Source organism: Sphingomonas kyungheensis, assembly GCF_037120395.1.
In the GTDB taxonomy this organism is placed as follows: Bacteria; Pseudomonadota; Alphaproteobacteria; order Sphingomonadales; family Sphingomonadaceae; genus Sphingomonas; species Sphingomonas kyungheensis.
The window spans coordinates 57672-114957 of the sequence record NZ_JBBBDM010000009.1; the positions used below are offsets into that span (position 1 = coordinate 57672).

General features: G+C 69.6%; 50 protein-coding genes and 1 riboswitch (2 of these 51 only partly in view). Of the genes, 26 read left to right on the forward strand and 24 right to left on the reverse strand.

What is annotated here, in order from left to right:
* The 3 genes from V8201_RS15065 to V8201_RS15075 form a co-directional block, all read right to left on the reverse strand.
* A protein-coding gene (locus V8201_RS15065) for a transporter (protein WP_271300075.1) crosses the window boundary here: on the reverse strand, positions 1-738 show its 5' portion. The gene continues 174 nt to the left of window position 1, outside the view; 738 of the gene's 912 nt are visible here — the first part of the coding sequence; the start codon lies at positions 736-738; its stop codon lies off the left edge, out of view.
* Between the two features lie 96 nt (positions 739-834).
* Positions 835-1440, reverse strand: a complete 606-nt coding sequence (locus V8201_RS15070; RefSeq protein WP_336545793.1) for a biliverdin-producing heme oxygenase — start codon at positions 1438-1440, stop codon at positions 835-837.
* A gap of 11 nt (positions 1441-1451) precedes the next feature.
* On the reverse strand, positions 1452-3242 hold the full coding sequence (locus V8201_RS15075) for a PAS domain-containing sensor histidine kinase (protein WP_336545840.1): 1791 nt from the start codon (positions 3240-3242) through the stop codon (positions 1452-1454).
* Between the two features lie 129 nt (positions 3243-3371).
* On the opposite strand from V8201_RS15075, the gene V8201_RS15080 reads away from it, so the two are divergent.
* Together V8201_RS15080 and V8201_RS15085 are read left to right on the forward strand one after the other, a co-directional pair.
* Positions 3372-4052: a response regulator transcription factor gene (locus V8201_RS15080; RefSeq protein WP_037532582.1), complete on the forward strand. Its 681-nt coding sequence runs from the start codon at positions 3372-3374 to the stop codon at positions 4050-4052.
* Positions 4049-5416: a sensor histidine kinase gene (locus V8201_RS15085; RefSeq protein WP_336545794.1), complete on the forward strand. Its 1368-nt coding sequence runs from the start codon at positions 4049-4051 to the stop codon at positions 5414-5416. Before V8201_RS15080 ends, V8201_RS15085 begins: the two co-directional genes overlap by 4 nt.
* Here the strand turns inward: V8201_RS15085 and V8201_RS15090 are convergent.
* Together V8201_RS15090 and cobU are read right to left on the reverse strand one after the other, a co-directional pair.
* Entirely contained in the window at positions 5386-7986 is a 2601-nt protein-coding gene (locus tag V8201_RS15090) for a TonB-dependent receptor (RefSeq protein ID WP_336545795.1), read from the reverse strand. The genes V8201_RS15085 and V8201_RS15090 overlap by 31 nt on opposite strands.
* 110 nt (positions 7987-8096) lie before the next feature.
* Positions 8097-8642, reverse strand: a complete 546-nt coding sequence (gene cobU, locus V8201_RS15095; protein WP_336545841.1) for a bifunctional adenosylcobinamide kinase/adenosylcobinamide-phosphate guanylyltransferase — start codon at positions 8640-8642, stop codon at positions 8097-8099.
* Positions 8643-8670: 28 nt separating this feature from the next.
* Positions 8671-8873: riboswitch (cobalamin riboswitch) on the forward strand.
* Between the two features lie 127 nt (positions 8874-9000).
* Between cobU and V8201_RS15100 the strand changes: the two genes are divergently transcribed.
* Genes V8201_RS15100 through V8201_RS15155 form a run of 12 tightly spaced genes read left to right on the forward strand, consistent with a single transcriptional unit; the run spans position 9001 to position 21685 of the window.
* Positions 9001-10935, forward strand: a complete 1935-nt coding sequence (locus V8201_RS15100; protein WP_336545796.1) for a TonB-dependent receptor plug domain-containing protein — start codon at positions 9001-9003, stop codon at positions 10933-10935.
* A 4-nt stretch (positions 10936-10939) separates the two neighbouring features.
* Positions 10940-11902 carry an aminotransferase class I/II-fold pyridoxal phosphate-dependent enzyme gene (locus V8201_RS15105; RefSeq protein WP_336545797.1) on the forward strand — a complete coding sequence of 321 codons (963 nt, stop codon included), beginning with the start codon at positions 10940-10942 and terminating at the stop codon, positions 11900-11902.
* Positions 11899-12513, forward strand: a complete 615-nt coding sequence (gene cobO, locus V8201_RS15110) for a cob(I)yrinic acid a,c-diamide adenosyltransferase (RefSeq protein ID WP_336545798.1) — start codon at positions 11899-11901, stop codon at positions 12511-12513. The genes V8201_RS15105 and cobO overlap by 4 nt, the downstream gene beginning before the upstream one ends.
* Positions 12510-13319: an ABC transporter substrate-binding protein gene (locus V8201_RS15115; protein ID WP_336545799.1), complete on the forward strand. Its 810-nt coding sequence runs from the start codon at positions 12510-12512 to the stop codon at positions 13317-13319. The genes cobO and V8201_RS15115 overlap by 4 nt, the downstream gene beginning before the upstream one ends.
* Positions 13316-14278 carry a FecCD family ABC transporter permease gene (locus V8201_RS15120; protein WP_336545800.1) on the forward strand — a complete coding sequence of 321 codons (963 nt, stop codon included), beginning with the start codon at positions 13316-13318 and terminating at the stop codon, positions 14276-14278. Before V8201_RS15115 ends, V8201_RS15120 begins: the two co-directional genes overlap by 4 nt.
* Positions 14275-15045, forward strand: a complete 771-nt coding sequence (locus tag V8201_RS15125; RefSeq protein ID WP_037532565.1) for an ABC transporter ATP-binding protein — start codon at positions 14275-14277, stop codon at positions 15043-15045. Before V8201_RS15120 ends, V8201_RS15125 begins: the two co-directional genes overlap by 4 nt.
* A complete protein-coding gene (cbiB, locus tag V8201_RS15130; protein ID WP_336545801.1) occupies positions 15042-15959 on the forward strand; it encodes an adenosylcobinamide-phosphate synthase CbiB in 918 nt (305 codons plus the stop codon). The genes V8201_RS15125 and cbiB overlap by 4 nt, the downstream gene beginning before the upstream one ends.
* The gene (locus V8201_RS15135) at positions 15947-17404 is read left to right on the forward strand and encodes a cobyric acid synthase (RefSeq protein WP_037532562.1); all 1458 of its coding nucleotides are present in this window, start codon (positions 15947-15949) and stop codon (positions 17402-17404) included. The genes cbiB and V8201_RS15135 overlap by 13 nt, the downstream gene beginning before the upstream one ends.
* Positions 17401-18417 carry a nicotinate-nucleotide--dimethylbenzimidazole phosphoribosyltransferase gene (gene cobT, locus V8201_RS15140; RefSeq protein ID WP_271300087.1) on the forward strand — a complete coding sequence of 339 codons (1017 nt, stop codon included), beginning with the start codon at positions 17401-17403 and terminating at the stop codon, positions 18415-18417. Before V8201_RS15135 ends, cobT begins: the two co-directional genes overlap by 4 nt.
* Positions 18414-19178: an adenosylcobinamide-GDP ribazoletransferase gene (locus tag V8201_RS15145; protein WP_336545802.1), complete on the forward strand. Its 765-nt coding sequence runs from the start codon at positions 18414-18416 to the stop codon at positions 19176-19178. The genes cobT and V8201_RS15145 overlap by 4 nt, the downstream gene beginning before the upstream one ends.
* Complete coding sequence (locus tag V8201_RS15150; RefSeq protein ID WP_271300089.1) at positions 19175-19750, forward strand: histidine phosphatase family protein; 576 nt, start codon at positions 19175-19177, stop codon at positions 19748-19750. The genes V8201_RS15145 and V8201_RS15150 overlap by 4 nt, the downstream gene beginning before the upstream one ends.
* A gap of 30 nt (positions 19751-19780) precedes the next feature.
* Complete coding sequence (locus tag V8201_RS15155) at positions 19781-21685, forward strand: CocE/NonD family hydrolase (protein WP_336545803.1); 1905 nt, start codon at positions 19781-19783, stop codon at positions 21683-21685.
* A gap of 364 nt (positions 21686-22049) precedes the next feature.
* Here the strand turns inward: V8201_RS15155 and V8201_RS15160 are convergent, their stop codons facing one another.
* The 4 genes from V8201_RS15160 to V8201_RS15175 all read right to left on the reverse strand — a co-directional run bounded on the left by V8201_RS15160 (position 22050) and on the right by V8201_RS15175 (position 26772).
* Complete coding sequence (locus V8201_RS15160; protein WP_336545804.1) at positions 22050-23603, reverse strand: sensor histidine kinase; 1554 nt, start codon at positions 23601-23603, stop codon at positions 22050-22052.
* Positions 23600-24298: a response regulator transcription factor gene (locus V8201_RS15165; RefSeq protein ID WP_037532544.1), complete on the reverse strand. Its 699-nt coding sequence runs from the start codon at positions 24296-24298 to the stop codon at positions 23600-23602. Before V8201_RS15165 ends, V8201_RS15160 begins: the two co-directional genes overlap by 4 nt.
* Positions 24299-24309: 11 nt before the next feature.
* Positions 24310-25800 carry a DUF4153 domain-containing protein gene (locus tag V8201_RS15170; RefSeq protein WP_336545805.1) on the reverse strand — a complete coding sequence of 497 codons (1491 nt, stop codon included), beginning with the start codon at positions 25798-25800 and terminating at the stop codon, positions 24310-24312.
* A 111-nt stretch (positions 25801-25911) separates the two neighbouring features.
* Positions 25912-26772 (reverse strand): oxygenase MpaB family protein, encoded by an 861-nt coding sequence (locus V8201_RS15175; protein WP_336545806.1) that lies wholly within the window; start codon positions 26770-26772, stop codon positions 25912-25914.
* Between the two features lie 47 nt (positions 26773-26819).
* On the opposite strand from V8201_RS15175, the gene V8201_RS15180 reads away from it, so the two are divergent.
* Together V8201_RS15180 and V8201_RS15185 are read left to right on the forward strand one after the other, a co-directional pair.
* Positions 26820-27563, forward strand: coding sequence for a class I SAM-dependent methyltransferase (locus V8201_RS15180; RefSeq protein ID WP_037532540.1), 744 nt, complete (start codon positions 26820-26822; stop codon positions 27561-27563).
* 63 nt (positions 27564-27626) lie between these two features.
* Entirely contained in the window at positions 27627-28103 is a 477-nt protein-coding gene (locus V8201_RS15185) for a DUF1440 domain-containing protein (RefSeq protein ID WP_336545807.1), read from the forward strand.
* Here the strand turns inward: V8201_RS15185 and V8201_RS15190 are convergent.
* From V8201_RS15190 to V8201_RS15225, 8 genes are all read right to left on the reverse strand, one after another.
* Positions 28100-29110, reverse strand: coding sequence for a sensor histidine kinase (locus tag V8201_RS15190; protein WP_271300096.1), 1011 nt, complete (start codon positions 29108-29110; stop codon positions 28100-28102). The two genes, V8201_RS15185 and V8201_RS15190, sit on opposite strands and share 4 nt — an antisense overlap.
* A 28-nt stretch (positions 29111-29138) precedes the next feature.
* Complete coding sequence (locus tag V8201_RS15195) at positions 29139-29585, reverse strand: response regulator (RefSeq protein ID WP_037532533.1); 447 nt, start codon at positions 29583-29585, stop codon at positions 29139-29141.
* Positions 29582-31024, reverse strand: a complete 1443-nt coding sequence (locus tag V8201_RS15200) for a sensor histidine kinase (protein ID WP_373276490.1) — start codon at positions 31022-31024, stop codon at positions 29582-29584. Before V8201_RS15200 ends, V8201_RS15195 begins: the two co-directional genes overlap by 4 nt.
* A gap of 135 nt (positions 31025-31159) precedes the next feature.
* On the reverse strand, positions 31160-31918 hold the full coding sequence (locus V8201_RS15205; RefSeq protein WP_336545809.1) for an exonuclease domain-containing protein: 759 nt from the start codon (positions 31916-31918) through the stop codon (positions 31160-31162).
* A gap of 628 nt (positions 31919-32546) precedes the next feature.
* A complete protein-coding gene (locus tag V8201_RS15210) occupies positions 32547-33053 on the reverse strand; it encodes a PH domain-containing protein (protein WP_336545810.1) in 507 nt (168 codons plus the stop codon).
* Positions 33046-34413, reverse strand: a complete 1368-nt coding sequence (gene pgmG / locus V8201_RS15215; RefSeq protein WP_336545811.1) for a phosphoglucomutase/phosphomannomutase PgmG — start codon at positions 34411-34413, stop codon at positions 33046-33048. Before pgmG ends, V8201_RS15210 begins: the two co-directional genes overlap by 8 nt.
* Complete coding sequence (locus tag V8201_RS15220; protein WP_037532523.1) at positions 34413-34673, reverse strand: J domain-containing protein; 261 nt, start codon at positions 34671-34673, stop codon at positions 34413-34415. Before V8201_RS15220 ends, pgmG begins: the two co-directional genes overlap by 1 nt.
* Entirely contained in the window at positions 34670-35458 is a 789-nt protein-coding gene (locus V8201_RS15225; RefSeq protein WP_037532615.1) for a division plane positioning ATPase MipZ, read from the reverse strand. Before V8201_RS15225 ends, V8201_RS15220 begins: the two co-directional genes overlap by 4 nt.
* 86 nt (positions 35459-35544) lie before the next feature.
* Between V8201_RS15225 and panC the strand changes: the two genes are divergently transcribed.
* Together panC and V8201_RS15235 are read left to right on the forward strand one after the other, a co-directional pair.
* Positions 35545-36390 carry a pantoate--beta-alanine ligase gene (gene panC / locus V8201_RS15230; protein ID WP_336545812.1) on the forward strand — a complete coding sequence of 282 codons (846 nt, stop codon included), beginning with the start codon at positions 35545-35547 and terminating at the stop codon, positions 36388-36390.
* Positions 36391-36468: 78 nt separating this feature from the next.
* The gene (locus tag V8201_RS15235; protein ID WP_271300099.1) at positions 36469-36762 is read left to right on the forward strand and encodes an SEL1-like repeat protein; all 294 of its coding nucleotides are present in this window, start codon (positions 36469-36471) and stop codon (positions 36760-36762) included.
* 268 nt (positions 36763-37030) lie between these two features.
* On the opposite strand, the gene gyrB is transcribed toward V8201_RS15235, so the two are convergent.
* A complete protein-coding gene (gene gyrB / locus V8201_RS15240; RefSeq protein ID WP_336545813.1) occupies positions 37031-39553 on the reverse strand; it encodes a DNA topoisomerase (ATP-hydrolyzing) subunit B in 2523 nt (840 codons plus the stop codon).
* 240 nt (positions 39554-39793) lie between these two features.
* Positions 39794-40849 (reverse strand): DNA replication/repair protein RecF, encoded by a 1056-nt coding sequence (gene recF, locus V8201_RS15245; protein ID WP_336545814.1) that lies wholly within the window; start codon positions 40847-40849, stop codon positions 39794-39796.
* A 131-nt stretch (positions 40850-40980) separates the two neighbouring features.
* Here recF and V8201_RS15250 point away from each other — a divergent pair, with 131 nt between their 5' ends.
* Positions 40981-41445, forward strand: a complete 465-nt coding sequence (locus V8201_RS15250; protein WP_336545815.1) for a hypothetical protein — start codon at positions 40981-40983, stop codon at positions 41443-41445.
* A gap of 27 nt (positions 41446-41472) precedes the next feature.
* Here the strand turns inward: V8201_RS15250 and V8201_RS15255 are convergent, their stop codons facing one another.
* The gene (locus V8201_RS15255; RefSeq protein ID WP_200870360.1) at positions 41473-41634 is read right to left on the reverse strand and encodes a hypothetical protein; all 162 of its coding nucleotides are present in this window, start codon (positions 41632-41634) and stop codon (positions 41473-41475) included.
* A gap of 114 nt (positions 41635-41748) precedes the next feature.
* Between V8201_RS15255 and V8201_RS15260 the strand changes: the two genes are divergently transcribed.
* The 3 genes from V8201_RS15260 (at position 41749) to V8201_RS15270 (ending at position 44881) form a co-directional block, all read left to right on the forward strand.
* Positions 41749-42150: a glycine zipper 2TM domain-containing protein gene (locus V8201_RS15260; protein WP_037532509.1), complete on the forward strand. Its 402-nt coding sequence runs from the start codon at positions 41749-41751 to the stop codon at positions 42148-42150.
* 66 nt (positions 42151-42216) lie between these two features.
* Positions 42217-44127, forward strand: a complete 1911-nt coding sequence (locus V8201_RS15265; RefSeq protein ID WP_336545816.1) for a prolyl oligopeptidase family serine peptidase — start codon at positions 42217-42219, stop codon at positions 44125-44127.
* A gap of 289 nt (positions 44128-44416) precedes the next feature.
* Positions 44417-44881: a DUF4879 domain-containing protein gene (locus tag V8201_RS15270; protein ID WP_336545817.1), complete on the forward strand. Its 465-nt coding sequence runs from the start codon at positions 44417-44419 to the stop codon at positions 44879-44881.
* A 14-nt stretch (positions 44882-44895) separates the two neighbouring features.
* Here the strand turns inward: V8201_RS15270 and V8201_RS15275 are convergent, their stop codons facing one another.
* The 3 genes from V8201_RS15275 to V8201_RS15285 all read right to left on the reverse strand — a co-directional run bounded on the left by V8201_RS15275 (position 44896) and on the right by V8201_RS15285 (position 49503).
* A complete protein-coding gene (locus V8201_RS15275; RefSeq protein ID WP_336545818.1) occupies positions 44896-45420 on the reverse strand; it encodes a hypothetical protein in 525 nt (174 codons plus the stop codon).
* Between the two features lie 176 nt (positions 45421-45596).
* Complete coding sequence (locus V8201_RS15280; protein ID WP_336545819.1) at positions 45597-46613, reverse strand: cell wall hydrolase; 1017 nt, start codon at positions 46611-46613, stop codon at positions 45597-45599.
* Between the two features lie 55 nt (positions 46614-46668).
* Positions 46669-49503, reverse strand: coding sequence for a M16 family metallopeptidase (locus V8201_RS15285; protein WP_336545820.1), 2835 nt, complete (start codon positions 49501-49503; stop codon positions 46669-46671).
* 224 nt (positions 49504-49727) lie between these two features.
* Here V8201_RS15285 and V8201_RS15290 point away from each other — a divergent pair, with 224 nt between their 5' ends.
* The 3 genes from V8201_RS15290 to V8201_RS15300 all read left to right on the forward strand — a co-directional run bounded on the left by V8201_RS15290 (position 49728) and on the right by V8201_RS15300 (position 53916).
* Positions 49728-51008 (forward strand): MFS transporter, encoded by a 1281-nt coding sequence (locus V8201_RS15290; protein ID WP_336545821.1) that lies wholly within the window; start codon positions 49728-49730, stop codon positions 51006-51008.
* Positions 51005-52135 carry a metallophosphoesterase family protein gene (locus V8201_RS15295; RefSeq protein ID WP_336545822.1) on the forward strand — a complete coding sequence of 377 codons (1131 nt, stop codon included), beginning with the start codon at positions 51005-51007 and terminating at the stop codon, positions 52133-52135. The genes V8201_RS15290 and V8201_RS15295 overlap by 4 nt, the downstream gene beginning before the upstream one ends.
* A 290-nt stretch (positions 52136-52425) precedes the next feature.
* Positions 52426-53916: a PAS domain S-box protein gene (locus V8201_RS15300; protein ID WP_336545823.1), complete on the forward strand. Its 1491-nt coding sequence runs from the start codon at positions 52426-52428 to the stop codon at positions 53914-53916.
* Here V8201_RS15300 and V8201_RS15305 read toward each other — a convergent pair.
* Positions 53871-56102: a hybrid sensor histidine kinase/response regulator gene (locus tag V8201_RS15305; RefSeq protein ID WP_336545824.1), complete on the reverse strand. Its 2232-nt coding sequence runs from the start codon at positions 56100-56102 to the stop codon at positions 53871-53873. The two genes, V8201_RS15300 and V8201_RS15305, sit on opposite strands and share 46 nt — an antisense overlap.
* Before the next feature lie 118 nt (positions 56103-56220).
* Between V8201_RS15305 and V8201_RS15310 the strand changes: the two genes are divergently transcribed.
* Positions 56221-57286, forward strand: partial view of an MFS transporter gene (locus V8201_RS15310; protein WP_336545825.1) — the 5' portion only. The gene runs 113 nt beyond the window's last position; only the first 1066 of its 1179 coding nucleotides appear in the window; the start codon lies at positions 56221-56223; its stop codon lies off the right edge, out of view.

Genomic DNA, 57286 nt, shown 5'->3' on the forward strand with positions numbered 1-57286 from the left:
GGCGCGCGAATAATGATAGGAGGCGAGCAGGAAGCTGTTGCTGTCGAGCGCATAGGAGGCGCCCGCCGAGGCCGCCGGTCCGTCGCGCAGCCGGTAGAGCGCGGTATCGCCGAGGAAGCGATAGCTGAACGCCGCAAACGGCGTCACCTTGCCGATCGGATAGGAGACGTCGACGCCGGCGGCATAATCATTCTCGCCGCTCGACAGGCGGCTGCTCGCGGTCGCGGTGTTGATCTTGGCGCGGCCGGAGAGCTGCACCTCGAGCGGGGTCGAATCGGAGACGATCGTATAGCTCGCGCCGAGCGTCAGATCGCCGAAGCCCTGGTTGGTGCGGCGGACCGGCGCGGTATCGGGGGCGACGAGGATCGGTGTCGAATCGATCCCGGTGAAGATCGTCGAGCGGCTGCGGATGCGCATCCACGGCAGCGAGGCGGACAGCGTCCAGTCGCCGACCCGCAGCCGCGCGCCGAGCGCCGAACTCCAGATCGAGGTGGTCGAGCCGGTGCCGAACTTGCCCTGCGCGTAGATCGTGCCGAGCGAGAGGTCGGCGGTGGTGTCGTCGGCGCGCATCCGCTCCATCGCCTGCGGCACGCTGCTCGGCGACACGGTCGAGGTGCCGCTCGACGGGGACAGAGGCGCGGCGACGTCGAAGCGGATCGGCTGCGCCGTGACGCCCGCCTGTCCGTCCTGCGCCGCTGCCGCCTGGCTCGCCGCGAGCGCGGCGATGGCGGAGCCCAAGCGTATCGCCCGCTGCCTCATATCGATCTCCCTGTCCGGGAGACGTATCATGAATCGGTTATGGTTAATCGATAATTTGCGTGGTTCCGGAGGATATTAGCCGATCTGCGTCTCCGCTCGGCGCAGCATCGCGTCGGCGAGCGCCTGGACCCGCGCGAAGGCCGCCTCCGCCCCGGCGACGACGCGCGCCTCGCCCGCCGCGTCGAGCGGCACCGCGTCGAGCGCGGCGGTGAAGGCGCGCCAATAGGCGGCGGGCCCCGCCGCCGCCGGGGCGAGATGGCGCGCGCCGAACGTATCGGACAGGCCGAGCCGCGCCGCCGCCTTGCGCAGCAGCGCCGCCCCCATCCGCGATCCTTCCGCGACATAGAGCCAGCCGAGCGCGGTGGCGGGATCGACGGTCCCTGCCGCGGGGAAGAGCGGCGCCGCGCCGTCGGGCAGCGCGCTGTCGAGGTCGGCGAGGTCCTGACGCAGCGCAGGCAGGTGGCGTCGCTCGGCGAGAACGGGCAGCCAGGCCTGTACCGCCGGATCGGTATAGAGCGCGTCGATGTCGCGATGGAACAGCCACTGCATCGTGGCGAAGCGCGTGTAGGCCGCGCGCGTCGCGAAGCTGCCGACCCCCGATACGGTGGTATCGAGCCGCTGGTGCGTCGCCTCGGTCAGCGCCTTGAGCCGCCTGGCGCGGCCGGGGGCGGGTTCGGTCATCATCGTCTCCGTCAGGAAGAGGGGGGCGTCGTCGAGACGGGCAGCTCGATCGTGCACAACAGTCCGTCCGTCTCAAGCACGAAGCGGGTCTCGGCGTCGAGCTGATAGGGCAGGGCGCGTTCGATCAGGTCGCGGCCCTGGCCGCTGCCCTGCGCGGTGGCGGAGGGGTCGGCGGGCATCACCACCGCCGACTCGCGCCAGACGATCGACAGGCGCGGCGCGCCGTCGGCAGCGGTGACGAGCGACCAGCGCACGGTGAGATGCGCCTGCGGCTGGCCGAGCGCGCCATATTTGACCGCATTGGTGGCGAGCTCGTGCAGCGCCATCGCGACCATCTGCACCGATGACGAGCGCAGCCGGATGCCGGCGGGACCGTCGAGCACGATCCGGTCGGAGACGCCGGCGATCACCGACAATTCGCCGCGCAGCAGTTCGTCGAAACACACCCGGTCGACATCCTGCAGCCGCGACAGCAGTTTCTGGACACGCGCCAGCGCATCGAGCCGGTCGATGAAGCGCGCGCGGAAATCGGGCAGGTCGCGGCTCGACCGCGCGGTGCGATCGGCGATCGAGCGGACGAGGTTGATCAGGTTGCGCGTGCGATGCTGCAATTCGGCGACGAGCATCTCGAGCCGTTCCGAATTGGTGATCGCATCGGTGACGTCGACGCTGATCCCGCCGATCCGCTCGACCAGCTCGCCGCCGCTGCTCAGCGCGAAGACGGTGTCGTGGATCCAGCGCAACTCGCCGTCGGGGCGGCGGATGCGATAGGTGCAGGTGCGCTGCTCGCCCGCCGTCGCGCGGCGGATTGCCTCGAATGCGACCGCGCGATCCTCGGCGACGACCAACGTCGACCAGGGCGGGGCCTCCTCGCCGCCCGGCGGCAGGCCGTAGAGCGGGGCGAAGGCGGCACTGGCATATTCGAGCCGCAGCGTCGTCGCCTCCCGCACCCACAAGGCGTTGGATGAGGCATCGCCGAACTGGCGGAAGCGCGTCTCGCTCTCCTGCAACGCCCGTTCGATCGACAGCCGCTGGGTGAGATCGACGGTGACGACGAGCAGATGACCGGGCCGGTCGTGGACGTCCGCCATCGGCGTGACGGTGCTGTTCGCCCAGATCAGCTCACCGTTCGGGCGGACATAGCGTTTGTCGAGCACCGCGGGTTGCCGTGCGGTGATCGCATGGGCGAGCGCGCGGCGTGAGGCCGGCAGATCGTCCGGATGGGTGACGTCGACGACGGTGCAGCCGAGCAGATCGGCTTCGCTGCGGCCGAGGATCCGGCACAGCTCCTGATTGACGCTCAGGAAGGCGCCGTCGGAGCCGATCACCGACAGGCCGACCGAGGCATAAGCGAAGATCGCATCGAGCCGCGTCGCATGGTCCGCCGCGCGCAAGGCTTCGGCCCGCGGCGCGGTGACGTCGCGCTGCACCGACAGCCAGGCGGTGATCGTGCCGGCGGCGTCGCGGATCGGGTCGATCGTCCAGTCGACGACATAGCGGCTGCCGTCCTTGCGATAATTGACACCTTCGCCCTTGAAGCTCGCCCCGGCGACGAGCGCGGCGCGGATCTCGGCGAGCACCGCGCGATCGGTGTCGGCGCCTTGCAGCAGCCGCGGCGTCGCCCCGATCAGCTCGTCGTCGGCATAACCGCTCAGCACTTGCATCGCCGGATTGGCGTAGAGGATCGTCGGGCCGGGCGATTCGATACGGGCGTCGGTGATCAGGATCGCATGCGTGGCGGCGGCGAGCGCCGCCCAGGCATCGGGCGGTCCAAAGGTGGAAATGGCGCGTTGGTCGTTGATCTTTCGGCCTTTCCTTCGAAGGCACCCGCCTTAGCCACGCCACGCCGGCGAATCCAGTTCACCGCGGCGTCCGCCGGTCCCGGTGAAAGCGCTTGACGGATCGATGCGGGAATAGCGTTTAGTCGCGGCATGACGCTCCAACTGCTTCTGGTCGAAGACGATGCCGCTTATGCCGCGGCGCTGGCCGACGAACTGCGCGGCATCGGCCATACGGTGACGGTCGCCGGCGACGGCCGCGCGGCGCTGACCGCGATGAACGAGGCGGCGTTCGATGCGGTGATCCTCGACCGGATGATGCCGCGGCTCGACGGCATGTCGGTGTTGCAGACGCTGCGCAGCGGCGGGATGACGCTGCCGGTGATCATGCTCACCGCGCTGTCGGCGTCGCAGGACAAGGTCGAGGGGCTGGAGGCGGGCGCCGACGATTATGTCGTCAAGCCGGTCGCGGCGTCGGAACTGCAGGCACGGCTGACCGCGATCCTGCGCGGGCGCGGCTGGACCGCGTCGAGCGCCGACACGTTGCAGGCGGGCGATATCGTCGTCAGCCCGACGACGTTCCGGGCATGGCGCCGCGGCCGGCCGATCGACCTCGCCAAGCTCGAACTCAAGCTGCTGATCGAGCTGGTGCGCAACGCCGATGCGGTGCTGACCCGCGCGATGCTGATCGAGCGCGTCTGGGGCTATGACTTCATGCCCGACACCAATCTGGTCGACGTCCATATCCGCCGGTTGCGCCGCAAACTGACCGAGGGCGGCGACGACGATCCGATCCAGACGCTGCGCGGCATCGGCTATATGCTGCGCGGATGAAGCCCGGCCTGCGGTCGCTGACGGTCGGCTTCCTCGCCGCCTTCCTCGTCGCGACGGCGGGGACCGGTTATGCGACCTATCGGCTGACGATCGGCACGATCACCGATCTGGTCGATCGCCGGATCGAGAACGTCAGCGCGCTCGTCGCCGCCGACGGCGCGCAGGACGGCGCACCGGTGCTGCTCGCGCGGATCGATGCGCTCGCCGGGCGGCGCGATACCGGCGATATCGGTTTCCAGCTGACCGATGCGGCGGGGCGGCGGCTCGGCGGCAACGTTACGCTGACCCGGCGGTTCGCACCCGGCTACAGCGACGTGCGGCGGCTCGACCGGATCCAGGGGCTGACCGCGGGGCGCGCCTTCACCCGCCGGGTCGGCGACGGGCTGACGCTGACCACCATCGCCGAAACCGAACCGTTCGACGGCTATGGCGGCGTGAGGCTGCGCATCTATCTGTTCGGCTACGGGCTGATCCTCGTCGTCGTGCTGGGCGGGCTGATCGTCTTCGGCCGGACGATCGCGCGGCGCTTCGCGGCGACGCGGCGGACGGTGGAGGCGATCATCGCCGGCGACATGCAGCGGCGGGTGCCGGTGACGGGGGCGCAGGACGAGTTCGATTCGCAGGCGCAGGCGTTCAACCGGATGCTCGATCGCATCGCCGAGCTGATGGCGGGGCTGCGCAACGTCTCGAACGACGTCGCGCACGACCTGCGGACGCCGCTCGCGCGGCTGCGCAGCCGGCTGACGACGATCGCGGCGGGCGCCGCGCCGGAGACGGCGGTGGCGATCGACCAGGCGATCGGCGAATGCGATTCGCTGCTCGCGATGGTGGCGGCGATGCTGCGGATCGCGGAGATCGAGACGGGACGGCGCACCGCCGGCTTCGCCGCCACCGACCTGACGATGCTGATCGGCGAGATCGGCGAGACGCTCGCGCCGGTGGCGGAGGAGAGCGGCCATCACCTGGTCGTCGATGCCGCGCGGCCGGCCTGGATCGTCGGCGATGCGCGGCTGATCGAACAGGCGCTGATCAACGGTGTCGAAAATGCCCTGCGGCATACGCCGGCGGGATCGCGGATCGTGATGGGAATCGCGATCGTCGGCGATCGCGCCGTGGTGCGGATCGCCGACGATGGGCCGGGGATACCGGCGGAGCAGCGCGCGCTGGCGCTGCGGCGGTTCGGCCGGCTCGAAGCGAGCCGCCAGCGGCCCGGCCACGGCCTGGGCCTGCCGCTGATCGCCGCGATCATGCGGCTGCACGGCGGCGAATTGCACCTCGCGGATGGCGAGCCCGGGCTGGTGCTCGGGCTCGCCTTTCCGCGCGATGCGGACGATCAGAAGCGGACGGTCGCTTCAAGACCGTAGGTGCGCGGCGGGTTGAAGTTGGCATAATCGCCGAGGATGCCGCCATAGTTGGTCGAGACGAGCTGGCCGTTGGCGCCGTAATTGTACACCGGCGACGAATTGGCCGACGAACGCCGGTAGATGTAGGTCGTGTCGAGCAGATTGCGCACCCAGAAGGCGAACGTCACCTTGTTGTGATCCGACACCGCGATATCGGCGAGCGACAGACGGCCGTTCATGATGAAGCTGGCGTCGGTCTTGGTCGGTTCGAGCTGGAAGCTGTACTGGCTGCTCGCATAATTGCCGTCGAGGTGGAAGCGGACGGTGGCGTCGCCGTTGCCGACCGGCACCTTATAGTCGATCGCACCCGACGCGGCGTTGCGCGGCGTGTAGACGATGTAGAGCTGCTGCGCCGGCGCGCCGGGGGTCAGCGGGTTCACCGCCGACGGTGCCTTCCAATAGGTATAGGCGTAGGACCCGGTCAGCGTCAGGCCATCGACTGGTGCCACGGTCAGGTCGGCCTCGATGCCGCGGATCTTGCTCTTGCCGGCGTTGATCGTCTGTTCGATGTGGGTGCCCAGCGTCGGGCTCGAGCCGTTGGTGTCGTAATAGTCGAAGTCGAACTGCGTGCCCGACCGGTTCATGATGTAGCCCGCCAGGTTCAGGCGCGCCTTGTGGTTCCAGAAGTCCATCTTGGAGCCGATCTCATACGACTTGACCGCTTCCGGACCGAAGGCGTTGAACGCGAGCGAGCGGTCGTTGGCGCCGCCGGCGCGGAAGCCGGTGGCATATTTGGCGTAGAGGTGGACGTCCGGCGTCGCATCGAACGCGACGTTGACCATCGGGTCGAAGCGGCTGATGCTGTTGCGGAACCCGAACGGCGACACCGTGCCCGGGGTGGCCAGGTCGGCACGGTTGTTGACGACGTAGAGCGTGCCGTGGCGCTTGTCCTTGGTCCAGCGACCGCCGAGCGTGACGTGCAGCACGTCGTCGAGCGCCGCCGGCGTGAAGGTCAGATTGCCGAACAGCGAGTAATTGTGATCGCTCGCCTGGCTGGCGCGGGTGATGAACTGGCAGCTGTTGGCGAATTGCGGCACCGTCGTCGCAAGCGTGTTGTTGCACGACGGATCATACTGCTGATAGCCCGAATTGCTGCTGCTGATCGCATTGGCATTGCCGGGGATCGGACTGCGGATGGTATAGGCCGTGCCGTTGGTGTTCCACAGGTTGCTGAGCGGCGTCGCGGCATATTCGGTCGCATGTTCGGTGTAATAATACGCACCGACGACGTAATCGAGCTGCGGCACGCTGCCGACCGCCTGCAATTCCTGGCTGAACTGGTGCTGGCGCAGGAACGACAGGCTGTAGCGGCTGAACGCCGAGCTCGGCGTGAACGTCTGACGCTCCGGACCACCCGAATTGTCCCACTGGTCGGTGCTGACGCCGCGCCATGCGGTGATCGAGCGCAGCTCGACCGCCGGGGCGACGCTGTAGCGCAGGTTGGACGAGACGCCGTGCGTGATGTCGACGCTGGGCTGCTGCGGCACGCCGACGTCGGCGACCGTCTGGCGATCGGGGTGGACGCCGACCAGCGGCGCCTTGGGCGCGATGCAGACGGGCTTGGTGTTGCCCGCAGCAATGGTGCCGCCGCACGGGGTGGTCGTGCCCGGCAGGACCAGCGACAGGCCGTTGTACGCGCCGACGGTATAGTTGTTGGGATTGTAGCTGATCAGCTGGCTGTACTGCGGCGTGTTCTCGTCCTTCGCATAATCATAGGCGAAGTCGGCGGTGAGGCCGTCGACCGGCTTCCAGCGCGCGGCGATGCGGCCGCCCTTGCGATCGTAATAGTTCCAGCCGGTCGAACCGGTGAGCGGATCCTTCACGGTCGGGTCCTGATGCTGGATGACGCCGTCCAGCTTCAGCGCGATATTGGCGAAGGACGGCAGGTCGAGGTGCGCGTCGGTATTGTAGCTGCCGTAATTGCCGACGCCGCCGGTGACGCGGCCACCGAACTGGCCGGTCGGCGCCTTGGAGACGAGCGACAGCGCGCCGCCTTCGGTGTTGCGGCCGAACAGCGTGCCCTGCGGGCCCTTCAGCACCTCGATCCGCTCGATGTCGAACAGCGCCGCGTTGAGGCCCTGCGTCTTACCCAGCGCGACGCCGTCGATATAGACGCCGACACCGCCGTCGCGGGCGGTCTGGTTCTGGTCGTAGGGGACGATGCCGCGGATACCGATGGTCAGCGCCGACTGGCGCGCTTCGAAGGTCGCGACGCGCAGCGACGGAATGGTGCCGTCGGCGAGGTTGAACAGGCTGAGGACGTGGCGGTCCTGCAGGCCCTGCGTGGTGAGCACGCTGATCGAGATCGGCGTCTTCTGCAAATTGGTCTCGCGCCGCGTCGCGGTGACGACGATGTCCTGCAACTGGCCGCCGCCGGTGTCCGGATCGGGATCGGCGACGACGCTGGGCGCCGCGGCGGGATCGCCCGCGGTGGTCGACTGCGTCTGCGCGAAGGCGGGTACGGCGCCGCCGAGCGCCAGCAATGCGGCCCCGGTCAGCAGATAGGTGCGGGCGTGGGTAACCTTGGACATGCGACGTCCCCCTGATCTCGTTTGTTGGATGATCCGGGCCGTTAGGGCTGTCCTGCGTAGTCTCCGTGACCGTTCGGTGACGCCGTTAGAATGGTAGTTTCATCTTGCGTTCATTTAGCGAGATCACCGGGCGCTGCCGTGTCGTGCGGGAAGGGCTGCAACGGCAACACCCTGCCGGCGACGACGAAATAGACGTCGTGCATCACCGCCGCGACCTGCTGGTGGAGCCGTCCCGCGGCGTCGCGGAAGGCGCGGCCGAGCGGGTGGTCGGGGACGATGCCGAGCCCGACCTCGTTGCTGACCACGAACACCGGCTGCCGGGTCGCGGCGAGCGCCGCGCAGAGCGCCTCGCCCTGCGCGGCGAGGTCATGCCCGCCGAGCATGACGTTGCTCAGCCACAAGGTGAGGCAATCAACCAGGATCGCGCCCTCGTGGATGGCGGCGATCGCCTGCGGCAGCGCGACCGGGCAGTCGATCGTCCGCCAGCGACCGTCGCGATCGGCGCGGTGGCGCGCGATCCGCTCTGCCATCTCGTCGTCATGCGCCTCGGCGGTGGCGAGATAGTGGAGCGGGCCGGCGGTCCGCTCCGCCGCGGCCTGCGCCAGCCGGCTCTTGCCCGAGCGCGCACCGCCGAGGAACAGCGTCTTGGCTGCGATCATCTTGCCTTCATCTCCGCATCGGCCTAGGGGCGCCGACACGACAGGTTCCCAGAGATGGGATGAAAAGGGAACCCGGAAGCGAGCGTGACGCTCGTCATCCGGGGCTGTCCCCGCAACTGTGACCGGCGAGTCCTGCTCCCCGCGTGCCACTGGATCGGAGCGATCCGGGAAGGCCGGGCAGGGTGACGACCCGGAAGCCAGGAGACCTGCCTGTCGCGGTTGTCCTTCGTGCGGACGGGGTGTTCCGGGCGATCGAGGGTTTCCTCGCGTGACGACGGTGTTGGGGGCGCGCGACGGACCGGTTCCGGCGATGAGCGGCGCGTGCCTCCGTTGTTGCGAACGGGGGGAAACCATCGTGAAGACCTATGCCTGCCTGATCCTGTTGCCGTGCCTCGCGGCAACCCCGCCTGCCCTTGCCCAATCGGCGCAGGCGACCGGCGACCTCGCGCGTGCCGCCGCCGCGGGCGACGACATCATCGTCACCGCCAATCGCGCCGCCCGCCCCGCCGATACCGTCGGCCAGGCGGTGACGGTGCTCGACACCGCGACGATCACGCAGCGGCAGGCAGTCGTCGTCTCCGACCTGCTGCGCCAGACCCCCGGCGTCACCGTGGTGCGCAACGGCGGCGTCGGCACCGCCACCTCGGTCAACATCCGCGGCGCGGAGAGCGACCAGACCGTGGCGCTGATCGACGGCATCAAGCTCAACGACCCGTCGTCGCCGGGCGGCGGCTTCGATTTCGGCGGGCTGCTGATCGGCAATATCGCGCGGATCGAGGTGCTGCGCGGCGCGCAGTCGGTGCTGTGGGGCAGCCAGGCGATCGGCGGCGTCGTCAACCTCATCACCCGCCAGCCGACCGAGCAACTGTCGGTCAATGCGCGCGCCGAGGGCGGCTGGCACGGGACCGGCCAGGGCTTCGCCAACGTGTCGGGCAAGATGGGGCCGGTCGCGGCGAGCCTCGGCGGCGGCTATTACACCACCGACGGGATCTCGGCCTATGCGCCCGGCACGGAGCGCGACGGCTTCCGCAACTACGCCGCCAACGGCAGCCTCGGCATCGCGCTCGCGCCGAACGTCTCGGTCGACCTGCGCGGTTTCTACTCGAACGGCCATACCGACATCGACGGCTTCCCGCCGCCGACCTACAGCTTCGGCGATACGCGCGAATATGGCACCAGCGAGCGCTGGACCGGCTATGGCGGGCTCAATGCCGCCTTGTTCGACGGCCGCTTCCGCAACCGCCTCGGCTATGCGCATACCGACAGCAACCGCCACAATTACGATCCCGACGGCGATCCGCGCGAGACCTTCGCCGGCAAGGGGCGCAATGACCGGATCGAATATCAGGGTGCGGTCGACCTGACCCAGGCGGTGTTCGCGACCTTCGGCGCGGAGCGCGAGGTGTCGCGCTTCACCACCTCGAGCTATGGCGGCACGCCGACGGTGGGCCGGGCGCGCATCTTCAGCGTCTATGGCCAGCTGGCGGTGACGCCGATCGCCGGACTGACCGCGACCGGCGGCATCCGCCACGACGATCACAATATCTTCGGCGGCGCGACGACGGTATCGGGCAGCGGTGTCTGGTCGCCCAACGACGGCAAGACCGCCTTCCGCGCCAGCTATTCGGAAGGCTTCAAGGCACCGACCCTGTACCAGCTGCAGAGCGAATACGGGAATGCCGCGCTCCGGCCGGAACGGTCGCGCGGCTGGGACGCGGGCGTGACGCAGAAGGCGCTCGACGGCGCGATCGAGGCGAGCGCGACCTATTTCCGGCGCACCTCCTTCGACCTGATCAACTTCGTCTCCTGTGCCGAACCGCTGACCGGCATCTGCGTCGACCGGCCGTTCGGGACCTATGACAATGTCGCGCGCAGCCGGGCGCAGGGCGTCGAGTTCGCGCTGACGCTGCGCCCGGTCGAGGCGCTGACCTTCAGCGCCGCCTATACCTATCTCGACGCGACCAACCGCTCGACGGGCACCGCCAATTTCGGCCGGGCGCTCGCCCGCCGGCCCGACAACAGCGTCACGGTCAACGCCGACTATCGCTGGCCGTTCGGCCTGACCACCGGCGCGACGATCACCGCGGTCGGCGACAGTTTCGACAATGCCACCAACACCCGGCGGCTCTACGGCTATGTCCTCACCGACGTGCGCGCCGCCTTCCCGGTGTTCGCGCATCTCGAAGTCTATGGCCGGATCGAGAACCTGTTCGACGAGCGCTACCAGACCATCTACCAATATGGTCAGCCGGGCCGCGCCGCGTTCGGTGGCATCCGCCTGACCTATTGAACCGATGCGCGACGTCGCCGCTTTTGCCGAATTCACCGCGCACGGCGGGCGGGTGGCGGCGGCGCGTGCGCGCTTCGGCGGCGACGACTGGATCGACCTGTCGACCGGCATCGCGCCGTGGAGCTGGCCGGTGACGGGGCCGCTCGGGCTCGAGCGGCTGCCCGAGCCGGCGGCGATCACCGCGCTGGAGGCAGCGGCGGCGGCGGCGTTCGGCGTCGCCGATCCGGCGCGGGTGGTCGCGGTGCCGGGCAGCGATCTGGCGATGCGGCTGCTCGCCCCGATCCTCGCCGCGGAGCGGCCGGCGGTGCGCACGCCGGGCTATGCCGGGCATCGCGCCGCCTGGCCCGATGCCGAGCCGGTCGCGGACGAACCGGGTGACCACGATTTGTTCGTGCTGGCCAGCCCCGCCAATCCCGATGGCCGCCTGCTCGATGCCGCGACGGCGGAGCGGCTCGCCGCGGCGATGATATTGGTCGTCGACGAGGCCTATGCCGATCCCGCGCCCGGCCTCGCGCCGCGTGCGTCGGACCGGCTGATCGTGTTGCGGTCGTTCGGCAAATTCTACGGTCTGCCCGGCTTGCGGCTCGGCTTCGTGATCGCCGGCGATCGCGTCGCGGCGGCGCTCCGCGCGATGCTCGGCGACTGGCCGGTATCGTCGGCGGGGATCGCGATCGGTACCGCCGCCTATCATGACCGCGCCTGGCAGCAGGCGCAGCAGCAGCGCATCGTCGCGGCGGGCGCGGCGCTCGATGCGCTGCTCGCCGCGGCGGGGCTGGCCTGCGTCGGCCGGGCGCCGCTGTTCCGGCTGATCGCCTGCGACGATGCGGCGGCGTTGTTCGCGACGCTCGCCGATCATGCTATCCTGACCCGTCCCTTCGCCGATCGCGCCGACCGGTTGCGCATCGGCCTGCCGCCGCCTGCCGCCGCGGCGCGCCTCGCCGCCGCCTTCGAGGAGTTTCGCCGATGACCGTCCCGCCGCCCGACGACCACGCCCGGCACAATGCGCGGATGGAGCGGGTCGCCGCCGCCCGCGCCAAGATGCAGGCGCGCCGCACGCTCGAACGCGGGCTGCTGATCGTCCACACCGGCAACGGCAAGGGCAAGTCGTCCTCCGCCTTCGGCATGGCGATCCGCAGCATCGGCTGGGGGATGAAGGTCGCCATCCTGCAATATGTGAAGGGCAAGTGGGAGACGGGCGAGCGCAACTTCTTCGAGGCGCATCCCGATCTCGCCACCTTCGAGGTGATGGGCGAGGGCTTCACCTGGGACACACAGGATCGCGCGCGCGACATCGCCGCGGCGGCGGCGGCGTGGGAGCGGTCGAAGGCGATGATCCTCGATCCGGACGTCGACTTCGTCATCCTCGACGAACTCAACATCGTGCTGCGCGACGGCACGCTCGGCATCGCGCCGGTGGTCGACTTTCTCAAAGACCGCCCGCTGACCAAGCATATCTGCATCACCGGGCGGCATGCCCGCCCCGAATTGCTGGCAATCGCCGATCTGGTCACCGACTTCACCGAGGTCCGCCACCCGTACAATGCCGGGTTCAAGGCGCAGAAGGGCGTCGAATATTGATCCGGGCGCTCGCCCTCGTCGCGGCGGTGGTGCCGCTCGCCTCGGCGACGCTGCCGCGCGCGCCGCGGATCGTCTCGATCAATCCGTGCGTCGATGCGGTGCTGATGCAGGTCGCCGATCCGCGCCAGATCGCCGGGATCAGCCATTATTCGCAGGACGCACGCGCGACCTCGATCCCGCTCGCGCAGGCGCGGCGCTTCATGGCGACGTCGGGGACGGCGGAGGAGGTGGTGGCGCTGGCTCCCGATCTGGTGCTCACCGGCGCGCATGTAGCGCCGGCGACGATCGCCGCGCTGACCCGGATGAGGATCCGCATCGTCCAATATCCGGTGCCCGACACGGTCGAGGAGAGCGAGGCGCAGGTGCGCGACATCGCCCGCGTCGTCGGCCATGCCGCGCGCGGCGAGGCGCTGGCGGGCCGGATCGCGGCGGCGGCGCGGCCGGCGGCGGTGACGCCGGTGCCGGCGCTGATCTGGCAATCGGGCGGGCTGGTGCCGGGCACCGGGACCTTGCCCGCCGACCTGCTGCGCCGTGCCGGCTTTCGCGACATGAGCGCGGTCTATGGCCTCAAGAAATGGGACGTGCTGCCGCTCGAATATCTCGTCGCCCGGCCGCCGCGCGTGCTGCTGTCGACCGCCGCGGCGGATGTCGGCGACGACCGCATGACCTCGCATCCGGCGGTGCGGCGACTGGCGCGGCGGATCACCGTCGCCGCCTATCCGACGTGGCTGATGAATTGCGGCGGGCCGACGATCATCGCCGCGATGGCGCGGCTGCGCCAGGTGCGGCAGGGAGTGGGGGCATGACGCGGCTCAACATCGGTCTGATCGTCGCGCTGCTGTGCGTCGCGGCGCTGTCGGTCGCGGCGGGCAAGGTGTGGGTGCCGTGGGACGCCTGGACCGCCGCCGATCCGCGATCGATCATCATCGTCCAGCTGCGCCTGCCGCGCACCGTGCTCGCGCTGCTCGTCGGCGCAGCGCTCGGCCTGGCGGGGGCGGTGATGCAGGGTTATCTGCGCAACCCGCTCGCCGATCCGGCTCTATTCGGCGTGTCGACCGGCGCGGCGTTCGGCGCGGTGCTCGCGCTGTTCCTCGGCTATGCCGCGCAATTGTGGCTGCTGCCCGGCTTCGCGCTGATCGGCGCCGGGCTGACGATGGCGCTGCTCGCGGTGATCGCGGGGCGCTCGGGCAGCCTGATCCTGTTCACGCTCGCCGGCATGATCCTGACCAGCATCTTCGGCTCGCTGACCAGCCTTGCGATCAGCCTCGCGCCGACGCCGTTCGTCTCGTCGCAGATCGTCACCTGGCTGCTCGGCGCGCTGACCGACCGCAGCTGGGACGACGTCAGGATCGCCGCGCCGCTGATCGCGCTCGGCGCAGGCCTGCTGTTCACCACCGGGCGCGCGCTCGACGCGCTGACGCTCGGCGAACAGGCGGCGCGGTCGATGGGGGTCGATCCGGTGCGGTTGCAGCGCATCGTCATCGCCGGCGTCGCGCTGACCGTCGGCGCGTCGGTGGCGGCGGCGGGGCAGATCGGCTTCGTCGGGCTGATCGTCCCCCATATGGTGCGGCCGTTCGCCGGCCATCGCCCGTCGGCGACGCTGCTGCCCGCCGCGCTCGGCGGCGCGCTGCTGCTGACGCTTGCCGATGCGCTGGTGCGCATCCTGCCGACGGTGAGCGAGTTGCGGCTCGGCATCGCCATGTCGATGCTCGGCGGGCCGTTCTTCCTCTACCTGCTCATCGGCATGCGGCGGAGGCTGGCATGAGCGGATTGATCGCCGACGGAATTGGCCTGACGCTCGGCGCGACGCGCGTGCTCGACGCCGTCAGCCATGCGTTCCGGCGTGGGCGGGTGACGGTGCTGCTCGGCGCCAACGGGGCGGGCAAGAGCAGCCTGCTCGCCTGCCTCGCCGCGCTGCGCGTGCCCGACCAGGGCGCGGCGCGGCTCGACGGCGTCGCCGTACAGGCGCTCGACCGGCGGGTGCGGGCGCGCGCGATCGGCCTGCTGCCGCAGGCGGCGGACGTGCATTGGGACATCGACGTCGAGACGCTGGTCGGGCTCGGCCGGCTGCCGCATCGCGGCCGCTGGGGTGAGACCGAGGCGGATCGCGCCGCAGTGGCGCGGGCGCTCGCCGCGACCGACATGACCGGCTTCGCGCGGCGCGGCGTCGAGCGGCTGTCGGGCGGCGAACGCGGCCGCGCGCTGCTCGCCCGCGTGCTCGCCGGCGAACCCGACTGGCTGCTCGCCGACGAACCGCTCGCCAGCCTCGACCCCGCCCACCAGCTCGACGTGCTGGCGCGGCTGCGCAGCGTCGCCGATGCGGGCAGCGGTGTGATCCTGGTGCTGCACGATCTCCACCTTGCCGCGCGGATCGCCGACGATGCGGTGCTGCTTCGCCACGGCCGCGTCGTCGCGGCGGGCGCAGCGGAGGCGGTGCTGACCGCGCCGCTGCTCGAACAGGCGTTCGGCGTCGCGGTCGAGATCGGCATCACCCCCGCGGGGCAGCGCTTCATCCTGCCGATCGCCCGGTGACGCATGCGCCGGCGCTGCTCGCGATGCTGATCGTCGAGGCGGTGTGCGGCTATCCGGCGCGCTGGCCGCATCCGGTGATGGCGGCAGGCGCGCTGATCGACTTTGTCGAGCGACGTTGGAACCGCGGCGGGGCGGGGCGGCGGCGGATCGCCGGGGTCGCGCTGGTCGCGCTGCTGGTCGGCCTGTCGGCGCTGATCGGCACGGCGATCGAGCGGCTGGTGGATGGTGTCGGGGGCTGGGGCCTGCTCCTCGTCGTGGCGGTCGGGACGACGGGGCTGGCGCAGCGCAGCCTCTACGATCATGTCGCGGCGGTCCGCGCGCCGCTCGCCGCGGGCGATCTGGTCGCGGCGCGCCGGGCGGTGGCGATGATCGTCGGGCGCGATACGGACGGCCTCGACGAGGCGGGCGTCGCGGTCGCGGCGATCGAGAGCCTTGCGGAGAGCTTCTGCGATGCGGTGATCGCGCCGGCCTGCTGGTTCCTGCTGCTCGGCCTGCCCGGCCTGTTCGCCGCCAAGGCGATCAACACCGCCGATTCGATGATCGGCCACCGCACGCCGCGTCACGCCGCCTTCGGCTGGGCGGCGGCGCGCGCCGACGACGCCGTCAACTGGCTGCCGGCGCGGCTGGCGGGCGTGCTGATCGGCGTTGCCGGCGGCGGCGGCTGGCGGACGATGGCACGGGATGCGCGGCATCACGCCTCGCCCAACGGCGGCTGGCCCGAAGCGGCGATGGCGGGGGCGCTCGGCCGGCGGCTCGGCGGGCCGGTCAGCTATGACGGCGAGCCGGCGGCGCGCGCCTGGCTGGGGCAGGGGCGCGCGCCCGATGCCGCCGATCTGACGCGCGCGCTGCGCATCTACGGCATGGCCTGCCTGCTGTTCTGGATGCTGATCGGAGGGCTGGCATGGCGGCGGTGATGCTGCAGGGCACCGGCTCCGACGTCGGCAAGTCGGTGCTCGTCGCCGGCCTGTGCCGGGCGCTCGCCAATCGCGGCCTGACCGTTCGCCCGTTCAAGCCGCAGAACATGTCGAACAACGCCGCGGTCACCGCCGACGGCGGCGAGATCGGCCGCGCGCAGGCGTTGCAGGCGATCGCCGCGCGCGTCGCCCCCAGCGTCGACATGAACCCGGTGCTGCTCAAGCCGCAGAGCGACCGGACGTCGCAGCTCGTCGTCGCCGGCCGCTCGCAGGGGACGCTTGCCGCGGGCGACTATTGGCGGCGCAAGCCCGATCTGCTCGGTGACGTCTGCGCCGCCTACCGCCGGCTCGCCGCGCAAGCCGATATCGTCGTCGTCGAGGGCGCGGGATCGCCTGCCGAGATCAACCTGCGCCGCAACGACATCGCCAATATGGGCTTCGCCCGCGCCGCCGGGGTGCCGGTGGTGCTGGTCGGCGATATCGACCGCGGCGGAGTGATCGCTTCGCTGGTCGGCACGCAGGCGGTGATCGATCCCGACGATGCGGCGATGATCCACGGCTTCCTCGTCAACAAATTCCGCGGCGACCCGACGCTGTTCGACGACGGCCTCGCCGCGATCGCGGACCGCACCGGCTGGCCGAGCCTCGGCCTCGTGCCGTGGCTGGCGGAGGCGGCGCTGTTGCCGGCGGAGGATGCGGTGGCGCTCGGCCGCGGCGCAGCGGGCGGCGGCGTCACGGTGGCGGTGCCGATGCTGTCGCGCATCGCCAATTTCGACGATTGCGATGCGCTCGCGCACGAAGCGGGGATCGATCTGCGGATGATCCCGCCGGGCACGCCGCTGCCGGGCGATGCCGCCTTGGTCGTGCTGCCGGGCAGCAAAGCGACGATCGCCGACCTCGCCTTCCTGCGCGCGCAGGGGTGGGACGTCGATCTTGCCGCGCATGTCCGCCGCGGCGGGCGCGTGCTGGGGATTTGCGGCGGCTATCAGATGCTCGGCCGGACGATCGCCGACCCGCTCGGTATCGAGGGGCCGGCGGAGACGGTCGCCGGGCTCGGCCTGCTGCCGGTCGATACGGTGATCGATGCGGACAAGCGCGTCCGGCCGGTCGCGGGACGGTTCGCGGACGGCGGCGCGGCCTTCGCCGGCTATGAGATCCACGCCGGGGTGACCCGCGTCGCTGCCGGCACCGCGCCGCTGCTGCGCTTCGCCGACGGGGCGGACGACGGTGCGGTGGTCGCCGACGGGCGGATCGCCGGCTGCTACGTCCACGGCCTGTTCGACCGCGCCGAGGCGCGCGCGCACCTGCTCGCACCGCTCGGCGTCGCTTCGGACGGGCTCGACCGGCGCGAGGCGATCGACGCGGCGCTCGATCGAATTGCCGCTACATTGGAACGGTCGATGGCAATCGACGCCCTGATCATTTTGGCAAGGACCGCCCGATGACCGAAGACGATGTTCGCGCCCATCTCGACGCGCTCGCCAAGCCGCGTCGCAGCCTCGGCCGGCTGGAGGATATCGCCGTATCGCTCGCGCTGACTCAGCAACGGCTCGATCCGCGCACCCGGCCGCGGCGGATCGTGCTGTTCGCCGGCGATCACGGCTGCGTCGCCGACGGCGTCTCCGCCTGGCCCTCGGCGGTGACGGGCATGATGGTGGCGACGATCCTCGCCGGCCGCGCGACGAGCAGCGCGCTCGCCGCGGCGCACGGGTGCGACCTGCGGCTGGTCGACGTCGGCGTGGCGAGCGCCAGGCCGGTCGCGCCGCCGCCCTTCTTCCGCGATGCGCGCGTCGCTGACGGGACGGTCAGTCTCGCGCATGACGCGGCGATGACGGCGGCGCAGTTCGACGCGGCGTGGCGCGTCGGCGTCGAGGAGGCGCAGGCCGCGGTGGCGGACGGCGCGGCGCTGCTGATCGCGGGCGAGATGGGGATCGGCAACACCACCCCCGCCGCGGCGCTGACCACCTTGCTGACCGGCCTGTCGCCGGTCGAGGCGGTCGGTGCCGGCGCCGGCGCCGATGCCGCGATCGTCGTGACCAAGGCCTGTGTCGTCACCGCGGCGGTGGCGCGGGCGACACCGTTGCTCGGCCACGACGACCGCGCCGCGATCGCATCGGTGGCAGGCTATGAGATTGCGGCGATGGCGGGATTCTTCGCGGAGGGCGCGGCGCGCGGCGCGACGCTGCTGCTCGACGGCTATGTCGCCACCGCGGCGGCGCTGGTCGCCGCGCATCTCGCGCCGGGCAGCGAGCGGGCGATGATCGCCGGTCACCTCTCGGTCGAGCCGGGCCATGGCGCAGCGCTCGCGCAGCTTGGCCTGACGCCGATGCTCGACTGGGGGATGCGGCTCGGCGAAGGGAGCGGCGCACTGGTCGCGCTGCCGCTGGTCGACGCCGCAGCGGCGCTGCTCGCCGATGTCGCGCGGCTCGATGCGATCGGCGCCGAGCGCGCCGATTGAGCCGCGCGCCGGCCTGGGCGCCGCCGCTGCTCGCGGTGCAGTTCCTCACCCGTCTGCCGGTGCCGGGGCTGGCGCGGCTGAGCGCGGTGGCGGCGGCGGACGGCTTCGCGCGGGCGATGGCGTGGCTGCCGTTGATCGGCGCGGCGATCGGACTGGTCACCGCCACGGTGTTCACGGTGAGCGCGATGCTGTGGCCGCCGGTGATCGCGGCGCTGCTCGCGCTCGTCGTCGAAGCACTGCTGACCGGCGCGCTGCACGAGGATGCGGTCGCCGATTTCTGCGACGCGTTCGGCGGCCATGCCCGCGGTGAAGAGGCGCTCCGCATCCTGCGCGACAGCCGGATCGGCAGCTATGGGGCGCTCGGGCTCGGCCTGACCGTCGCGCTGCGCTGTGCCGCGATCGTCGCCCTGCCGCCGGCGCTGGCGGTGGCGGCGATCGTCGCGGCGGCGACACTGGGGCGGCTGTGGGCGGTGCTGCTCGCCGCGATCCTGCCGCCGGTCGGCGCGGGAACGGCGGCGCGGACCGGCGGGGTGCCGCCGCGGCGGGCGCTGCTCGCGCTGCTGGCGAGCGTGCCCGGCGCCGCGCCGCTCGCCTGGTCGATGCCGACGGCGGTGGCGATCCAGGCCGCGGTCGCGCTGGTGCTGCTGCCCGCGCTCGCCCGATTCCTACGGCGGCGGATCGGCGGCAGCACCGGCGACGGCCTCGGCTTCGCGGTCGCGATCGGCCAACTCGCGCTGCTGCTCGGCGTCGCGGCGCGATGAGCGGCGAGGTGCTGCTCGTCCGCCATCCGCCGGTGGCGCAGCATTGGGCGGGGCGCTGCTACGGCCGCTCCGACATGGGATGGAGCCGCGCCGGCGCCGCGCTCGCCCGGCGGCTGGCGGCGGAGCTGGCGGTCGAGACGTTCGATGCCATCGTCCATTCGGGCGCGATCCGCACCCGGCGACTCGCCGGCTGGGTGGCGCGGCGCGGCGGCGGAGCGACGATCGCCGATCCGCGCTGGGTAGAACGCGATTTCGGCAGCTGGGAAGGTCGGTCGTGGGATGCGATCTGGCGGGAGACGGGCGATCTGATGGACCGGATGATGACCGATCCGCACGGCTTCCGCCCCGGCGGCGGCGAGACCGGTGGCGAGCTGTCGCGGCGCGCGCTCGCGGCGTGGGACGCGCTGCCGCAGGGCGGGCGGGTGCTGGTGGTGACGCACGGCGGTCCGATCGCGGCGATCGGCACCCATGTCGCCGGCCGTCCGCTCGAACGGATGATCGAGGCGGTGCCGGCGTGCGGCGCGATCCTGCGCCTGCCGCGCGACGCTTGCAGCGGCGGCGGCAGGCGCTAGCATAGGTCATCCCTTCTGTCGGAGATCCTCATGCGCGCATCCGTCCTGCTGTTGTCCACGCTCGCCCTGCTGCCGATCGGCGTCCAGGCGCAGCAGCAGCCGGCGGGGGACATCCCCGCGCATTTCAAGCTGGTCGACACCGCCAACGATTATATCAAGCGCGAAGTGATGATCCCGATGCGCGACGGGACCAAGCTCTACACGGTAATCGTCATCCCCAAGGGCGCAACCAACGCGCCGATCGTGCTGACCCGCACGCCGTACAATGCCAAGGCGCGCGCCAACCGCAGCGACAGCACGTCGATGCTGGCGACGCTGCCGCTCGCCGACGAGATCTTCGTGAAGGGCGGCTATATCCGCGTCTATCAGGACATCCGAGGCAAATACGGGTCGGAGGGCGATTATGTCGTGACGCGGCCGGTGATCGGGCCGCTCAACCCGACCAAGGTCGATCACGTCACCGACGCCTATGACACGATCGACTGGCTGGTGAACAAGGCGAACCTGCCGCAGTCGAACGGCCGCGTCGGCATGATCGGATCATCCTACGAGGGCTTTACCGTGGTGATGGCGCTGCTCGCGCCGCATCCCGCGCTCAAGGTCGCCGCGCCGGAAAGCCCGATGATCGACGGCTGGATGGGCGACGACTGGTTCCATTACGGCGCTTTCCGCCTCGCCAATATCGCCTGGCTCGGCGGGCAGACCGGTTACAAGGGCGGCGGCACGGTGCCGCCGACCGGCGGTTGGGACGATTACGACAATTTCCGCGAGGTCGGCTCGGCGGGCGACTGGGCGAAGAAGTCGGGCTACGACCAATTGCCCTATTGGACGCGGATGTCGCAGCATCCGGCCTATGATTCCTTCTGGCAGGGTCAGGCGCTCGACAAGCTGCTTGCCGCCAACCCCTCCAACGTCCCGACGATCTGGGAACAGGGTCTGTGGGATCAGGAGGATATGTACGGCGCGATCACCGCCTGGGAAGCGCTGAAGGCGAAGGGCAAGGCGGGCAACAATTATCTGGTGATGGGGCCGTGGCGGCACAGCCAGGTCAATCGCGAGGGCCGCAGCCTCGGGCCGTTCCAGTGGGACGGCGACACCGCCGCGCAATTCCGCGAGCAGATGGTGCTGCCGTTGTTCGACCAGTATCTGAAGGACGGCCCGCCCGCCAATCTGCCGCAGGCGGCGATCTACAATACCGGCGAGAACCACTGGGATCGGCTGGCGCAATGGCCGCTCGCCTGCGAGACGGGCTGCGCCGCGCCGCTCAAGCCGATCTATTTGCAGGCGGACGGCGGCCTCGGCTTCGCCAAGGGCGCGGCGGGCGGCGACAGCTACGTCTCCGATCCCGCCAAGCCGGTGCCGCACCTGCCGCGCCCGGTCAATTTCAAGGACGGCCGCTGGGGCGACTGGCTGGTCAGCGACCAGCGCGGCTCGGACGGGCGGACCGACGTGATGACCTATTCGACGCCGGTGCTGACCGAGGCGATGCGCGTCTCCGGCGCGCCGATCGCCGATCTCTATGCCGCGACGACCGGCACCGACGGCGATTTCGTCGTCAAGGTGATCGACGTCTATCCGGCGGAGAATGCCACCGATCCGAAGATGGGCGGATACCAGCTGCCGATCAGCCTCGACATCTTCCGCGGCCGCTACCGCGACAGCTTCGCGCATCCGAGCGCGATTCCGGCCAACAGGGTGCAGCATTATCGCTTCCGGCTGCCGACGGTGAACCACGTCTTCCAGCCGGGGCATCGCGTGATGGTGCAGGTCCAGTCGAGCCTCTTCCCGCTCTACGACCGCAATCCGCAGACCTATGTGCCGAACATCTTCTTCGCCAAGCCGGCCGACTATCGCAAGGCGACGGTGACGCTGCGCCGCGGCGGCGCGACGCCGAGCGCGGTGCTGCTGCCGGTGGTGCCGGTGGCGCAGCAATAGGCGCCGCGAGCAAAGCGCCTCCGCGCCTCCGCGTCGATCATCGTCTCGCGTGTCGGGAGACCGCATCGGTGTTTCGCGCAGAGGCGCAGAGGCGCAGAGGACGCAGAGGGGATAGGCTTATGGCGGCGCGCTGCGGCTATAGCGGCGGGTCGGGTTCGAGAACGCCGCAGCCTCGATCCGTCATGCCCGGTTCGTTCCGGCATCGACGGTGTCTCATGAGCCTGAGCGGTCGAGCCTGCGGAACGGTGGACCCCGGAACCAGTCCGGAGTGACGGCAGCTTCGAGGCGACGTCCCGAAGTTCAAAGATCTCGCGCGGTTACTGCCACCCCCTCTGCCTTCTCCGCGCCTCTGCGCGAACCCAGCTCAGCCGTCGACCCGCGGCAGAACGATCTCGAACACCGCCGCCCGCGCCTCGGCCAGCGCGATCGTCCCGCCGCTCGCCTCGATCAGCGAGCGGGCGATGGCGAGGCCGAGGCCGGTGCCGCCGCTGCTGCGACGGGTGGTGAAGAAGGGCTCGAACAGGCGGGCGACGTCGCCGGGCGCGATGCCGGGGCCATCGTCTGCGATCCGCAGCGTCACCGTCGTCGCGGTCGACGCGCCGGTCACCGTGGCGGCGGACGCGCCCGCCTGCCGACTGTTCTCGAACAGCGTCGCGAGCGCATGTTCGAGCGTGGCCGCGGGCACCGCGACGGCGGGCGGCGGCGCGGACCAGGCGATCGCGATGCTGAAACCGGTGCTGCGATAGGCGTCGGCGGTACGCGCGACCACCGGGAGCGGGTCGGTCGCCGCCGCGACGGGCGCCGCCATATCGGCGCGCGCCAGTTCGAGCAGCCGCGTCACCAGCAGCGCGAGCCGCCCGGCATCGGCATCGGCATTGGCGAGGAAGCGGCTGCGGTCCGCCGCCGCCATGTCGGCATGATCCTGCATCAGCTCGATCGCGCCGCGGATGCCGGCGAGCGGCGTCTTGAACTCGTGGCTCATCGCATAGGCGAAGTCGCGCAGATAGCGCGACCGCCGCTCGATCGCCGCACTCATCGCCGCGAAATCGGCGTAGAGACCCTGGATCTCGATCGCCGCGGTCGGCGGTACGTCGGGGATCGCGCCGCGACCGCTTGCCACCGCGCGCGTCGCCTGGCCGAGCCGTTCGATCGGCCGCGTCACCCCGCGCGAGATCACCCCGCTCAGCACGATCAGCAGGGCGAAGATCGCCGCGACGCCGATCGCGATCTTGCCGCGATCCTCGTAAAGACCGCGGAACAGCGCCCGCGCCGAGCGCGACAGCAGCAGCACGCCGACCACCCGCCCGCCGACGACGATCGGTCGCGCATGATGGACGCGGATCGCCGCGGCGCGCGACAGCCATTCGAAGCGATAGACGGCGCGATAGGCGCCGTTGCGGCGCAGCACCGTCGCCGGTCGCCCCGCCAGCGCGGCGGCGACTTCCGGCAGCTGTGCGTAGCTGCCGCGCGCCGCGCTGCCGGCGACGATCTGGCCGCGATCGTCGAGCAGCACGATGCCGGCGAGCGTCGTCCTCTGCGTCGCACGCAGGATCGGCGCGAGGCGGGGCGCGACGATGCGGGCGTCGGCGGCGACCGTGCCCGCCGGGGCCGGGGACGGACGTTCGGGCAGGATCGGCGTCTGGCTGAGATCGACGCCCTCGCCGGGCGGCACGATCCGCCGCGGATAGAGCCGGCCGTCGCCGCCCGGCCATTGCGCCGCCGCGGCGGCCGCGAGCGCCGCGCCCTGCGCGACCAGCTCCGCCTCGGTCTGGCGGACGAGGGTGTTCTCGTACACGCGCAGGAAGACCGCGCCGAAGCCGGGCAGCGCCGCGACGAAGAACAAGGTCGCGAACAGGATGGTGCGCAGCCGCAACCGCGGCCAGCGGCGCTTCGCCCAATCCTTGCCGCGCGCGATCACGCGGTGCCGCAGGCGCCGAGCCGATAGCCGATGCCGGCGCGCGTCTCGATCAGGTCGTCGCCGCCCGCGGCGGCAAATTTGTGGCGCAGGTTGCGGATATGGCTGTCGATCGTCCGGTCGGTGACGGCGAAGCCCGGGCCGTGCAGCCGATCGATGATCGCATCGCGGCTGAACACCTTGGCGGGCATCGAGGCGAGCAGCCGCAGGATCGAGAATTCGGTGACGGTAAGCCCGACCTCCTGCCCCGCCCACAGCGCGCGCCAGCCGTCGAGATCGAGCCGCAGCCGGCCATGGGCGAGGCTGCGTCCGTCCTCCAGCGCGGGCGGGCGTGCGGCGGTGCGGCGCAGGATCGCCATCACCCGCGCCACCACCTCGCGGGGCGAAAAGGGTTTGACGACGTAGTCATCGCCGCCGAGCTCGATGCCGAGGATGCGGTCGATCTCCTCGTCACGGCTCGACAGGAAGAGGATCGGCACGTCGCTGCCGGCGCGCAGCCGGCGGCACACCTCCAGCCCGTCGAGCCGCGGCATGTTGATGTCGAGGATGACGAGGGCGGGGGCGTGGCTGCCGGCGAGCGCCAGCGCCGCCTCGCCGTCGCCGGCCTCGATCGTGTCGAGGCCGGCCTTCTGCAGGGCGAAGACGAGCAACTGGCGGATATGGGGATCGTCGTCGACGACGAGGACGGTGCGCGGCATCGGGCATAGGATCACGGCTGTTGCGCTCCCGTCAATCGGCGAGCGGGCGGCGCGGCGCCGGATCCCCGGTCCGCGAGCAGCGCTTTGGCCGCAGCCAGCCGGCGGGCGTTGCGCGGGCTCCAGCCATTCCAGCTCGATTGCTGCTCTTCCATCTGCGTTTGCATCCAGAAGCGGATGTGCTCGATCCGGTCGTGCAGCCGCGGCGAGCCGACGTGGCGTTCGAGCATCGCCAGCGGCACCAGCGCCCCCGGGCCGAGCCGTTCGAAATACGCGAGGTCGAGCGGCGGGCCGCTGCGCCCCTTCGCCAGCGCGACGCGCGCGTTCCAGTCGGCGGCGACCGCCGACAGGTCGACGACGCTGCACGCGGCGAGCACCAGCGTCAGCGCCAGCGCATTGGCATTGATCAGCCATGCCGCCGAGCGCTGCCCGAGCAGCCGCCACAGGATCAGCATCAGCCCGGTCGCGACCAGGGCCATCCAGATCAGCGCCGCGAGCCGCAGCGGGGTGAGGCCATAGGCATCGACATAATCGATCAGCCGCAGCGCGCTCGACGCGACGAGCAGCACGTTCTGGCCGATCCATGCCGTCACCAGCCAGCGGATCGGCGGATGGGCGGCGCTCGCGCTGCCCGGCGACAGCATCGTCAGCACGAAGACCGCGGCGAGCAAAGCGGTGACGATCAGCGCATAGGCGCCCTGATGCGCATAATCCGCCATCGTCACGCCGTCGGGCAGCGCCGCGCCGCTCCACAGGAAGACGAGGTCGAGCCCGTTCTGGATGGCGAAGACAGCGTTGAACGTCGCCAGCGACAGGATCAGCGTGCCCGGCCGGAGCAGCGGCGGCACGGTCTGCCCGCCCGGCGCCTGCCAGCGGGTCGCGCCCGCCGCCGGGCGGAGTGTCGCCCAGACCGGCAGCAGCACCGCCAGCGCGAAGGCGGTGCGCCAGATCACCGTCCGGATATCGGGCAGGATCATGCTGTCGAGCGCGCGGGCGATCAGCGGATTGGCCGTGGCGAACAGGATCAGGAACAGCAGGGCGCCGCCGAGCGGCACGATCAGCGCCGCCGCCACCGCCGTCACCGTCACGCGCGGGTGCAGCCGGTGCGCGCGGATATGCGCAAGCCGTCGGCGATCGCGCCATGGCCCGACGACCGCGGCGAGCGCCAGCCTGCCGAGCCGCACCGCCCAGCTCGCGGCATCGTCGAACCGCCGCCGCGGCAGCGTCGCCGCCAGTCCGGTCGCGGTCAGGAACAGGCAGAAGGCGAGCAGATTGGGCTGATCGGCATAAGCGGCGATCGCCAGCATGGCGGCAACCAGCGCGATCCGCGGCTGGCGATGGCGGATCACCGCGGGGCGCAGCGCGGCGAGCGCGATCAGCCAGCCGAGCATCGCCAGCGGCAGCAGCACCTCCGCGCGATCGACGATCAGTTCGAGGACCAGCACCAGCAGCGCGGCGACCCCCGCCTTGGCTGCCACCGATATCGTTCGTCGTCGCATCGTCATGCCGGGCCTCCTTATGGTCGGGAGGCGGGTGTGACGGATCGCGATGCTGCGCGGCGTGCCGCCGGCGTCTGCGTTGTGCGGGGATCGTGTGCAGATCCGGTGCAGCCGGCCTCAGCCCTGCTGGCCCGCCCGCTTCGCCGAGCCGTCGCGCAGCGCCCAGCGCAGCACCGAGCCGATCCCGGCCATGCCGGCGCGCACCGCGGGTCGGGCGAGCGGCCGGCGGTCGAGCCCGTGCATCCGCGCCGCCCAGTCGGGCAGCAGGTCGATGCCGCCCTGCATCAGCAACGCCTGCGCCGGCGCCATCGCGGGCCGCGCGGGCGGCTGGCGCAGCAGCGCGCGCGCCACCTCGCGCGTGCGATGATCGACGCGCAGCTGCGGGCGGACCGCGGTGAGATAGGCATCGAGCGCGGCGCGGGTGCGCGGAACCGCGGTGGCACCCAGTTTCTCGGCGACGACGGCATATTCGCCGAGGTAGCGATCCTGCTCGGCGACGGGGAAGGCGGGGTCGCGATAGCGGCGGTGCGCGGCGAGGAAGCTCGCGACCTCGGCGACATGCACCCAGGTGAGCAGGTCGGGATCGTTGGCGCTGTAGCGCGTGCCGTCGGGCAGGATGCCGGCGACGCGATCATGGATGCGGCGGACGCGCGCGATCAGCGACTCGGCGGTCGCGGTCGCGCCATAGGTGGTGCCGGAGATGAATTGCGCGGTGCGACGCAGCCGGCCGAGCATGTCGGCGCGGAAGTTGGAATGGTCCCAGACGCCGGCGAGCGCACCGGGATGGAGCATCTGGAGCAGCAACGCGGCGACGCCGCCCGCCATCATCGCGGTGAAGTCGCCATGCACCACCCACGCCGCCGAACCGGGGCCGAACAGTCCGTCGTCGCCGGGCGGGCGGGTCAGGTCGACCGCACCGTCGCCGAACCCGACCAGCCGATGCACCTCACTCTGGATCGCGTCGCGAAGATCGGTCATGCTGTGACATCTAGTGCGGCCGGGCGGCCAATCCAGGAGGACGAGTGATGCGGCTGGCTTTATCGATGTTCGCGGCAGCGGCGCTGACCACCGCGGTGGTGGCGCAGGACAAGGCGGCGCCGGCGGGCCCGGCGATCACCCGCGCGCTCGCCGATCCGGCGCGCGCCGATCAGGCGGGCGACGATGCGCGGCGGCAGGCGGCGGCGGTGCTCGCCTTCTCCGGGGTCAAGCCGGGCGACACGGTGATCGATTACCTGCCGGGTGCGGGCTATTGGACGCGGATCTTCACCGGCGTGGTCGGGCCGAAGGGCAAGGTCTATGCCTTCTGGCCCGCCGCCGGCGCCAAATACGCGACCAAGAGCCTGCCGGCGTTGCAGGCGCGCAACCTCGGCAACGTCGTCGCCCAGGTGCAGGCGACCGATCTGCCGACCGCGCCGCAGCCGGTCGATCTGTTCTGGACCGTGCAGAATTATCACGACATCGCCAATAACGGCGCGGGCGAGCCGGCGCTGCGCGCCTTCGATGCGGCGGTGTTCAAGCTGCTCAAGCACGGCGGCACCTATGTGGTGATCGACCACGCCGATGCGCCCGGCACCGGCCTGTCGGGTACCGAGACGCGGCACCGGATCGATCCGGCGGCGGTGCGCCGGCAGATCGAATCGGCGGGCTTCCGCTTCGCCGGCGCGAGCCGGGTGCTCGCCAACCCGGCCGACGATCACAGCAAGCCGGTGTTCGATCCCGCGATCCGCGGCAAGACCGATCAGTTCGTGCTCAAGTTTCGCAAACCCTGAGCCCTCGCCGATCCTTTTGCGGCACGGCGCGTTGTCCGGGCTGATCTAGCCCAAGGAGCGCCCGTGCCGTCGATCGCCAAGACCCTTGCCGCCGGCGTCGCCGGCGGTCTCGTCGCCAGCCTGGCGATGAACCTGTTCCAGTCGGTGAGCGCCTCCGCCTTCGGCCAGACCGGCAGCAACGACGACCCCGCCACGGTCAAGGCCGCCGACACCGCCAAACAGGCGGTGACCGGCGGGGACGTGACGCAGAAGCATCGCGAAACCGCCGGCAGCCTCGTCCATTATGCGACCGGCGTGGCGCTCGGCGTGGGCTATGCGCTGGCGGTGCGGCAATGGCCCGAATCCAAGGCGGGATATGGCACCGCGTTCGGGGTGGGCGTCGCGACGTTGCTCGACGATCTCGCCGTACCCGCCTTCGGCTGGGGTCCCGGGCCGACCGAGACGCCGCCGGCGACGCATGCCTATGGCCTCGCCAGCCACGTCGTTTTCGGCCTCGCGCTCGAAGCGACCCGCCGCGCGACGCTGGCGGCGGTCGACTAGATCGCGGCGCGCACCGTCGCGCAGACGCCGCGCTCGCGCGGTTCGTAGAGAATCGTGGTATGCAGGCTCTGCGCCATCGCCTGGAGCAGGCGTGTGCCGAGCCCGGTGCCCTTGGGCGCGGCCCCCTCGGCCATGCCGCAGCCGTCATCCTCGACCGACAGGCGGAAGCCCTCCGCCTCGCGCAGCATGGTGACGCGGATTTCGCCGCCGTCGCCGGTGGGATAGGCGTATTTGCACGCGTTGGTGACAAGTTCGGTGACGATGACGCCGAGCGACACCGCCCTGTCGGTCGGCAGCCGGATCGGTTCGGCGTCGAGGTGCAGCGTATGGGGTGCGGTGTCGCACGAGAGCGTGTCGTTGAGCTCGCGGATCAGCGAACCGAGATAGTCGCGCATGTCGACGCTCTCGACGTCATTCGCCGAATAGAGGCAACGGTGGACCTGCGCGATTGCCGCGATCCGGCGCTGCGTATCGTCGAGCGCGGTGCGCGCGGCCGGATCGGCGAGCGCGCTCGCCTGCAACCGCACCATCGCCGAGACGAGCTGGAGCGAATTGGCGACGCGATGATTGACCTCGCCGAGCAGCGCCTCGAGCCGTGCGTTGCTGGCGCGCAGGTCTTCCTCGACCCGCGCCTTCTCACGCGCCAGCCGGCTGCGGTCGAGCACCTGGCCGAAGCTGTTGGCGAGCAGGTCGAAGAAATCGTCGCCGATCGACTTGACCACATAATCCGCCGCCCCCGCCTTGAGCGCGGCGATCGCGATCCGCCCCTCGTCCGACCCGGTGACGTAGACGACCGGCGGCATCGCCGGCAGCTCGGCGAGCTGCGCGAGCGTGTCGAGCCCGTCCATGTCCGGCATGTAGTGATCGACCGCGATCAGGTCGAACGGCGCGGCGGCGGCGAGCCTGACCCCCTCGGCGCCCCCCGCCGCGGTGGTGACACGATAGCCACGCCGCTCCAGCCCGCGCGCGGCGAGGCGGCGCAGACCATCGTCGTCGTCGATGTACAAAACGCTGGGGAGGGCGGGGTCGGTCAGATCAATGACCCTCGAAGGCGGGAACCTGGATCACCGACAGGAACAGGCCGAGCTGGCGGATCGCCTGCGCGAAGCTTTCGTAATTGACCGGCTTGGTGATGTAGACGTTGCAGCCGAGATCGTAGCAGCGCTGGATCTCGATCTTGTCGTCGGTGGTGGTGAGCACGACGACGGGGGTGCGCTTGAGCGGGCTGCCCTCCGCCTTGATCCGCTGGAGGATGTCGGTGCCGCTCATGTCGGGCAGGTTGAGGTCGAGCAGGATCAGCGCCGGGCCGTTCTTGGCGGGGCCGTCCTCCGCCTCGAACAGATGGTGCAGCGCCTGGGTGCCGTCGGTGAAATGGCGGATGTCGTTGAGGATGCCGGCACGACGGATGTTCTTCTCGATCAGCCGGGCGTGGCCCTCGTCATCCTCGATCATGACGATGCCGACGGATTGATGGGCATTCATGCAGCGCTGTCCTGACTGACGTATGTCTTTGGAAGGTTGAGGCGAAATGTCGATCCGCGGCCCGGTTCGCTATCGACGTCGATCGTCCCGCCGAGCCGATAGGCGAGCGCCCGGACATGCGCCAGCCCGATTCCCTCACCGGGCTGGTCCTGCCGGCCGGAGCGGCGGAACAGGTCGAAGATGCGCTGGTGATCGCGCGGATCGATGCCGCGGCCGTTGTCGGTCACCGACAGGATGACGCGGTCGCGCTTCGCCTCGCCGGAGACGGTGATGACGCCGGGGCGGCCGGGTTCGAGATATTTGGTCGCATTCTCGATCAGGTTCGACAGGATCTGTTCGATCGCGACGCGATCGGTGACCAGCGACGGCATCGGCCGCCGTACCGAAAAGCTGATGCCGCGGTCGTCGAGCAGGTGGCGGATCGATCCGGCGACGGTATCGGCGATGGCGGCGGGATCGATCGGCTCAGGCGTGATGACGCGGCGGCCTTCGCGCGACAGTTTGAGGATGGCGTTGATCAGCCGGTCCATCTTCTGCGTCGAAGTGCGGATGAAGCCGATCGCCTCGGGCAGATCCTCGCGCACCGCGAGCCGCGCCTCGTCGCTGACGATCTGCGGCGCTTCCGCCTCGGCCCGGTCGACCAGCTCGGCGAGCGGGGTGGTCGCGGCGGCGAGCTCGGCGGTGAAGCCCATCACGTTGACCAGCGGCGAGCGCAGATCGTGGCTGACGATATAGGCGAAACGCTGGATCTCTTCATTGGCACGGCTGAGGTCGGAGGTGCGTTCGTGCACCGTCTCCTCGAGTCGCTCATTGAAGTCGCGCAGCCGGTCGCGCGACCGCGACAGATCGCGGGTGTACCCGATGATGGTGAGCAGCGAGGCGAGCGCGACGAGCGCGAGCAGCACCGCGGCGACGCCGAGGATGATATAGAAGGCGCGCACGCTCGCCTGCTGCGCCGCATCGCGCTGGGCGAGCAGGCGGCGTTCGGTGACTGCCATCCGTTCGAACGTATCGCGGATGGTCGTCAGCCGGCGGACGCTCGCCTCGGTGCGGAACAAGGTGGTGGCGGTATCGGCATGACCGCTGTCGATCAGACCGATCGTCCGCGCGCGCTGCGCGAGCAACGCGCTGACCTCGCGTTGCAACAGCTTCAGGGCGGCGACCTGGTCGGGATTGTCGCGGGTGAGATCGGCGATGCGCGCGAGCGCCGCCGGGGTGGCGGCCGACCAGCGGTGATAGGCGTCGCGATAGTCGGGGTTGGCGGTGAGCAGATAGCCGCGTCGCGACGCCTCGCCCTGTTCGATGAGGCGACGCGCGTTGCTGATCGCCAACTCGACCTGATAGGTATGCGCGACGGCGGCGGTATGCGCCTCGTTCTGCCGCGACGCCCAGCCCGCACCGGCGCCCGCGGCGACGAGCGCGAGAAACCCGAGCGCCATGAAGACGACCAGCGCGCGGCCGAGCCGGCCTTCCGAAATGATGAATGGATTGCGGACTTTGCTCAGCACCGCCCAGCCTTACGCGAGCCGATGTCGTTACGCCAGCGATGCTGCCGGTAAAGCCGTCAACCCAGGCTAGAGCAGCAGATCCTGCGCGCTGGGCTTGCCGACCGCGCCCCCGCCGCTGCGCCGGTCCATCTCGGCATTGGCGGTGAAGCGGATATCGGGATCGCGATCGGTCAGGAAGGCCATCAGGCTCTCATGGTCGAGCTCGCTCCACGCCTTGCCGCGGTGCGGGCCGTAGCGGACGCGCGGGATCAGCCCCGGATCGCGCGACCATTCGAGCAATTGCGCGACGCTCGCCTCGTTGAGCTGGTCGCGCAGATGATGCGCGGTGACATAGGCGTCCGGGAAGGCGCGGTGGACGGGCAGGCCGCGGCTCTGGTCGAGCCCCGCCGGCCGCCGCCAGTAGCGCAGCACCTGATTGGAGAAGCTCGGCGAATCGGGCCACAGCCGCAGCGCGCATTTCCACGTGCAGATCCAGTCCTGGCCATGGGTCAGGTTGGGCGTGCAGAATTGCTGCTCGAAATCGGCACGATGCGCGGCGAGCGCGAGGCGGCGCGGATAGGGGTCGAGCACGCGGCGCGCGACATCGTGCCACCAGGGGGCGTCGGCGACATCCTCGTCGAGGATATGGTGGATCGCCTGGGTGATCGGCGGGATCGCGCGCCCCGGATTGACGAGGATCGCCCCGCCCTCGCCCTCCAGCTCCCACCGGCCGCCGGGCTGGAGCGCGACATCCTGCCAGCCGATCTCGCACACGCCATGTGCGGGCGGTGCGCTGCCGGTGGTTTCGAGGTCGATGACGCGGATGATCTGGGGGGTCGGACGCATTACCTGCTAAATGGGCGCTCGCCGCGACTTTTGCCAGCCTTGCGTCCGGCGGGTGCCGGAACGGCGAGTGGCTGACGTCGCTGTGATCGCGCGAAGCCGCGAAACCCCTCCGCGCCTCCGCGTGAACTCCCTTCTTCGCGTCCTCGCGTCTTCGCGTGAGATCATCATCGCTCGGCGGGCGGTCCTCAAAATGAGTTCACGCGGAGGCGCGGAGGGGGTGTCGCGATGGGGGCATTCGGGGTTGCTGGATAGCTTTCCGTCTCAAAGAGAACGGCCGGCCCAGCATCGGTGCTCCCCCGAAAGCGGGAGCCCAGTGTTCTTCGTGCCATAGACGGCTGTTCCGCGTCGCCACTGCATTCTCGCCTGCGCGAGACCTCTGCGAAAGTAGCAACCTTACCTGCTCACGTACCACCCCGGCGCACGCCGGGGTCCAGTTTGATGAAGCTTTGCAATCAGTTGCAACGGCCTCCCAACTGGGCCCCGGCCTTCGCCGGGGCGGTTTCGAAACTTTCGCAGAGGTCTCGCCTGCGCGGGAATACTGACTTAACCTGTGTGGTGGCTGTTCCAGAGTTTTACCTTGCGGAACTTGGGTGCTGATCTCCGCCCCACCGTTCGCGCCATAGTCTATTCAGCGGTAATCGCGCTCGTCGTCGATATCCATCTCGCGGACGCCGCGCAGGCGGCGGGCGCGGTCGACGAGTTTGCGGATGCCTTCGCGGCGTTCGCGCGCGGCGGGGATGTCGCGCAGCACGAATTGCGCATTGCCGGTCGTCCGGTCGCTCGAGGTAATGGTGATCGTGCCGATGTCGGTGATCTGGTTGACCAGCGAATAGTCGACCCGCACATCCTTGATCCGATAGAGTTCGATCTCGTCGATCGATTTCATTACCAGCCCGCGGCGCACGATCAGCCGCTGGTCGGTGATCTCATAGGCGGCGGCCAGATTCTGCAGCCAGCGCACCGCGATCACCACCAGGCCAACGCCGATCGCGCAGGACAGGATGGTCAGCCAGCCGGTGAAGCTGCCGAACAGCCAGCGATTGGTGCTCGAGCGGAAGCTGTCGACCGCGCGTTCGGCATCATAGGTCCCCACCATGGTGCCGAGCCTATCGGCTGCGCGGTGGCTGTCAATCACGCGCCAACCCTTCGGCGGCGAGCGCGGCGTCGATCTCCGCGAGCAGCGTGGCGAGCCCCGCCGCATCGTGCGCCTCGGCACGGGCGGTGAGCGCATCCTGCGTGTTGGAGGCGCGCAGCAACCACCAGCCATGCGGCGTGGTGACGCGGACGCCGTCGATCGCCACCACCTCGACCCCCGCGGCGACGAGCCGGTCGCGGATCGCGTCGACCGCGGCGAACTTGCGCGCCGGATCGACCGGAAAGCGCAGGTCGGGCGTGTTGACCAGCGGCGGCATCGCCGCGCGCAATGCGGTGAGCGAGCGGCCGCTGCGTGCCACCGCGCCGATCAGCTGCACCGCGGCGTGGAGCGCGTCGTCGAAACCGTACCAGTCGTGCGCGAAGAAGATATGGCCGCTAAGCTCGCCGGCGATCGGCGCGTCGTGCGCGATCATCGCCTCCTTCATCAGGCTGTGACCGGTCGGGCCCATTATTGGCACGCCGCCGAGCGCGGCGATGCGATCAAAGACGAATTGCGAGGTCTTGACGTCGGCGACGACCGCGGCGCCGGGGCAGGCGGCGAGCACCGGCTCGATCAGCAGGCTGAGCAACTGATCGCCCCAGAGGACGCGGCCGTCGCCGTCGACCGCGCCGATCCGGTCGCCGTCCCCGTCGAAGGCGATACCGAAGTCGAGCCGTTCGCGCCGGACCAACGCCTTCAGATCGGCGAGGTTATGCTCCTCGGTCGGATCGGGATGGTGGTGGGGGAAGCGGCCGTCGACCTCGGTGTAGAGCAGGTGATGCTCGCCGGGCAGCGCGGCGGTCAGCCGCGCCACCGCCGGGCCGGCGGCGCCGTTGCCGCAATCCCAGCCGATCCGATAGGCGCCGCCGCGATGCCCGGCGAGCAGCCGCGCGACATAGGAGTCGAGCACGTCGACCTCGGTCACCTGACCGGCGCCCTCGCTCCACGCGCCCCCGGCGGCGATGCGCGCGAGGTCCTGGACGTCGGCGCCGTAGAAGGAACGATGGCCGAGCACCATCTTGAAGCCATTGTCGTCGCGCGGATTGTGGCTGCCGGTGACGTGGATGCCGGCATCGACGGCGAGCGTCGCCTCGGCGAAATAGAGCATCGGCGTCGGTCCGATGCCGATCCGCACGACGTCGATGCCGCCCGCGGTCAGCCCGGTGACCAGCGCCGCTTCGAGGTCCGGCGAGGACAGGCGGCCGTCGCGGCCGACCGCGACGCGGCGGCCGCCCGCGGCGCGGACGCGCGTCGCGAAGCTGCGCCCGATCGCGCGCGCATCGTCGGTGCCGAGGTTGCGGCCGACCGTACCGCGCACGTCATATTCGCGCAGGATCGCCGGCGACAGACGATGCGCCATCAGCCCCGCCGCAGCGCGCCGAGCAGCAGGTCGCGCGCGGCGTTGAGCTCGATGCTCGCCTCCGACGAACCACCGCGATCGGGATGCGCCTCGGCGACGAGGCGGCGGTGCGCGGCGCGGATCTCGCCCTCGTCAGCGTCGGCGCGCAGGCCGAGCAGCCGGCGGGCGCGCTGCGTCTCGGTCAGCCGCGCCGGCTTCGGGGCGGGCTTGAGGTAGCGCCAGGCGAACCAGATCAACGCGATCGCGAGCAGCCACTTCACGCGGCGACCACCGGCGTGCTGTGCTCGGGTAGTTGCAGCGCGCTCATCATCTCGCGCAGCTCCTGGCGCGAGGCGACATGGCCGAGGCCCATCGCGCCGAACTCCTTGGAGTCGATCATCGTCAGCCCGGCCGGGAACAGCTCGCGATAGATGACGCGCTCGCCGAGGCCGGGGATGATGCGGAAGCCGACCCGCTTGGCGAGCTGGCCGAGCGCATCGGAGACGCGGCGCATGTTGCGCGCCTCGATATGCTGCAGGCGGTTGCGCAGCACCACCCAGTCGATCTGCGTGCCGTCGGCGCGCGCACGCTGCTTGCGGGCATCCCAGATCAGTTCCGAATAGAAGCTCGGCCGGGTGACGTTGAACGTCTCGGGATCGACCTGGCCGATCAGGTCGAAGTCGACGAAACTGTCGTTCATCGGCGTGACCAACGTGTTGGACAGCGCGGCGGCGGTGCGGGCGAAATAATCGTCGCGACCGGGCGTGTCGACGATCAGGAAGTCGGCGCCCTCGGACAGGCGGCCCCAGGTCTCCTCGAACACCGACTCGCTTTCGCCGTCGTGCGTCGCATGGACCGGCATCGGCAGCGCGCTGCCGGTGCGTTTGATCGTGGCGGCGCGATTGTCGAGATAGCGGCCGACGGTGCGCTGGCGATGGTCGAGGTCGAAACACGCGACCTTCGCGCCCTTGGCGGCGAGCGCGATGGCGACATGGACGGCAGTCGTCGACTTGCCGGTGCCGCCTTTCTCATTGGCGAAGACGATGACGTGTGGCCCTGCGGGCACGGTTCGTTCCTTATCGATGCTGGCGGGTTGCTCGGTCACGACGCTCTTCATAGAAGCCGCGCGCTCATTGTTCGAGGGATTAAACGGTGCTGACGATCCGAGACCTGGACGGGCTGCGCGCGGCGGTCGCCGCATGGCGCGCAGAGGGCGCGACGATCGCGCTGGTGCCGACGATGGGCGCGCTGCACGCCGGCCATATCGCCCTGGTCGAGGCGGCGCGGCGGCCGGGGACCAGGGTGATCGTCTCGATCTTCGTCAATCCCAAGCAGTTCGGGCCGGACGAGGACCTTGCCCGCTATCCGCGCCGCGAGTCGGCGGACGTGCGGCTGCTCGCCGAACACGGCTGCGACGGCGTCTGGCTGCCGCCGGTCGAGGCGATGTATCCGGCGGGCTTCGCCACCGGCGTGACGGTGAGCGGGGTCAGCGACTCATTCGACGGCGCGGCGCGGCCCGGGCATTTCGACGGCGTCGCCACCGTCGTCACCAAATTGTTCAACCAGACGCGCGCCGACATCGCCTATTTCGGCGAGAAGGATTTCCAGCAGCTCGCCGTGATCCGCCGCATCGTCGCAGATCTCGACATGAGCGTGGAGATCGTCGGCGTGCCGATCCAGCGCGACGACGATGGCCTCGCGCTGTCGTCGCGCAACATCTATCTCGACGATGCGCAGCGGGCCAAGGCCGTCGCCTTGCCGCGCGCGCTCGGCGTCGCGGCGCGGGCGATCGGGCGCGGCGACGATGTCGAGGCGGCGCTGGCGGAGGCGCGGGCGGCGCTCCACGCGGCCGGCTTCGCCGTCGACTATATCGCGCTTGCCGATGCCGAGACGCTCGCGGAATCGCCGGCGGCGGATCGCCCGCGCCGGCTGCTCGCGGCCGCGCGGATGGGCGCGACGCGGCTGATCGATAACGTCGCGATCGAGCCGATCGGCTGAAACGTGCGGTTCCTGCGCCGTTAACCATTTTTCAGGACGAATCGCGCAATTTGCCCTCATGATCGATGGGGGCAACCAATGGGCATTAGTTCGAAAAGCGCGCAGTTCCTGCTAGACAGCCGCATCGCCGACGCGATGCAGGGCCAGCCGGAGGCGTTGTACGACCTCGGCATCTGCTACCAGACCGGCACCGCCGGCGCGGGCGTCGACCTGATCGAAGCCCATAAATGGTTCAACCTCGCCGCGGTCGCCGGTTTCCGTGACGCGGCCGGCGCGCGCGCCGAAGTCGCCGAAGACATGACCGCGCGCGAGATCGCGCTGGCGCAGCGCCAGGCGCGCGACTGGCTGGGGATGACGCGCCGCGCGGCTTGAGGGTAGCGCGACGGTCTGCCGGTTCGATGAGACGTTGGCGCCTGTGAGGGCGCGCTTTGGCGGACGTCTTCCCGTATGTCCTTCCGATGCTCCACCCCGGCGAAGGCCGGGGTCCGGCAGGGTAAAGCTCACGGGAGACTTACCACAGTTTCCCAACTGGGCCCCGGCCTTCGCCGGGGCGGTCGACAGGATTTTCCCACAAACTCTGTTCGCGCGCTGATTCGGCGAGCCGACGGTGTGGCGCTTCAATTATCGCCGGCTCTAACCTTTACACATCCAGATTGGCGACGTTCAGCGCATTGTCCTGGATGAACTCGCGGCGCGGTTCGACGACTTCGCCCATCAGCTGGGTGAAGATCACGTCGGCGGCCGAGACGTCGTCCGAGGTGACGCGCAGCATCGTCCGGTTCGACGGATCGAGCGTCGTTTCCCACAATTGCTCGGCGTTCATCTCGCCGAGGCCCTTGTAGCGCTGGATCGCCAGCCCCTTGCGCCCGGCGGCGAGGATCGCGTCGAGCAATTGCGATGGCCGCGCGACGAGGCTTTCGCCGCGCGTCTTGGTCGCGGTGACGCTGCCGATCTGGCCGGCATTCTCCTCCGGCTCGTCGCCGTTGTCGGGCAGCGGCTCGGCTTCGGCGGTGGCAGCGGCGCCCTTGATCGGGATCAGCCGGCCCGCCGCGACGAAGCTGTCCGCCTGTTCGGCGGCGAGGCCGTGCAGCTTGCGCGCCTCGGCGCTGGCGAGGAAGCTCGCCTCGACGATATGATGGTCGGTGACGCCGCGCCACAGCCGCTCGAAGTGGATGCCGCCGTCCTCGGTCAGCCGCGCCGTCCAGCGCGCCTCCTCGTCCCCCGATTCGAGCCGGCGCGTCACCTCGGCGACGGTCGCGGCGCGCTGGTCGCGGCTGAACTCGGGGTCGAGCGCACCGGCGAGCGCCAGCACTTCGATGATCACCGGATCGTAGCGGCGCGGCACATAGCGCATCAGCGTGCGCATGCGGCGGGCATGATCGAGCAGGCTCTTGAGGTCCGCCCCCGAGCGCGTGCCGCCCGGCGCTTCGAACAGCATCGTCGAGACGCCCGCGTCGACCAGATATTCGTCGAGCGCGGCATCGTCCTTGAGATAGACCTCCGACCGGCCCTTGGTCGCCTTGTAGAGCGGCGGCTGCGCGATGAAGAGATGGCCGCGGGTGATCAGCTCGGGCATCTGCCGGTAGAAGAAGGTCAGCAGCAGCGTGCGGATATGCGCGCCGTCGACGTCGGCGTCGGTCATGATGACGATCTTGTGGTAGCGCAATTTGTCGGCGTTGAAGTCGTCGCGGCCGATGCCGGTGCCCATCGCCTGGATCAGCGTGCCGATCTCGCGGCTCGAGATCATCCGGTCGAAGCGTGCTCGCTCGGTGTTGAGGATCTTGCCGCGCAGGGGAAGGATCGCCTGGAAATGGCGGTCGCGCCCCTGTTTGGCCGAGCCGCCGGCCGAATCGCCCTCGACGAGGAACAGCTCCGACTTGGCGGGGTCCTTCTCCTGGCAGTCCGCCAGCTTGCCGGGCAGCGAGGCGATGTCCATCACGCCCTTGCGGCGGGTCAGTTCACGGGCACGCTTGGCGGCCTCGCGCGCCGCGGCGGCGTCGATGATCTTGCCGACGATCGCCTTGCCGTGCGCCGGATTCTCTTCCAGCCACTCGGCGAGCTTGTCCGCCATCAGCGATTCGAGCGGCTGGCGCACTTCGGAGCTGACCAGTTTGTCCTTGGTCTGGCTGCTGAACTTGGGGTCGGGCAGCTTGACCGAGACGATCGCGGTGAGGCCCTCGCGCATGTCGTCGCCGGTGAGCGTCACCTTCTCCTTCTTGAGCAGCCCCGACTTCTCCGCATAATTGTTGAGCGTGCGGGTCAGCGCGGCACGGAACGCGGCGAGATGGGTGCCGCCGTCGCGCTGCGGGATGTTGTTGGTGAAGGCGAGGACGTTCTCGTAATAGGAATCATTCCATTCGAGCGCGACGTCGATGCCGACCTCGTCGCGCTGGCCGTTGATCGCGATCGGCTCCGGGAAGAGCGGCGTCTTGGCGCGGTCGAGCCATTTGACGAAGGCGGCGATGCCGCCCTCGTAATAGAGTTCGACCGTCTTGGGCTCGTCGTGGCGCGCATCGGTGAGGAACAGGCGCACGCCAGAGTTGAGGAACGCCAGTTCGCGATAGCGGTGTTCGAGCTTCTCGAAGTCGAATTCGGTGATCTTGAACGTCGCCGGGCTGGGCAGGAAGGTGACGCGCGTGCCCTTCTGGCCGGGCGCGGCGGGGCCGACGACCTTGAGCGGGGCGACGGCGTCGCCGAAGGCGAAGCGCATGTAATGTTCCTGGCCGTCGCGCCAGATGGTGAGGTCGAGGAATTCGCTCAATGCGTTGACCACCGAGACGCCGACGCCGTGGAGGCCGCCCGACACCTTGTAGGCATTGTCGTCGCTGGTATTCTCGAACTTTCCGCCGGCGTGGAGCTGGGTCATGATGACCTCGGCCGCGGATACGCCTTCCTCGGGGTGGATGCCGGTCGGGATGCCGCGGCCGTTGTCGGTGACGCTGACCGAACCGTCGGCGTTGAGCTGGATGTCGATCCGGTCGCAATGGCCCGCCAGCGCTTCGTCGATCGCATTGTCGCTGACCTCGAACACCATATGGTGGAGGCCCGATCCGTCGTCGGTGTCACCGATATACATGCCGGGGCGCTTGCGGACCGCGTCGAGGCCCTTCAGCACCTTGATCGACGAGGCGCCGTATTCGTTCGCATTCTGGGGTTCTGCCATAGCGAGTATATAGGGATTGCGGGGGCGGAACGAAAGCGAAATGGGGCGGGGTGGGCGCCGGGCCTCCTCTCCTTTCGTCATCCCGGCGCAGGCCGGGAAACATGGTTGCGATGACGCCGGCGTCGGCGCGCCTCACGCCTGTTCCGTGACGATGGATCCCGGCCTGTGCCGGGATCACGACAGAGGGGCGGGAGGACGGGAAATCAGGCCTGTCGATGCAGGCCCGCGCACCGCCGCCCGTTACCCCAGCTCGACCCGCGTCGCTGCGTCGCCGATCGCGGCGAACAGCGCCGGCTCGGTGCCGGTCATCCACACCTGCCCGTGCGCCGCGAGCCGCTCGAACAGCGCGGCGCGGCGCAGCGGGTCGAGATGCGCGGCGACCTCGTCGAGCAGCAGGATCGGCGGCTGGCCGGTGCGTTGCGCGACCAGCTCGGCATGGGCGAGGACGATGCCGAGCAGCAGCGCCTTCTGCTCGCCGGTCGAGGCGAGCGCCGCCGGCTGCTGCTTGCCGAGATGCGTGACGAGCAGGTCGACGCGATGCGGTCCGGCGAGCGCGCGTCCCGCGGCGGCGTCGCGCGCGCGGCCGGCGCGCAGCAGGTCGCGCAGTTCCGCCGCATCGCGCTGCCAGCCGGTCAGCGCGAGCGCGGCGCGGGCGAACACCCCCTCCGGCTGCGCCGCCAGCCCGTCGCCGAGCAGCGCGACCGTCTCTTCACGCGCCTCTGCGATCGCGCCGCCATGATCGGCCATCTGCGCCTCGAGCGCGGTCAGCCAGTCGGGATCGGCGGGCAGTTCGGCGGCGAGCAGCCGGTTGCGCGCGCGCATCGCCGCTTCGTAGCGTGCCGCGTGATGCGCATGGCCGGGGCGCAGCGCGAGCGTCAGCCGGTCGAGGAAGCGGCGCCGCTCGCCGGCGGGCTCGACGAACAGCCGGTCCATCGCCGGGGTCAGCCACAGCACGGTCAGCCATTCGGCGAGCGTATTGGCGGTCGCGGTCGCGCCCTGGATGCGCAACTGGCGGCGATCGGGTGCGCCGGGCAGTGTGCCGGTGGCGATCTCGACATCGCCCGCCGCCGCGGCGAGCGTCGCGGCGATGCCGAAGCCACCCGCGCCGCCCTGCCGCTGCATGTCGGCGAGCGCCGCCCGGCGCAGCCCGCGGCCGGGGGCGAGCAGCGACACGGCTTCGAGCACGTTGGTCTTGCCTGCGCCATTTTCGCCGGTCAGCACGACGAAACCGGGACCGGGCGCGAGCGGCAGCGCCGCATGGTTGCGGTAATCGGTCAGGACCAGGCGCGAAAGCATTGCCGGTTCGCCTATAGCAAAGCGGGCAGGGGTGAAATCATCCTCGCATCGCAACGTGCTGCGCGCAGCGGAACCCGGCTTCGGGCCGCACCGTTGGAGGGCGACGAACCGCAGCAACCGGGACAGTGATGATGGATTACAAGAGACTCGGCTTCGGCCTCGCCGCCTTCGCGGCCGGCGCGGCGGCATGGACCGCGGCGACGGCGGCCTTCGGTCCCGCGCCGGGATCGCGCCCGCGTCGGCCTGCCGAACCGCCGAAGCCGACCGGCGGCGTCGGAGCGGTGCCGGGCGACAGAACGACCAGCCCGATCGCGCCGCGTCCGGCGACGATGGCCGCCGCGCCGGTCGGCATGGCGGAGACCGAGAAACATTTCGAGGAACGCGCCGGCAACCCCGCCGCCGAACACGTCCCCACCGACCTGATGGGCGACAGCCATCCGGGCAACGACAGCCGCGCGGTCGACGCCTTCCGTCCCGATCCCACCGCGGTGCCGAGCGACGCCGAGAAGGAAGCGCTGCGCCCCGCCACCGGCCCGGCGCCGACGCTGGTCGCCGATCGCGGCAGCGGCTTCAGCGAGGCAGCCGGCGCGGCCTGATCCCGGCGGGGCGCGGCGTGCGCCCCGTCAGTCGTTGCCGAGCAGCGACGATTTGCGCGGGATCGTCTCGCCCTTGGGCTGACCCTTGTCGAGCGTCTCGCTCGGGCGGCGCGCGTCGCCGGGCTGCTGATGCTCGGTCGACAGATTGGGGTCGCGCGTCTCGGTGGTCGATTTGAGATCGTCTTTCATCGCTTCTCTCCTTCGTATTCCGACCAACCGTCGGTCCGCCCGGCGCGTTCCCGGGATGCAACCAACTGTTGCACAGGGCATTTGATTTGCATCGACACGAACAGGGAGGATGCGATGCGGACGATGATGATGGCGGCGGCGGTGGCTGCAACGACGCTGGCCGGCTGTTCGAGCTACGGCACCGACACGCGCTACCGCGGCTATTCTGCCTATGACTACAACCGCGTCGATCCGTCGTACGGCGGCTATTATGCCGATCGCTATTATGTCGACGGGCCGCGCTATCGCGAACGCCGGCTGTCGTCGCGCGATCGCATCTATCGCGGCGAGAATGGCCAATATTATTGCCGGCGCAGCGACGGCACGACCGGCCTGATCGTCGGCGGCATCGCCGGCGGCGTGCTCGGCAACATCATCGCGCCGGGCAATTCCGGGCTGCTCGGCACGTTGCTGGGCGGCGCGGCGGGTGCGGCGGTCGGCCGCTCGGTCGATCGCAACAACGTGCGCTGCCGCTAGCGGCGGCTTGCGGCGGCGTGGCGAGGCGTTAAGCGTCAGGGCTATTGCCCGTATGCCGGAGTTCCGATGCGCCTGATCCTCGCCGCCGCCCTGCTTGCCTCGACCGCCGCACCCGCCGCCGCGCAGGCGCTGCATCAATATGGCGCGCTCGCCATCGCCCCCGCCGGCGATCGCGTCGCGGCGATCGAGAGCAACGGCAGCCGCAGCGTCGTGACGGTGCGGTCGGTCGCCGACGGGCATGTCGTCCGCACCATCGATCCGTGCAAGACGTGCAGCTATGCCGGGCTGACCTTCGCGCCCAACGGCGACATCGTCCTGCTCGGCCGCGAGACCGGATCGGTGCGGCTGATCTATGCCGATGCGACGACGACGCGGACGATCGCGACGATCGCCGGCATCGCCCAGACCCCGCGCGTCTCGCCCGACGGCAAACGGATCGCATTGCTCGTCACGCTCGGTGCCGCCAAGGAATCGGGCGCGACGCAGGCGGGCGTGCGGATGATCGGCGAGATCGGCGAGAAGAACGACGAGCAGCGGCTGGCGGTGTTCGACATCGCCCGCCCGGCGACGAATGTGACGCCGATCTCGCCCGCCGGCCGCTACGTCTACGAATATGACTGGACGCCCGACGGTCGCGGCTTCGTCGCGACCACCGCGCTCGGCAATGGCGACAACAATTGGTGGGTGGCGTCGCTCGACGCGATCGACGCGCAGACCGGCGCGGTGCGCTCGATCGCCAGGCCGGCGACGCAGCTCAACCAGCCGCGCGTCTCGCCCGATGGCCGTACCGTCGCCTTCATCGGCGGGCTGATGAGCGATTTCGGCTCGATCGGCGGCGACGTCTTCACCGTACCGATCACCGGCGGCACGCCGCGCAACATTACCGCGGGCGCCAAGTCGACGGTGACGACGATCGACTGGACCGCGGCGGGCCTGCGCACCGTGACGCTGTCGGGCGATCAGGTCCAGTTCGGCACGCTCACCCCCGGCGCGGCGGTGACGCCGGGCTTCGCCAAGCCGGCGAGCAGCAGCGCGGGCGACGGCCGCGCGGTGTTCAGCGCCGACGGCCGCGTCGTCGCCGCGGTGGTGCAGGACTACGAGCATGCGCCGGCGATCTATGCGGGGCCGGTCGCGGCGACGGGCGCCGCGGGCGTGCGCCAGATCACCCACGACAATGACGCCGCGCCGGCGATGACGCGCGCGCGCAGCGTCGCCTGGACCAACGAAGGCTTCAACGTGCAGGGCTGGCTGCTCGCGCCGCGCGAGGCGCCGGCGGGCGGCAAGGCGCCGATGATCACGATGGTGCACGGCGGCCCCTCGGCGGCGTCGATGCCCGGCTATGTCTCGGCGGGATCGATGAACGGCGCGCTGCTCAAGGCGGGCTATTATGTCTTCCTGCCCAATCCGCGCGGCAGCTACGGCCAGGGCGAGGCGTTCACCGCCGCGAACAAGCGCGACTTCGGCGGCGGCGACCTGCGCGACATCCTCGCCGGGATCGATGCGGTCGAGCGCGTCGCGCCGATCGACGACAACCGCCTCGGCCTCGGCGGCTGCAGCTACGGCGGCTTCATGGCGATGTGGACCAATACGCAGACCAACCGCTTCAAGGCGATCGTCGCCGGCGCCGGCCTGTCCAACTGGGTGAGCTATTACGGCACCAACGGCATCGACCAGTGGCTGCTGCCGTTCTTCGGCAAGACGATGTACGACGACATCAAGGCCTATGAGGACGTGTCGGCGGTCTATCACGCCAAGACGGCGAAGACGCCGACCTTCATCTACGTCGGCGAACGCGACATCGAGGTGCCGCCGACCCAGTCGATCGAATGGTGGCATGCGCTCAAGGATCGCGGCGTGCCGGTCAGCCTGGTGATCTACCCCGACGCCGGCCATTGCGTCACCGCGCCCGACCAGGCGAGCGACGTGCGGACGCGGGCGATCGCCTGGTTCGATCGCTATGTGAAGAACGTGCGGTAATAGGAAGAAGAACGATAAACGCTTGGATATTGAGCTGGAAGGACATCGGGAGCTTAATTGCAGACAGATTTATATATCCAAATCGGATAAAATTAACGTCGAAAAGGCTCCAAAAGTAAAGTGCAGCTTACTGCTATGCTTAGCATAGATTCGTATTTGGCGATTTCTCAATCCTTTCTAATGCAACGAAATTATGGCAGAAGCTTAAATGTCACTAAGTTGCGAATCACTAGCAACTATGTGATCTATCTAGAGCCGATGGTTTTCGGCGTTAGGTAAGGATATAAAAATGCTTTATAAGTATTTTATGGCTTTTAGTCTGGCAATAATCGCTGCCGTTAGCCCGGTGTCAGCAAGTATCGCTCCAGGAGTTTCCTCGGTCAGAGTTGTGCAAGTGCAATCAGAAACCGGAGGTTCCGAAACAATTGCTGCGGGTGCCACGTCAACAACTTACAGCCATGGGGGCTCTTACCTTCAAGTGACTGTCGACGAATTTGGCATTTCAACCTATCGTGAGGCAACATACATTAAAACCGTTCCAAGTTCGGCAATCACATCAACGAGGCCTATTTGCGGAAGCGCCCGAGCGCCCAGCATCTGCGGGGCGTATGATGACGTCATCGGATATGAGGTCGTTTATAAGTTTAACCCGCTTGAATTATCGGGTAATTCAATTTGGTCGTCGAATTACTTTAAATATTACGCTCGTGGCAACGGCGGTGAAGCGAGCACCAGCTTCTTGATTAGAGCTTAAAAGGCAAACCATTCTTACTGGCTTGGCATAGTCGAATGATATGTTAAAATTAAGCTTTCTGCTGATTGGAATCGCGTCATATTGACTATGTCATGCCGGTATTTTCTTTCGTCTCTCATGTTCTTAATTATTTCTAAATAGTTAACGGCTTTCATATCGCCACCAAAGCCTGTTCCGTCCATCGTGAGCGCCATTGACAAGCCTGATGTTGCTTCGGGATCTGGATCGCCTTGATTAAGAAGAATATCATTCAAAATGGTCTCAAGCTCATGATGTGTCAGATGTGAAAAATCATAGCGCCCACTCTCTAGGCCTTGCGAACGACTGATAGCCTCGGCTTCAATGCGAATTTTGTAAGCGCGGTCCAATTGGTTAGAAGACATTCTGCTGTGTAATTCACGTGCTCGAGGTGAGAGTTCGACGATGTCACGCTGATCGATAGACTGTTGTGTTTCTTTCACGATCGAATTAGCCGCTCTGCTGAGCCCGCCTGAGTCATGCGACGCGGCGGCGCGTTGATTATCAATGGGACTAATCATTATTCTATCCATCCTCTGTTCGATACATATTTATAGGAAAATCGACAGCAAAATAGCAATCAGCATCGAAAATTATATTATTTTCTTTTAAGATGTTAGAAGGTCTCTGGACATTGTATCGAACGGTCCTGATTTTGCTACAAATATGTCGCTTTAAGTTAGCCAAGTCGGCCATACTAACTAAGCGGCTTGCCCGAATCCTTCCACTTGTCGAGCACGGTGGAGGCGGGCGGCAGCAGGTCGGGCGTTGGCGTCGCGACCGGTTGCGGCGGCGGCGCGGCACCGGGCGCGACGGGCAGCGGCGCGGCGGCGGCGGCGGCGATCAGCGTCGGCGGCGGGACGAGCGGCGGCTCGCTGAGGCGCAGATGCGGGCCGGGGAGCGGCTCGCCGCCGCGATAGCGCTGTACGAAGGCGGCGCCGGTGCCCCAGAAGCCCTTCCAGCGGTGGAACAGGTGCGCGCCGACCACGTCGGTCATCACCATGCCGCGGTTCCATGCCGGCGTGACGGCATAAGTGTGGTAATGCGTCGCCAGCCCGACCGGCGTGAAGACATAGCCGGCGAGCGCCATCGCCGCATGCCGCGCCGCGCGCGCCCAGCCGCTGCGCGACGGCACCCGTGCCAAGGCTCCGTCGCAGGCGAAGCTGAACTGGCAGCCGGCATGCTCCGACCCCTGATAGACGACGCCGCATACCGTCGCGGGGAAAGCGGGGTGGCGCGCGCGGTTGAGGATTACCTGCGCGACCGCCGACTGGCCGGCGTCGGATTCCGAGGCGGCCTCGTAATAGATCGCGGCGGTAAGGCATTCGAGCGCGCGGCCGCGGTCCTGCGCGCTCGCCGCGGCCATTGTGAAGGGCGCCGCATTGCTGCCGCCCGCGCGCAAGGCGGCGGCGAGCGCGGCGGGCGGGATCGGCGCGGCGGGCAGCGCGGTCGTGCCGGTGACGCCGACCGCGGGTGCGGCGCGCTCGCCGTCGGGGATGGCGGGCATGGCGGCGTAGAGCAGCGCCGCGCCGGGGAAATGATCCTCCGCCTCATAGCCGGCGGGCGCGGGCAGCGGCGGCGCCGCGCCGCCATGCGCGATGATCGCCCGCCAGCCCGACAGCCCGGCGAGCAACACCGCGACACCCAGCGCCAGCACGGCGAGCGCGCGCCAGCGCCGGGTCATCAGGCGGATCGTCTGCATCGGCAGCGGCATAGGCCGCCAATAGCTTACATCCGGTTGCGCGTCGCCCGCCGCCGGACGGGGCGGCCTAGCGCAGCGTCGGGCTGTCGAGGTTGAGCTGCGCCTCGGTCAACGTCTCGGTGTCCGGACGCGCCGCCTTGAGCGGGGTGAGGAATTGCTTGGCGTCGCCGACCACCGCGACGCTCGCCGCCTTGGGGTCGAGCAGCGCGACCGCCGCGGACTGGACCGCGGCCGGCGTCACCGCCTCGACCTTGCTGGTGTAGCTCTGCAATTCGGTGAGTGGCACGCCGTCGAGCACATAGCCGCCGATCAGCCCGGCGATGCCGCCGGTGGTCTCGACCGTCCGCCCGAAATTGCCGACCAGCACCGCCTTGCGTGTCGACAGCTCGCTGTCCGGCACCGGCGCTGCGCCCATCCGCGCCATCTCGGCGGTGATCAGCGTCACCACCTCGGCGGCGGTGGGGTTCTTGGTCTGGGTCCGCGCCGCGAAGCTGCCGACCGCGCGCGCCGCATCGACGCCGCTCGACGCGCCGTAAGCGAGGCCGCGCTTGATCCGCACCTCCTGGTTGAGCCGCGACGAGAAGCCGCCGCCGAGCACGGTATTGGCCACCGCGAGCGGATAGTAACGCGGATCGGCGCGCGGGATCGCCGGGCGTTCGACGACGACGCCGGCCTGACCGGCGCCGGGCATGTCGACGACGATCGTCCGCGGCGCGGGCAGCGCGGCGAGCGCGACCGGCGCGGCCGCCGCCCCAGCAGGCGCGCGCCACTGGCCGAGCTGCGCGGTGGCGAGCGCCCTGGCCTGCGCCGGGGTGACGTCGCCGACCAGGATCAGCGTCGCCTGATCGGGGCGCCAGGTGCGGGCATAGGCGGCGGTGACGTCACCGCGGCTGATCGCCTTCAGCGAGGTCGGCGTACCGCCACCGGGCGCGCCGAACGGTGATGCGCCGAAGGCGGCACGGTCGGCGACCATCGCGGCGAGCTGCGACGGATTCTTGAACGCGACGGTGACCGCATCGACCTGCTGCGCGCGGGCGCGTTCGAGCTCCTCGGGTGCGAACACCGGATGCGTCGCGACATCGGCGAGGATCGTCATCGCCGGCGCGAGCTGATCCGATTTGACCGTCACCGAGACGCTGCCGCCCTCGTTGTCCGAGCCGGCGCCGATCGAGCCGCCGAGGCTTTCGACCTGTCGCGCGATCTCGGTCGCCGAGCGCGTGGTCGTGCCCTTGGTCATCAGCGTCGCGGCGAGGTTGCTGACGCCCGAACGGTCGACGGGGTCGAGCATCTGCCCGCCGGTGGCGACCAGATAGGCGGTGGCGATCGGCAGGTCGTGGCGTTCGACGGTGATGACGCGCAGCCCGTTGGCGAGCCGCGTCTCGACCGGCTGCGGCAGATTGGCCTTGACCGGCGCGGCGGGGGCGGGCGGCTGGATACGCTCCGCCGCGCTCGCCGGGGTGACGATCGCGATCTGCGCGGGCGGGGTGAGCGGCGCGGTCTGCACGGTCGCGGCGACGGCGATTTGGTCGCCGCTCTGCCCGGCCGGCTTGGCGGTGTCGGGCAGGTAGCGGATCGTCGCCGCCTGCTCGACGCCGAGATAGCGGCGCGCGACGCGCTGCACGTCGGCGGCGCTGACGCGGGCGATTTCGGCGAGCTGACGGTCGGCGGCGCGCGGATCGCCGTCGATGATCACCGACGAGGCGAGGATGCGCGCCTTGCCCTCGGCGGTCTCGCGGCTCTTGATCGCGGCGGTGAGGATCTCGTTCTTCGCCTCGGCGAGTTCGGCGGCGCTGACCGGCGCGTCGCGGAAGCGCGCGATCTCGCGCGCGAGGCCGGCCTCGCCCTGTTCCACCGTCTTGCCGCCGGCGAGGATCGCATAAGCGATGAGGTTGCCAGTGCCCTGCTTGCTGTCGAGGAAGGCGGAGGCGTCCTGCGCCAGCTGGTCGCGATAGACGAGACTTTCGTACATCCGGCTGCTCTCGCCGGTCGACAGGATCGTCTGGAGCACGGTCAGCGCCGGAATGTCGGCGTCGCGATCGGCGGGGACGTGCCAGCTCATCAGCACCGCGGGCAGCGGCGTATTGGGTTCGTAGACGGTGTAGCGGACCGCCTTGGTGCGCGGCGGCTCCTGCACGGTGACGCGCGGGATCGGCGTCGACGGCTTGGCGATCTTGCTGAAATACTGGTCGACCCAGGCGTTGAGCTGCGCCGGATCGAAATTGCCGGCGACGACGAGTATCGCATTGTCCGGCCGGTAATAGGTCGCATGGAAGGCGCGGACGTCGTCGATCGACGCGGCTTCCAGATTCTCGATGCTGCCGATCGTCGAGCGCGCATAGGGATGCGTCGTATAGGCGGCGGCGGACAGATAGGTGGAGAAGAGCTTGCCATAGGGGCGGGCGAGCGTCGACTGGCGCAGCTCCTCCTTCACCACGTCGCGCTCGGAGGCGAAGCTCTTCGGCTCGACGACCAGGCTCGCCATCCGGTCCGCTTCGGCGAACAGCAGCCGTTGCAGGTGGTTGGCCGGGATCACCTCGTAATAATTGGTGTAATCGTCGTTGGTCGAGGCGTTGTTGTAGCCGCCGACATCCTCGGTCAGCCGGTCCATCTGTTCGGAGACGAGATTGCGCGTCGCCTTGAACATGAGATGTTCGAACATGTGCGCGAAGCCCGAACGGCCGCGCGGATCGTCCTTCGAACCGACGTCGTACCAGACCTGCACCGCGACATTGGGCGTGCCGGTGTCGCGCAGCGCATAGACGCGCAGACCGTTGGCGAGCGTGCGTTCGGTGAAGGCGATCGGCTTGACGGCGGCGGTGGCGGCTTGCGGAACACTCTGGGCGGTGGCGGCGAGGGGCAGGAGCGCGGCCCCGAGCAACAGGGCGGCACGAACGAGACGCATGGATGAGGGCTCCGGCTGGTGATGATGCAGGTTGAGCCGGCAGCGCGAGCGGTGTCAATCGGCCTCGCGCAAGGCGCACATGACACCGAATTCATCTTAAGGCTAAGTAACTTAAGTTGCTACATAATCCTCCAAAATGGCGGCGTGCTGAAACGCCAGCGCCAGAAGTCGATGCGGCCAAACCGGCCTGATCGAGTTGAGCCCCTCGAACCCGAGGGCAAGGCATGGCGACGCAGGCACTTACCGGATCATCCGCGACAGGATCGAACGACCGGAAACGGGCGACGACGGCGCTCCAGGCGCTCAATTTCTTCATGGCCGACATGCAGGCGGGGATCGGGCCGTTCCTCGGCGTCTTCCTCCAGCAGCGCGGCTGGACGTCGGGGCCGATCGGCACGGTGATGTCGGCGGGCGGCGTCGCCGGCATGATCATGACGGTGCCGGCGGGTGCGTTCATCGATCATACCGAGAAGAAGCGGCTGGTGGTGATCGTCACCGGCATCTGCACGGTGATGGCGTCGTTCCTGATCCTGCTGTCGCAATCGGGATGGGTGGTGACGGTCAGCCAGGTGGCGACCGCGATCGCCGGCGCGGCGATCGGCCCGGCGGTGACGGGCATGACGCTCGGCGTCGTCCGCCAGCGCGGCTTCAACGCGCAGAACGGCCGCAACCAGGCCTGGAACCACGCCGGCAACATGATCGGCGCAGGGCTGTCGGGTTTCCTCGGCTGGAAGTTCGGCATGCCGGCGATCTTCTACCTCGCCGCCGCCTTCGGCGTGCTGGCGATCATCAGCGTGCTGATGATCCCGGAACGCGCGATCGACCATCAGGCGGCGCGCGGTCTCGAAAACGGCGAGGCCGACGACGACGGCAAGAGCGGCGGTCAGGCGGAGGGGTTCAAGACCTTGCTCGCCAACAAGCCGATGCTGATCCTCGCCGCCGCGCTCGCCTGTTTCCACCTCGGCAACGGCGCGATGCTGCCGCTCTACAGCCTCGCGGTGGTCGGCGCGGGCAAGGGCAATGCGGCGCTGTTCACCGCGACCACCGTGGTCGTCGCGCAGGCGGTGATGATCGTCGCGGCGCTGGTCGCGATGAAGATGTCGGCGGGGCGCGGCTATTGGCTGGTGCTGCTGATCTCCTTCGCGGCGCTGCCGCTGCGCGGGTTCCTCGCCGGCACGTTCATCGAACATTGGGGCGTATGGCCGGTGCAGGCGCTCGACGGCATCGGGGCCGGCTTGCAGAGCGTCGCGGTGCCGGGGCTGGTCGCCTGCCTGCTCGACGGGACGGGGCGGGTCAACGTCGGCCAGGGCGCGGTGATGACGATCCAGGGGCTCGGCGCGTCGCTCAGCCCGGCGATCGGCGGCTGGATCGCGCAGGCGCTCGGCTATCACGCCGCCTTCCTGATCCTCGGCAGCTTCGCGCTCGCCAGCCTCGGCCTGTGGATCGGCTTCGCCGGCCTGCTGCGCCCGGCGTGCGAAGGCAAACATCGGGAGACGACGGCATGAGCGGGACGATCAGCTGGGTGCATGTCGGCGATCTGCATGCCGACGATGCCGACGACTGGCTGGGGACCCGCCGGCTGGAGGCGATCGTCGCCGATCTTGCCGGCGTGCGCGAGGGAATCGATTTCGTCTTCCTGCCCGGCGACAATGCGAACCACGCCACCGCCGAACAATATGACCGGATCCGCGCCGCGCTCGCGCCGCTGACGCTGCCGGTCTTCACCATCCCCGGCGACCATGATTTCGAGGACGGCACGCTCGCCGCCTTCCGCGCCGGCACGCCCGCGGCGATGCGGCCGTTCGCGCGCGGGATCCAGGGCTATCGCTGCCTGTTCCTCGATATCGTCAGCGCCGGCAGCGGCGGGCCGGATTTCCGCATCGGCGCCGGCCAGCGCCGCCGCCTCGCCGAAGCGCTCGCCGACGCGGACGATGCCGGAGAGACGCCGCTGGTCTTCATGCACGCCTATCCCGGCGACCTCAGCGACGGCGGCGAGGCGGTCGCCAGCCTGTTCGCCGAGGCGGGCGTCGCCTTCGTCGACACCGGCCATACCCATTACAACGAGCTGCTCAACGACGGCCGCGTTGTCTATGGCGCGACCCGGTCGACCGCGCAGATCGAGGAGGCGGACGGCGCGGCGGGCTATACGATCGTCAGCGTCCATGACGGTGTGCCGAGCTGGACCTTCCGCCCGATCGGCGCAGGGGCGGCGGGCTGGCCGCATGTCCAGATCGTCTCGCCCGCCGACGTGCGGCTGCTCACCCGGCCGCACGATCCCCGCCACGTCCCCGCGCCGGGTGAGATCGAGGTGGTGGCGCGCGTGTTCGGCGAGGCTGCCGCCGCGCCGGTGGCGGAGGTCGCCGGCCGTTCGGTGACGATGCACCCCGTGCCCGGCCTCGCGGCGACGTGGCAGGCGGCGGTGACGATCGCCACGCCGGGGCTGCATCCGCTCAGCGTGCGCAGCGGGGCGGCGGTCGATACGATCGACATCCTCGTCCGCGACCGCAAGGATCGCCCCAAGCGCGGCCGCCCGGTGGTGCCGGGCCATGCCGTCCACACCATCGGCGCCTGGCCGTCGCGGCATATCCTCGGCGCGCAGCTCGGCCCCAATCGCAACGGCGGCGGCTGGTAGCGCAAAAGCACCAGCGGCTAGTGCAAATACCGGCGTGGTTCCGCGGCCGGACGCCGTGATTTGCGGTCGACTTCGCCACGGCCTTGGCGGACAAGGCACCTGTCGACACAATGGTGCGACGACAGGGGGTTAGCCATGGTTGCAGCAGACGGACGCGATCCCGCCGGATCACCAGCCGGTAAGCGCCGGCACCGGCCCGGTAGCCGGCGATAAGCCACACCGAAACGGTTCCAATTCCGGCACCCTTGCCGATTGCTGCCGACGAACGTCTTGAATAACGCGGGTTCTGCTTGGATCGCTATCTTCTCTCCGCCGATCGCATCGTACCGGTCGCCCCCGCCCCGGCGGTGCAGGCGGCGATCGATGCCTTTGCGGCACGGCTCGACGGCACCGACCCCTTCGTCGTCGGCTTTCGCGATGCGGTGCTGCCGATGGCGATCAGCGATCCCACTCTGCCGGACGCGCCGATCATCTACGTCAATCCGGCCTTCGAGCGGCTGACCGGCTATGCCGCCGCCGAAATCGTCGGCCGCAACTGCCGCATGCTGCAAGGGCCGCAGACCGATGCCGATGCGGTGCAGCGGCTGCGCGCGGCATTGGCGGCACGCGAGCGGGTCGAGGTCGACCTGCTCAACCATCGTCGCGACGGCAGCGCCTTCTGGAACCGGCTGACCGTGATGCCGGTCTTCGGCGGCGACGGCGCGCTGACCTATTTCGTCGCCTCGCAGGCCGACGTGACGCTCGAACGCCACCGGCTGATCGCGCTGGAAGAGGATCGCGCCAAGCTCGCCGGCGAGGTGGCGGCCCAGGGCCTCGCGCTCGCCGAGCGCGAATTGCAGTTGCAGCTCGCCCTGCGCGCCGGCGGGCTCGGCTATTGGAGCTTCGACATCGCGACGCAGACGCTCGACGTGTCGCCGGGGTGCAAGGCGATCTTCGGCTATGATGCCGACATGCCGTTCGACTATGCCGCCTTCGCCGCGGCGGTGCATCCCGACGATGCGGCGATGGTCGGCGAGGCGATCCGGGCGACGATCAACGATGCCGCCGAATGCGCGCTCGATTACCGCATCGTCACGCCGGCGGGCGAGATGCGCTGGGTGCAGACCCGTGCCGAGATCACCCAACGCCGCGACGGCGAGGCAGCGATGATGATCGGCTTCTCGACCGACATCACCGCGCGCAAATTCGCCGAGGAGCATCGCGTCACGCTCGCGCAGGAACTGACCCATCGCGTCAAGAACACGCTGGCGACGGTCAGCGCGGTGGTCGGCCAGTCGCTGCGCAACGCGACCTCGGTGACGGAGGCAGAGGCGGCGATCGCCGGGCGCATCGCCAGCCTCGGCGCGGCGCACGACCTGCTGATCCGCGACGAGGTGGAGGGCGCGACGCTGCGTGAGGTCGCCGAGCGCGCGCTGATGCCGTTCATGGACCGCGCGCACGAGGTGTTCACGATCGACGGCCCGGAGGTGCGGCTGTCACCGGCGGTGACGCTCGCGGTGTCGATGGCCTTGCACGAGCTCGCCACCAATGCGGCGAAATATGGTGCATTGTCCGCGGCGGGCGGGCGTGTCGACCTGGCCTGGCGGCATATCGATCCTGCCGACCCGCATCGGCTTCGGCTGTCGTGGCAGGAGAGCGGCGGGCCGCCGGTGACGCCGCCGACGCGCACCGGCTTCGGCACGCGGATGATCTCACGCGTGCTGTCGCAGCATGTGCGGGGTCAGGCGACGATCGATTATCCGCCCGAAGGCGTGCGTTTCGTCGTCGACGCGGTGATCTGACCCGGCGCGACGCGCTCGAAGACCGCGGCGAGCGCATCGATCGAATAGGGTTTGTGGAGCAGCTCGAACTCGCCGGCACCCTGCCGCGACAGGGTTTCGCTATAGCCGCTGGTCAGGATCACCGGCAGCGCCGGCCAGCGCGTCCGGACCAGCCGGGCGAGCTCGATGCCGTTCATCCCCGGCATCATCACGTCGGAGAAGACGACGTCGAACGGCTCGTCGGGCCGCTCCAGCCAGCCGATCGCCTCGCGCGCGTTGCGGGCGAGCGCGATGTCGTGGCCGAGGTCGCTCAGCGCGGCGGTGGCGAAGGCGCCGACCTCGGGATTGTCCTCGACCACCAGGATGCGCAGCGCCGTATCGGCCGGCGTGGCGGCGACCGCGGCCGCCGGCGGCGGCGCCGCGGCGCGCTCGCGTGGCAGGAACAGCGTGAAGGTCGTGCCCTCGCCGAGCCGGCTGTCCACCAGCACCTCGCCGCCCGATTGCTTGGCGAAGCCGAACACCTGCGACAGGCCGAGCCCGGTGCCGTGGCCGACTCCCTTCGAGGTGAAAAAGGGTTCGAAGATGCGGTCGAGATGATCGGGCGGGATGCCGGTGCCGGTATCGGTGATCGCGATCTTGAGGAAGTCGCCGCTGCGCGCGTCATGGTTGCGCACCGGCGGGATATGGTCGCAGGCGCCGACCGCGATCGTCAGCCGCCCCTCGCTGCCCATCGCGTCGCGGGCGTTGACCGCCATGTTGACGATCGCGGTCTCGAACTGGCTGACGTCGGCATGCGCGAGGCAGGGGTTTTCCGGCAGGTCGAGGTCGACCGCGATCAGCGCGCCAGCGAGCATCTCCATCATGTCGGTGAGGCTGCGGATCGTGTCGCCGACGTCGAACACCTCGGGGGTCAGCGACGAGCGGCGGGCGAAGGCGAGCAGCTGGCCGGTCAGCTTGCTCGCCCGGTCGGCGGTCTGCGCGATCGCATCGATATAGCGGTCGCGCCGCGCCTCGGTCAGCCCCGGCCGGCGCAGCAGGTCGGTCGAGCCGCGGATCACCGTCAGCAGATTGTTGAAGTCGTGCGCGATGCCGCCGGTGAGCTGGCCGAGCGTCTCCATCTTCTGCGCCTGACGCAGCGCCTCGTTGGCGCGGGTCAGCGCCTCGCTGCGTTCGGCGACGCGGCGTTCGAGCGTGTCGTTGACGTCCTGCACCGCCGCGAACAGCCGTGCATTGTCGATCGCGATCGCCGCCTGTGCCGCGATGCCGACGAGCAGCCGTTCGTGGCGGGCATGGAAGCGGCCGGGCTCGGGATCGCCGAACAGCAGCCCGCCGAGCACGTCGCCCGAGCGAGACACCACCGGCGCGGCGAGATAGCTGCGCACCGGCAGGTGCCCCGGCGGCAGGCCGTCGAACGGCGCGTTGCGGCCATAGCGCGGGTCGGCGAGGATATCGTCCGATCGCACCACGCCTTCGTTGCGGAAGGTCGGTGCGAAGACCGCGGTGGCGCGCGGGCGGCCGAGCGCCTCGAAATCCTCGCGGCGCGCGCCCGACAGCGTGTAGAGATGCAGGCGTTCGCCCGTTTCGTCCCACAGATTGTGGAAATAGGCGCCGAAGGCGGCACCGGTCAGCGTCACACCGGCGTCGGTGACCATCTGCACCAGCGGTTCGAGTTCGAGTTCGGCGGCGAGTGCGGCGCCGATCCGGTTGAGCGTTTCGAGGCTGTGCGTCTCCGCGCGCAGTTCCTCCTCCATCGCCACCGCCTGTGTCACCTCGATCACCATCGCCAGCAACCCGGCCGGCGCGCCGTCCGGCCCCGGCACCGGCGCATAGGTAAGATCGAAGAACAGCGCCGCCGGATAGCCGTCGCGAAACAGGGTGATCGGCTGGCGTGAGAAGGTCAGCGGCGCGCCGGCCAGTCCGGCGCGGAGCACCTCGCGGTTGAACGCCGCGGCTTCCGGCATCGCGTCGATCACCGGCTGCCCGAGGATCGCGGGATGATAGCGGCCGACGATGCCGGCATAGCCGTCGTTGTAGAGCAGGCGACCATCCTCGCCCCACAGCAAGGCCATCGGCAGCGGCGATCGCAGCATCACCTCGACGGTGGTGGCAAGGTGCGCCGGCCAGTCGGTGCGGCGCCCGAGCGGCGAGGCGGCCCAGTCATGCGCGGCGATCCGTCCCGCCATCTCGCCGCCGCCAATCGGAACCACCCTCTTCCCCCGTCCGTCATCGTTATTCGCGTGGCGGCTAAACCGGCGAGACATCGAGTTGATCCCCGGCAGGCGATCGGCACGCGACGGCGGCGCAGCGACCCGCTAGTCGGGCGCGATGAGCAGCCAGACCCAGCCTGCCGGGATCAGCCCGGGGCTCACCGCCATCTTCGCGATCGCCTGCGGGATGATGGTCGCCAATATCTATTATGCGCAAGCGCTGATTGGCGCGATCACCCCGGCGCTGGGCCTGCGCCCGTCGGTCGGCGGCATGATCGTGACGCTGACCCAGCTCGGTTACGGGGCGGGACTGTTCTTCATCGTCTCGCTCGCCGACCGGATCGAGAACAAGCGGCTGATCCTGGTGCTGACCCTCGGCGCCTGCGCCGGACTGGTCGGCTGCGTGCTGGCGCGCAGCGCGACCGGATTCCTGCTCTGCTCGTTCGTCACCGGCTTCTGCTCGGTGGGCACCCAAATCATGGTGCCGCTCGCCGCGCATCTCGCGCCCGAGGAGCGGCGCGGGCAGGTCGTCGGCAATATCATGGGCGGTCTCATCACCGGCATCATGCTCGCCCGGCCGCTCGCCAACGGCCTTGCCGCGCTGTCCGGCTGGCGGACGGTGTTCGGCGTGTCGGCGGTCGCCATGGCGCTGCTCGCGCTGCTGATCGCGCGAACCGTGCCGGCCTGGCGACCGCGGCCGACGCTCGGTTACGGCGCGCTGCTGCGATCGGGGCTGTCGCTGCTGGTCCGCACCCCGGCGATCCGGCGGCGCACCGCCTATCAGGCGATCATGTTCGTCGTGTTCAACCTGTTCTGGACGACGGTGCCGCTGCTGCTCGCGCAGCGCTTCGGCTTCGGGCAGGAGGGGATCGCCCTGTTCGCGCTCGCCGGCGCGGGGGGCGCGCTCGCCGCGCCGATCGCCGGGCGGCTCGGCGACCGGGGCTATATCCGCGCCGGCACCGCGGTGGCGCTGGGCACGGCGATCCTCGCCTTCCTGCTCGCCGGCTGGGCGGGGGCGGCGCATACCCTGATCCTGCTCGGCCTCGCTGCCGTCCTGCTCGATGCCGCGACGCAGCTCAACCAGGTGCTCGGCCAGCGCGTGCTGTTCTCGATCGCCCCGGAAGCGCGCGGGCGGATCAACTCGGTCTACATGACCATCGTGTTCGTGGGCGGCGCATCCGGAT

Coding starts and splice junctions, on each gene's coding strand:
- V8201_RS15195 (WP_037532533.1), bottom strand. CDS start 29,585: ATGAATGCCCATCAATCCGTCGGCATCGTCATGATCGAGGATGACGAG.
- V8201_RS15170 (WP_336545805.1), bottom strand. CDS start 25,800: ATGACGATGCGACGACGAACGATATCGGTGGCAGCCAAGGCGGGGGTC.
- V8201_RS15275 (WP_336545818.1), bottom strand. CDS start 45,420: ATGATTAGTCCCATTGATAATCAACGCGCCGCCGCGTCGCATGACTCA.
- V8201_RS15080 (WP_037532582.1), top strand. CDS start 3,372: ATGACGCTCCAACTGCTTCTGGTCGAAGACGATGCCGCTTATGCCGCG.
- V8201_RS15125 (WP_037532565.1), top strand. CDS start 14,275: ATGAGCGGATTGATCGCCGACGGAATTGGCCTGACGCTCGGCGCGACG.
- V8201_RS15235 (WP_271300099.1), top strand. CDS start 36,469: ATGGGCATTAGTTCGAAAAGCGCGCAGTTCCTGCTAGACAGCCGCATC.
- V8201_RS15090 (WP_336545795.1), bottom strand. CDS start 7,986: ATGTCCAAGGTTACCCACGCCCGCACCTATCTGCTGACCGGGGCCGCA.
- V8201_RS15290 (WP_336545821.1), top strand. CDS start 49,728: ATGGCGACGCAGGCACTTACCGGATCATCCGCGACAGGATCGAACGAC.
- V8201_RS15165 (WP_037532544.1), bottom strand. CDS start 24,298: ATGCCGCGCACCGTCCTCGTCGTCGACGACGATCCCCATATCCGCCAG.
- V8201_RS15175 (WP_336545806.1), bottom strand. CDS start 26,772: ATGACCGATCTTCGCGACGCGATCCAGAGTGAGGTGCATCGGCTGGTC.
- V8201_RS15105 (WP_336545797.1), top strand. CDS start 10,940: ATGCGCGACGTCGCCGCTTTTGCCGAATTCACCGCGCACGGCGGGCGG.
- pgmG (WP_336545811.1), bottom strand. CDS start 34,413: ATGGCGCATCGTCTGTCGCCGGCGATCCTGCGCGAATATGACGTGCGC.
- V8201_RS15070 (WP_336545793.1), bottom strand. CDS start 1,440: ATGACCGAACCCGCCCCCGGCCGCGCCAGGCGGCTCAAGGCGCTGACC.
- V8201_RS15265 (WP_336545816.1), top strand. CDS start 42,217: ATGCGCCTGATCCTCGCCGCCGCCCTGCTTGCCTCGACCGCCGCACCC.
- V8201_RS15270 (WP_336545817.1), top strand. CDS start 44,417: ATGCTTTATAAGTATTTTATGGCTTTTAGTCTGGCAATAATCGCTGCC.
- V8201_RS15155 (WP_336545803.1), top strand. CDS start 19,781: ATGCGCGCATCCGTCCTGCTGTTGTCCACGCTCGCCCTGCTGCCGATC.
- V8201_RS15120 (WP_336545800.1), top strand. CDS start 13,316: ATGACGCGGCTCAACATCGGTCTGATCGTCGCGCTGCTGTGCGTCGCG.
- recF (WP_336545814.1), bottom strand. CDS start 40,849: ATGCTTTCGCGCCTGGTCCTGACCGATTACCGCAACCATGCGGCGCTG.
- V8201_RS15250 (WP_336545815.1), top strand. CDS start 40,981: ATGGATTACAAGAGACTCGGCTTCGGCCTCGCCGCCTTCGCGGCCGGC.
- V8201_RS15085 (WP_336545794.1), top strand. CDS start 4,049: ATGAAGCCCGGCCTGCGGTCGCTGACGGTCGGCTTCCTCGCCGCCTTC.
- V8201_RS15285 (WP_336545820.1), bottom strand. CDS start 49,503: ATGCGTCTCGTTCGTGCCGCCCTGTTGCTCGGGGCCGCGCTCCTGCCC.
- V8201_RS15260 (WP_037532509.1), top strand. CDS start 41,749: ATGCGGACGATGATGATGGCGGCGGCGGTGGCTGCAACGACGCTGGCC.
- V8201_RS15255 (WP_200870360.1), bottom strand. CDS start 41,634: ATGAAAGACGATCTCAAATCGACCACCGAGACGCGCGACCCCAATCTG.
- V8201_RS15180 (WP_037532540.1), top strand. CDS start 26,820: ATGCGGCTGGCTTTATCGATGTTCGCGGCAGCGGCGCTGACCACCGCG.
- V8201_RS15280 (WP_336545819.1), bottom strand. CDS start 46,613: ATGCCGCTGCCGATGCAGACGATCCGCCTGATGACCCGGCGCTGGCGC.
- gyrB (WP_336545813.1), bottom strand. CDS start 39,553: ATGGCAGAACCCCAGAATGCGAACGAATACGGCGCCTCGTCGATCAAG.
- V8201_RS15150 (WP_271300089.1), top strand. CDS start 19,175: ATGAGCGGCGAGGTGCTGCTCGTCCGCCATCCGCCGGTGGCGCAGCAT.
- V8201_RS15200 (WP_373276490.1), bottom strand. CDS start 31,024: ATGGCGCTCGGGTTTCTCGCGCTCGTCGCCGCGGGCGCCGGTGCGGGC.
- V8201_RS15205 (WP_336545809.1), bottom strand. CDS start 31,918: ATGCGTCCGACCCCCCAGATCATCCGCGTCATCGACCTCGAAACCACC.
- cobO (WP_336545798.1), top strand. CDS start 11,899: ATGACCGTCCCGCCGCCCGACGACCACGCCCGGCACAATGCGCGGATG.
- cobT (WP_271300087.1), top strand. CDS start 17,401: ATGACCGAAGACGATGTTCGCGCCCATCTCGACGCGCTCGCCAAGCCG.
- V8201_RS15295 (WP_336545822.1), top strand. CDS start 51,005: ATGAGCGGGACGATCAGCTGGGTGCATGTCGGCGATCTGCATGCCGAC.
- V8201_RS15135 (WP_037532562.1), top strand. CDS start 15,947: ATGGCGGCGGTGATGCTGCAGGGCACCGGCTCCGACGTCGGCAAGTCG.